The following is a 44,212-nucleotide window of genomic DNA, read 5'->3' on the forward strand; positions in this document are numbered from 1 at the left end:
CGTCACCGCCAGAGCGGCAAAAAAGGGACCCTCAGATGAGGATCCCTTTATGATTAAAAAATTGTGGGACAGCAGTGGCCCGAAGGCTGTTTTAGTGTTGAGCGTTGTCAGCTGACTTACTCGTTGTTATCGGCGTCCGGGGTTACCGCACGTTTAATCTGTTTAAGGCTGCCGTGACGGACATCAGTGCCGCTGACAAGGTAGATTAGGTGGGTTGCCATCGCACGGGCATGTTCAGAGATGCGTTCTAAGCTACGTAGTACCCAAATAACATTCATCACGCTGGAGATCGAGCGAGGATCTTCCATCATGAAGGTTGCCAAGGAGCGCATTGCTGAACGGTATTCCTGATCGACGGATTTATCCATTTTAGCGACACGGTAAGCAAGTTCTGCATCGTTACGGGCAAATGCCGTTAATACATCTTTAACCATTTCGCGGACTAAGTTGCCAATATGGCGAACTTCTTGGTAACCCCGTGGAGAGCTACCCTCTTCAACTAGCTCAATGGCATGACGGCAGATACGGCTCGCTTCATCACCCATACCTTCTAAGTCGGAGACCGCTTTTGATACGGCGATAATTAAGCGTAAATCGCTGGCTGCCGGCTGACGGCGCGCAATAATCGTTGTGCACTGCTCATCAATGAGCACTTCCATCTCATTGGTTTGCTTATCAACTCGACGAGATTGCTCAGCTAATTCGGCATCACCGTTAAGTAGTGCATCGATACAATCGTGAACCTGACGTTCTACCACACCACCCATGGTAAGGAGTTGCGTGCGAATCTGTTCCAGCTCTTCATTGAATTGCTGGGAGATATGCGTGGAATAATCTTCTGTTTTAAGTTCCATGTTTATTCTCCTTCCCCAAATTAACCGTAACGGCCGGTGATGTAGTCTTCAGTTTGTTTCTTTTCAGGGTTAGTGAAAAGTGTATCGGTTACACCAAATTCAATCAGATCACCCATATACATAAAGGCGGTGTAGTCAGAGACACGTGCAGCCTGTTGCATGTTATGCGTTACGATTACGATGGTGAAATCTTTCTTCAGTTCGTGAATCAGCTCTTCAATTTTCAGTGTGGAGATCGGGTCCAGTGCTGACGCCGGTTCATCTAATAGAAGTACTTCAGGTTTTACCGCAATGGTACGTGCAATAACAAGACGTTGCTGCTGACCACCGGACATACCTAATGCGCTTTCATGAAGGCGGTCTTTGACTTCATCCCATAGGGCGGCAGATTTTAGGGCCCACTCAACCGTTTCATCGATGACGCGCTTTTTGGTTACGCCCTGAATGCGTAGGCCGTAAGCTACGTTTTCGTAGATCGATTTAGGGAAGGGGTTTGGTTTCTGGAATACCATGCCAACCCGGCGACGTAGTTCGGCAATATCGACACTGCGGTCATAGATATTGTCTTCGTCGAGAAGAATCTGGCCGGTGATGTGACAGTCATCAACCAGATCGTTCATGCGGTTGAAGCAGCGCAACAAGGTTGATTTACCGCAACCTGATGGCCCAATAAACGCTGTTACGCGGTTTTTGGGGATAAACATATTGATACCGTGCAAGGCTTCATTATCGCCATAACACAATTTTAAGTCTTTCACCTCAAGCGCAAGGGTTTCTTCCTCGAGGTTTAAAATTCGGTTATCACGCTTCAGAGAAGAGATATCAATTGCGTGTGTTTTAGCTTCGCTAGTCATTTTAGCAACCTTTATAAAATTAAGTCCGACGTCTCGTTACATTTCAAGCGCTTTGAATTTTTCACGCAGGTGATTTCGAATCTGAATCGCTGTCAGGTTTAGCAATGCGATTACAATCACCAGCAGAAGCGCCGTTGCGTATACCAGCGGACGAGCCGCCTCAACGTTAGGGCTTTGGAAACCTACATCGTAGATATGGAAGCCCAAGTGCATAAATTTCTGATCTAAATGGAGGTACGGGTAATTCAAGTCTAATGGCAGACTGGGTGCAAGCTTCACTACGCCGACCAACATTAAAGGTGCTACTTCACCGGCGGCGCGCGCAATGGCCAGTATGACACCGGTCATAATTGCAGGGCTTGCCATGGGAATAACGATTTTCATTAATGTTTCGAATTTCGTTGCACCGAGTGCTAAAGAGCCTTCACGAACGGCGCGAGGGATACGTGTTAAGCCCTCTTCCGTCGCAACAATAACCACGGGTACTGTTAGCAGCGCCAGTGTAATAGAAGCCCACATTAGACCGGGTGTTCCGAATGTCGGAGCCGGCTTTGCTTCTGGGAAAAAGGCGTCGTCTATATGACCGCCTAAAAAGTAAACAAAGAAACCAAGACCAAATACACCGTAAACGATCGACGGTACACCTGCCAAGTTGTTGACCGCAATGCGGATCAGGCGTGTCACAAACCCTTGTCTTGCATACTCACGTAAGTAGACAGCGGCCACCACACCAAAGGGTGTTACGATTACTGACATGATGAGTACCATCATGACGGTACCGAAAATGGCAGGGAATATACCCCCTTCTGTATTGGCTTCACGTGGGTCGGTTGAGACAAACTCCCAAAGTTTCTGGAAGTAATGCACCAGTTTGCCACCAAGGCCCATATCGTTCGGTAGGAACGCGCGGACAATTGACGCTATTTTTAATTCAACCACTTGTCCATTTGCGATCTCCGCTGTAATGCTGTCACGGTTAATCGCTTTGTACAGTGCCAGTAGTTCGCTTTGAAGGCTCTCGTACTCAGCATTTAGCGCTAGGCGGCGGTCCGTAATCTCTTGATAAGGTGCAGACTCCACAATCTCTTTTAACTGCAAAGAGCGTTCTTTCAAGCGAAGACGTTCAAGTTCATAGTTGATTGAGCTAATTTCGCCCTTCTCAATATGATCGATCTTCTCTTGAATGGATGACACCCGCTCAATACGCGTTTGGAGAGCGTCCCATAATACTTGGTATTCAGGGCTTTTCTCGTAACCTTCATGGCTTGCAACTAAGGTTCCTTCTTCCTTAATACCGCGAAGATAACCATAGAAATTGCCCCATTCACGACGTTCCGCCGTAAACAACATCTCTGGGTTTTCTTTGTTCTCAAGAAAATCATCGATAATCCAAATAAAGTCGGTACCACCATGATCACGGTTACCCACTTTCATAAGGGAGCGATGCATCTCCTCTACATTCTCAGTAACGGTTACACCGCTTTCTCGCAGTTGTTCTGCGGGAACGATCTCCGTTTGTACGCGCTCGCCCACTAGGCGAACACGGTGATCATTTTCGACATAGCTACCTTGCACTACATTGGCAGGCCAGAAATGTCCCAAGCCACGAACAGCAATTAGGGAAAGTAACCCAATTACCATGATTAGACAGATCGCAACGGCACCGGCATTAAGCCATACCCAAGGTGCGCCGGATTTTGTCCATTCTGAAAAAGACTGTCGCATTAGAATTACCCTCTATTACGCACGGGTTAAAGTGAGCCGTATTTCTTACGCAGGCGCTGACGAACCAGCTCGGCTAGCGTATTCACCATAAAAGTGAATATGAACAATACGAACGCGGCTAAGAACAAGATACGGAAGTGGGTACTACCAACTTCAGACTCTGGCATCTCAACGGCTATGTTGGCGGCTAAGGTACGCATGCCTTCAAAGATATTCACATCCATGATCGGCGTATTACCTGTCGCCATTAATACGATCATGGTTTCACCGACTGCACGACCCATACCGATCATCACCGCAGAGAAAATACCGGGGCTGGCCGTTGGCATGACAACGCGTACTAAGGTTTGCCATGGCGTCGCACCTAGGGCCAATGAGCCATAGGACAAGTGTTTAGGCACGGCAAAGATCGCATCCTCTGTAATTGAGAAGATGGTTGGGATAATGGCAAAGCCCATAGCCACACCCACAACAAGCGCGTTACGTTGATCGTAAGGAATACCTAACTCACTGGTTACCCAATAGCGCATCTCTGTACCGAATAGCATCTGCTCTAAATAAGGCGCTATCGCAAAGCTAAAGTACGTTGCTAGGATAATGACGGGTACTAACAGAGCCGCATCCCAGCCGTCAGGAATCAGGTATCTAATTGCTTTTGGCGCTCCAGACCAGGCATAAGCGAACACGATGATCGCCGCCGGCAAGACGAGGAGGGTGACAAATATTCCGGCGAGGTTGACCTCCATAAAAGGGGCTAACCATAAACCGGCTAAGAAACCTAAGATAACAGTAGGTAAGGCTTCCATTAATTCAATGAAAGGTTTTACCTTACGGCGCATCGCTGGAACCATGAAATAAGCGGTATAGATCGCCCCACAGATCGCGAGTGGTGTGCCAAATAGCATGGCATAGAATGCTGCTTTAAGGGTACCAAACGCCAAAGGCATCAAGCTGTATTTAGGTTCAAAGTCATTCGTCGACGCAGAGGACTGCCAAGTGTACTCAGGCTCTTCATAGCCTTCATACCAGACTTTTTCCCAGATAGCGCTCCATGAAATTTCAGGGTGTTCGTTATGAATAGCCCATAAGCTTAGCTGGTTATTCTGTTCGACGAGCAGCGCATTAGAACGGGGTGCAAGGGCAATCATATCTGCATTACCATCGATGATGGCAGCACTTAATGATGTACGGTGAGCGGTTGTGCTGTAGAACGACAGCTGTCCCTGTTCAGAGATAGTGACAAAGCCTTTGCGACGGTGTTCAATCGAGATTGAACTCACCGCGGCCTTACCGTTTTCAAAACTGCGAACCTTGGTCATCACCCACTGGTTTTTGTCATTACGTACCAAAAACCATTGGCTAGTGACACCTAAGTCATCAGAGATAAGCAGAGAGTTACCCCCTAGCAGCATTTCGAATGAGGTAATGTTTCCGGTTGTCGCCTCAATGAGCTGTGTAATTGCAGGGCCGCCCTCGGCCTTCATATTAACAATACCCAGCTTGCCGCCGTCACTGGCGATCATCATCCAGCTGCGATCAGGCATCAATAAAAGCTTTTTCGCGGGGATGTTCATGTTAGGTAGGGTGAAGGTGTTGGTTTCAGCAGACACTTCATCGGTGATGATATTGAGTGAAAGCGTCACGTCTGTCGCGGTGAGTTTAGAGCGCTGACCACCCACGATTGTCCATTCATCTTCGCTACCATTTAAGGCGAGCACTTCTACAGGCCCTTCGCTTATGCTGATGGGTGCAGTGCCCAGAGGGTAAGCGACCTCAGGCGTAATAACGCGAATACCATCAGGATAAGTGGATTTGTATGTTTGCTTAAAGACTATCGCTTCGCCGTTGCTGAAACCTAAGGCAAATATGCCGCTGTATTCTGACGCAATAGCAAAGCTCGTCACGGTTGCACCGGCAGGAACATTAAGGCTTTCCTGTTTGATTACATCGCCGTTCAGTGTATTGAAAAACACCAGTTGGCCACTGTCGGTGATACGTAAACCTATTTCCGCTTGCTCTTCCATCGTCAGGTAAAGCGTCTTACCTTCGCCGGGAACGGAATAGGGAGCAACCTGCTGATTATTCTCCTGCCACCTTTCTATATCTGCTGATTCAAATAGGGGCGCTACTTCATAGAGTAGATAAAAGAAGATCAACAGAATGGCTACGATTACACTGATTCCACCGAAGGCGATGCCTACCGATGCAAACTTATCTTTCAGTGCGCGTATGCTTCTGTTTCGCTTAGCGGATGGGGTATTAAAATCCAACTCGGCTGAAGCTATATTGTCTTTACTCATGGCGCGTTGGTCCTGAGGTTAACTGAGTTTACGGCGCGTACAATATTAAAAGTTTGTTACACCAATGTTACAGAGGGCGTTTTAAGCGAAATAAGGGGGCCTAAAGGCCCCCTTATTTGTATAAAGCATGTTGAGCGAGATTACATGCCTAGCGCAGCCATCTGCTTTTTAACAACGGCAGCAGGTAGTGGGATGTAGCCATCTTTAACAACAACTTCCTGACCTACTTTAGACATAACCATTTTCAGGAACTCTTTCTCTAGTGGTGCTAGAGGCTGACCTGGTTTTTTGTTCACGTATACGTAAAGTGAGCGAGCAAGTGGGTATGTGCCGTTAAGTGCGTTTTCTGGTGTAGCTTCAACAAATGCAGTGCCTTCTTTCTTAGTCAAAGGAAGTGCACGAACAGACGCTGTTTTATAACCGATACCGGAGTAACCGATGCTGTTTAGCGATGTAGATACTGACTGAACTACAGACGCAGAACCCGGCTGTTCGTTAACGTTGTTTTTGTAGTCGCCTTTACACAATGCTTTCTTCTTGAAGTAACCGTAAGTACCTGATACTGAGTTACGACCGAAGATCTGAACTGTTTTATCGGCTAGAGAACCGGTTACGCCAGCATCACCCCATGTCGCAATGTCGTTTGCAGCGCCACATTTACGAGTAGAAGAGAAGATCGCATCAACTTGCGCGATAGTTAGGCCTTTAACTGGGTTGTCTTTGTGAGCGAATACAGCAAGTGCATCGATAGCAACCGCTACAGGTGTTGGCTTATAACCGAATTTCTTCTCAAAAGCTTCTAGCTCTTTGTCTTTCATTTTACGAGACATAGGGCCGATGTTAGACGTGCCTTCAGTCAGTGCTGGTGGCGCAGTAGAAGAACCCGCCGCCTGAATTTGGATGTTAACGTTAGGGTAGTTACGTTTGAACTCTTCAGCCCATAGCGTCATAAGGTTAGCAAGCGTGTCAGAACCGACTGACGAAAGGTTACCAGAAACACCGGAAGCCTTAGTATAAACAGGAAGGTTTTTATCTAGAAGGTCAGATGCGTTTGCAGCAACGCATGTTGCAGAGATCGCAACCGCAGCAAATAACTTTTTCATAGGTTTCATGTAAAGCTCCAGAGAGTCTTAAATTTTTTGTGAAAGATAATATGGGGTGAACTATAGGGAGCTTTAATGACAAAAATGTGACAGGGCGCGATATTTTAAAAAAAGTGCTCATTTTTCAGTAGGGGGCTTGAATGATTACGACCATTGTATAATCTTCAACTATTGTTCAGTGACGCGTTAAGTTCAGGCTCTACGCTAAATAACCCTCAACCTTAAGGTTGACTGAGCCTACATAGCCCTGAGAGGTAGCCTAATAATGATAATAAACAACGATGAAAGCCTTCAACCTGAAGGTGAATTAAGTTTACAACTGCCAGCGGCCAGTGATGCGACCAATATGTTTGGTGATGTTTATGGTGGCTGGGTTTCGGCAAAGATCGTACAGGCCTCTGAAATATTCTCGGCCCGCTTATCAAAAGGGCGTATCTCCACGGTTTCTATTGGTCAGATGGCGTTTATGGCCCCTGTGCGGGTCGGCACCATTATGTCGTTTTATGCTCAATTGGTGGAAACAGGCCATACGTCTATGCGGATCAAAGTCGAAGCGTGGGGCTGTTGCCCGGATGGCACAGAGCTACGTAAAGTAACAGAAGCCGAGTGTGTACAGGTCGCAATTGATGGTCATGGACATATTCGCGGCTTAGATGGCTTTTAAAACGATAAGAGGTGGCGTCTATGCAAAAGCAATATAAAGGCGGCTGCCATTGCGGGGCTGTTAGGTTTGTATTTTATGCGCCTGTTATCCGTGAAGGGTTGCGTTGCAATTGCTCTATTTGCGTTAAAAAGGGGGCGTTAATGAGCAATTTCTTTTTAGCGCCGGACGCCCTTCAGATTACAGCGGATGGGGCGAGCTTAGCGAGTTATCAATTCTCAAGTCATATCGCCGAACATTACTTTTGTCAGCATTGTGGGATCTATACCTTCCATAAAGCACGTCGTATGCCGGGTCATTACCGTGTTAACTTAGGTTGTGTCGAAGGCGTCGATAGCCTGAGTTTGCCGGTTGTTCTGGCGGATGGGGCTTTATTTTAACGACAGAGTAGACACCGCTATAACCGATCAATGGAGATTTTATGCCGCGTTATCAAGGTCGTTGTCATTGTGGATCAATTAAGTTCTCGTTTGTGGCGCCCGCTATTAAAAATGGCCTGCGCTGTAACTGCTCCATCTGCATCAAAAAAGGGGCGATGATTGGCGATTTCATTGTTGCACCTGAGGAGATGAAGATTGAGGTTGCAGAGAATGCTTTAGCGACTTACCAGTTTGCAACCCATGTGGGTAAACACCATTTCTGTAAAAGGTGTGGCATCTACCCCTTTCATCAAACCCTGCGTAAACCTGGGCACTACCGTGTAAACCTTGGCTGTGTCGAAGGTGTAGACACCTTATCTTTACCCCATAAGCTGATCGATGGGGCCGCACTCTAGATGGCCTATTATCCCTGTTAGCCGAAGAACCAGTAACCGACGGTGATCGCAGCAATAATACCGGCAAGGTCGGCGGTTAGGCCGCAGGCGATTGCATGGCGAGTATGTCTTATGCCGACGGAGCCGAAGTACACCGCCAAAACGTAAAAGGTTGTTTCCGTTGAGCCTTGAATGACCGAGGCGAGATAAGCAGGGAATGAGTCGACGCCATGGGTGTTCATTGTTTCCAGCATCATGGCGCGCGCACCGGAGCCTGATAAGGGCTTCATGATGGCTGTGGGTAAGGCGTCAGCAAAACGGGTATCAAAGCCTAAGGCTCCAAGGCCCTCACGCAGTAACCAGATAAACCCCTCTAAAGCACCGCTCTCCCTCAGCACACCAATAGCCACGAGCATCGCGAGTAGGTAAGGGATTATTTTAACGGCGACTTCAAACCCCTCTTTTGCCCCTTCGATGAACGTTTCGTAGATATTGACTTGTTTAAAGTGAGAGATAAGGAGGAAGCTGATAATGGCAGAGAAGATCATGAAATTCCCAACCAGAGAGGATTGGCGCTGTAACTCGTCAACGGTCAAGGTGGTGAAGTAGCCAATAAACGCGAGTAAAAACGCGATAAATCCACCAATATAAAGCAGGGTTATACGTTCCCATAAACGTATTTTTTGGACAAAACTCACCGCTAGCAGCCCGGCTAAGGTTGAGCAACAGGTCGCAATGAGAATGGGAATAAAAACAGAGGTGGGATCACTGGCCCCTTGCTGCGCCCGGTAGAGAAAAACGGTGATAGGGAAAAGGGTGACAGATGAGGTATTGAGGACTAAAAATAGAATTTGTGCGTTACTGGCTGTGTCTTTTTGTGGGTTTAGTGTCTGTAAATCCCGCATCGCTTTTAAGCCTAAGGGGGTCGCCGCATTATCTAACCCAAGAATATTGGCGGATAAATTCATGGTGATTGACCCTAAGGCTGGATGACCTTTAGGGACTTCAGGCATTAACCGTGTAAAGAGTGGGCTGACGCCTCGGGCAAATTTATCCACCAGCCCTGAACTTTCTGCCAATTTCATCATGCCTAGCCAAAACGCCAAGGTTCCGATTAAGCCGATCGCTAACTCAACAGAGAGCTTTGACATGTCGAAGGTCGTTTGAACTAGGCGTTGAAAAACACCGGAATCATCAAGCCAGAGCCACTGATAAAGGGCCGCACTGAAAGCGATAAGGAAAAAGCTTAGCCATAAGCGTTGTAGCATGAGATCCCCTGTGAATAATCCAGGTCGCTGGGTCGATTTGAGTATAACGAAACGCTGCCTAAATGACATGGGGCCGCGTTTCTATTTGGCTTATGCGTTTTGCAGTTGCTTAAATTGAGCTTCAATTTGTTGCAAATTGTGTTGCATATAATCGGCAAACGCCTTCATGGCTGGGGTGGGGTACTTTGATTCGGGATAGACTAAGCACCATGAGCGGTTGAGAGGAAAGCCCGGCACTGTAACGGTATGGAGTTTTCCCAGTTTTAGCTCAGAAATAAGACTCAGCCGAGGAAGCACGGCCACGCCTAAACCGGCAATGACCGCATGTTTGATGGCCGCATTTGACCCTAGATCCATTAATCCCTTCAATTTTAATCCGTTTTTAAAACAGTGGGTTTCTAAGGCCAGACGTGAGCCCGAACCGGCTTCGCGTAGTAACAGTTGGCTATCCAGAAACTGCTGAGGCGTGATGCGTTTTTGCGTAAGTAGTGGGTGCCCTGCTGGTACGACGGGAATCAACTCATTATTTAAAAAAGGTAACACTTTTAGCGGGCGATTTTCTGGCACAAGCCCCATGATTGTTAGGTCATCTCTATTTTCCTCCATACGTTGTAACGCTGTAGCACGGTTAACAACGGAGACCGTAATATGAACATTCGGGTGTAAAATTGAGAAATCTTTAATGAGGTAAGGCACGACATATTGGGCGGTACTGACGGCCACAAGTCGGAGGTCGCCTGCCACATTACCTTGCTGTTCGCTCAGGTCGATTTGGAGCTTTTCTAGCTCCCTAAAAATAGATTCCGTATGGGTCGCAAGGGCTTGTCCCGCACCGGTAATGTATAAACGCCGGCCGATATATTCAAATAGCGGGGAGCCTAGCACCTGCTCCAATTGCCTAATCTGACCGCTCACCGCGGGCTGTGTTAAGCCTAACTTTTCACCGGCTTTACTGTAATTAAGTGATGAATAAACCGCATGAAATACCTGAAGTTGACGGAAGGTTAGGCGACTAGCGATGCGAGGTACGGTGTATTGCATAGGTCTTATTTCATTTTATGTATAAGGTAAACCTTATAGTAAAACAAAAAAATACCGATTTCTTCTTTTAGTTTTAGCCCATTACTCTGGGCCTTCTCGCTGATGAGGAAGAGGTTATGTTGAAAAAAGTTTTGATTGCAAACCGAGGAGAAATTGCCGTACGCATTGTACGTGCCTGTGCCGAAATGGGTGTGCGCTCGGTTGCTATCTATACCGAACCGGATCGTTATGGACTTCATGTTAAGCGTGCGGATGAGGCTTACATGTTAGGGGAGGATCCTTTAGCCGGTTACTTAGATCCCCTACGGATTGTGAATTTAGCCCTAGAGACTGGGTGCGATGCCATTCATCCAGGGTATGGATTTTTATCCGAAAATGCTGAGTTTGCCCGATTGTGTGAAGTTAATGGCCTGATCTTCATTGGCCCTAAATCCAGTGTGATTCACGGCATGGGTGATAAGACGCAAGCACGTAATAGTATGCGAGCGGCTAACGTGCCTGTGACCCCGGGTTCTGAAGGCAACTTGAAGGATTTGGGGGAGGCGTTGACCTTAGCCGGTGAGATTGGCTACCCGATCATGATTAAAGCAACATCCGGTGGCGGTGGACGAGGAATTCGTCGATGTGACAATGATGAGGAGCTTAAAACACATTATCCTCGCGTGATCTCTGAGGCGACCAAAGCGTTTGGTTCTGCTGAAGTTTTTATGGAGAAATGCATTGTTGACCCGTTGCACATCGAAGTTCAGATCCTGGCGGATAGCCATGGGAATGTAATCCACCTGTTTGAGCGCGACTGCTCTATACAGCGCCGAAACCAGAAGCTGATTGAGATTGCACCAAGCCCGCAGCTGTCACAAGAGAAGCGGGAGTATATCGGTGATTTAGCGGTACGCGCGGCCAAAGCGGTCGGTTATGAAAACGCAGGTACCGTGGAGTTTCTGATCACCGGTGATGAAGTGTACTTCATGGAGATGAATACGCGGGTCCAAGTGGAGCACACCATCAGTGAGCAGATCACGGGGGTGGATATTGTGCAGGAGCAGTTAAATGTTGCTGCGGGCTTACCTTTGACATATCAGCAAAAGGATATCCAATTCCGGGGGTATGCTTTGCAGTTTAGGGTTAATGCCGAAGACCCTAAGAATGACTTTCTCCCTAGTTTTGGACGCGTCACTCATTACTATGCACCGGGTGGTCCAGGGGTGCGGGTCGATACCGCTATTTATACCGGTTATGAGATCCCGCCTTATTATGACTCTATGTGCCTCAAGTTAGTGGTATGGGCACTGTCGTGGGATCAAGTGATTGCGAGAGGTCAGCGCGCGTTAGATGACATGCGCTTACACGGGATCAAAACCACCGCTGATTATTATCAACAAATATTACGTCACCCAGCGTTTCGGCAGGCTAATTTCAATACCAGTTTTGTGCCCAACCATCCAGAATTGTTGGACTACTCCGTTAAACGCCATCCAAGCGAAATTGCTCTCGCGATTGCTAGCGCTATAGCCGCCCATGCGGGCTGGTAAGTAATATAGGATTTTTAGTTATGACTCATAGACAGATACAGATTACTGACGTTGTGTTGCGAGATGCTCACCAATCTCTTATTGCGACACGCTTACGAACGGACGACATGCTCCCGATTTGTGAAAAATTGGATCAGGTGGGGTATTGGTCGTTAGAAGTGTGGGGCGGCGCAACATTTGATGCGTGCATTCGCTTTCTTAAAGAGGACCCTTGGGAGCGCCTACGTAAGCTTCGTAAAGCGCTACCTAATACCCGCCTGCAGATGTTATTACGTGGTCAAAACCTACTAGGCTATCGTCATTATGCCGATGATGTGGTCGACCGTTTTGTACAAAAAGCTGCGGATAACGGCATTGATGTCTTTCGTGTTTTTGATGCGTTGAACGACTTACGCAATATTGAACGGGCGATGAGAGCGGTCAAAAAAGCGGGTAAACATGCTCAAGGCACGATCTGCTATACCACCAGCCCTGTGCATACGGATGCTTTATTTGTGCAGCAAGCGATTGACTTACAGCGTATGGGGGCGGACTCTATCGCTATAAAAGATATGGCGGGCTTACTAACCCCTTATGCAACGTATGCCTTAGTGAAGGCGATCAAAGAGGTGGTGGACTTACCCTTGGTTGTTCATAGCCATTCTACATCGGGCTTAGCGCCACTCTGCCAGATGAAAGCGGTAGAAGCGGGGGCCGATATTATTGATACGGCGATCTCTTCTTTTGCCGGTGGTACCAGCCACCCCGCAACAGAATCTCAAGTGGCTGCGCTGAAAGGCAGTGAATTTGATACGGGGTTAGACCTTGAACTGTTGTCAGATATCGCAGATTACTTTCGAGAGGTGCGTAAAAAGTACCATCAATTTGAGAGTGAATTTACCCGCGAAGATGTGTCTGTGCAGATCAATCAGGTGCCCGGTGGGATGATGTCTAACCTTGCGAACCAGCTAAAAGAGCAAAATGCGCTGGATTCTATTCGCGATGTGTTTGCTGAAATACCCCGCGTGAGGAAGGACTTAGGCTATCCGCCTTTAGTCACTCCTACCTCTCAAATTGTGGGGACGCAGGCGGTTTATAACGTTTTGGCGGGACAGCGTTATAAAACCATTACGAATGAAGTAAAACGTTATTTACTGGGTGGCTATGGTAACCCCCCTGCGCCGGTGGATAGCGCGTTGCAAAAGCAGGCCATTGGTAAGGAAGTGGTTAACGATGCGCGTCCTGCTGATCTGCTCGTCCCTGAGTTTGAAAAATTGAAAGATGAAATTGGTGCACTGGCGAAAAGCGAAGAGGATGTATTGATCTACGCTATGTTCCCTGACCTTGGCCGAGAATACTTACAGCAGCGCGAGGAGGGGACGTTAGCGCCTGAAACCTTAGCGGTGATTGATGAATCTGCGCCAGCACCGGCTGCGGCGTCTGAGTTTCTTATCGATGTCCACGGGGAAAGCTATGAAGTGGCTATCACGGGTGTCGGTGATGCGGGTGCAGGAAAACGCAAACTGTACCTCTCGTTGGACGGTATGCCTGAAGAGGTTGTCTTTGAATCCTTAAATGAATTTGTTGCAACCGGTCACCAAGGCCGTAAAAAGGCGACCGACCCGGGTCATGTTAGTGCGGCGATGCCCGGCAATGTGGTGGAGGTGTTGGTTAAGGAAGGTGACAGTGTCGCGGCAGGACAGGGTGTCATGGTTATTGAAGCGATGAAGATGGAGATGGAAGTTCATGCCAGTGTGGATGGAACGGTCAACGCGGTATATGTGGCAAAAGGCGACCGTGTTACCCCAGGTGAAATACTGATTGATATTGCTTAAAAACCCCCTTAGTCTGCGGATCAGTTGATCGATTTCGCAGGCTCTTTTTTAAATGTGAGTGGGCTATTATGGAAAATATTATTAAGGGTGTGTTGGACTTTAAACTCAATGTTTACCCTAAAAGAAAAGACCTTTTTGGTGAGCTTGCTGACCAAGGACAAAAACCAGACGTTCTTTTTTTTACCTGTTCGGATTCGCGTATTGATCCCAACTTACTCACGGGCTCGCATCCGGGTGATCTTTTTATCTGTCGTAATGCGGGGAATGTAATCCCTCCCCACAGTAATGAGACAGGTGGGATGACCGCCTCAATTGAGTATGCGGTTGCCGTGTTGGGTGTGCGACATATTATTGTCTGCGGCCATACCGATTGTGGTGCAATTAAGGGGGCGCTGGATATTGAAGGCTTAAATGGCTTACCCCATGTGAAAGAGTGGTTAGGACATTGCCGATCTGCAATGGAAATTGTGCGTGAGCGCCACGGCATCCCTTGGAACCAAGGGGTTGATTCTTGCCATTTGAATGAAGCGATAGAAGAGAATGTGCTACAGCAGGTTCAGCACCTGCGAACCCATCCGGTCGTTGCGGCCAAACTTGCAACAGGCAAAATTGAGATACATGGGTGGGTTTATGATATTAAGTCAGGTTCAATTCGTTGCTGTCGTCACAATGACAATGAATTTAGTGATTTCCATGAGCTTTATGCCGATACGATCTCCGCGCTTTCAGACCCGAACAGCTAACCTATAGTGCGCGATCAAACAGGTGCAAAGCGAGGGTTTTGCACCTGTTGTACAAGCGCGACAAGGGTTGTGATTCGCGCATTACTTAGTTGTCGATAATCTAAATAGGGACAAACAATGATGCGCTGTTCCATATTGATCGCAAAATGCTCATCGAGCCATGTGAGCGGAGGAAGTGCTAGCTGTTGAGCATAGGTTTTCCCTGCGATGATATGGATAAGACCGGTTTGATCAAAACAGGGTGGGGAAAACAGCAGGGCTTCATGGCTCTCTGCTTGAAACAGCCGAGTCTCTCGGTATGCCTGCCATGTGTCGATTGAATCCAATGGCGAGTGGGCGCTATAGAGTTCAAATAGAAATTTAGCACTGACATTAAATATCTTACGCCAGTGGTTGCTTGTGTGTTGCCCTATATAGACAACGTCGCCGCTAGCCAAGGGTTGCAGGCTATCACCGTTGGGGAAGCCGTCTATCTCCGGACGATTGGCAATATAGAGTGCAATTCCAATGTGCTTAGGGCCAAAGCCGATCATCTTGTCATCATTCTTTACTGTTTCAGTCATTGGCTAATCGTCGGTGGAGGGTGGTATTGGGCTAATGCCGTTTCTCTATCTCATTCATTAAGATCGAATCTGCATTGAGTGTATTTATCGAAACAGCCGTATCCACAGGGATATCACCGGTTAATTGCAATGCAAGGTAGCGCATACAACAGACTCTTAAGAATGAGGTGAAATTACCAAGGTCGTGCCCCGCATCAATTGATTCGTGATACAGACGGGTCAGCATTTGGGGGATATTCATCTTATCGCGTTGAGCGATTGTCTCTAGGGTGCTCCAGAAGTAATTTTCTAAACGAACGCTCGTGACCATGCCATCGATACGTAGAGAGCGTGTACTGCTTTTCCATAATTGTGGGTCGGCGTTAATAAATAATTTACACATAGGTATCGACTACCTCATTAGGGGCACGGAAGGTCTGATTATAGATGTTTTTTGCAGAGAGGCGCGACCACCTCTGGGGTAATCGCGCTTTATCTTAGCGATTCAGTAACGCGATAAACTGAGATAGCCATGCAGGATGGGCTGGCCACGCAGGGGCTGTGACTAAGTTTCCATCGGTAATCGCTGCATCGATCGCTATCTCGGCATAGACTCCACCGGACTGATTGATCTCGGGCTGGCAGGCTGGGTAAGCTGAGCATTGTCGGCCTTGCAGTACACCGGCTGCGGATAGTATTTGTGCGCCGTGACAGACGGCGGCCACCGGTTTATTGGTGTCGAAGAAGTGCTTCACCATGTTGAGAACCGCCGGGTTGAGGCGTAAGTATTCTGGTGCGCGTCCACCGGGAATCACTAATGCGTCGTAGTCTTCAGGTTGAATGTCAGCGAATGTCGCATTCAGTGTGAAGTTATGTCCGGGTTTTTCTGTATAGGTCTGATGGCCTTCAAAGTCATGTATCGCTGTTGCAACACTATCCCCCGCAACTTTATCAGGGCATACCGCATCGACACTGTGACCTACCGCTAATAATGTCTGGAAGGGCACCATTGTTTCGTAATCTTCAGTGAAGTCGCCGGTAATCATGAGAATTTTTTTATTGTTCATCTTCTGCTCCTTTTAAGGCGTATGGGTTTAGAGGTTTGTCCTAGTACAAAGTAACAGCCATCGCTTAAGAGAAGGTATTAGCGGATTACTACGGTCTTTTTCATTAGAAAACCTTAAACGCGGAGGAGTAACGGCTGATACAGCGGATTAAATTAGAAACAGGTTATGTTACGGAGATGTAAAAATTTTATGTATCAAACGCTCGTTTTAATGCGAGAATAGACTTTATTTATCAAATAATTAGTTGTTTTCTCTCTTCGGTAAAGATTAGATCTTGAAAAGCGTAACCAAATGAGAGAGGCTATCAGTAAGACTGATTTACTATAATAATAGGTAGTGTATGGACAATCAGGTAATACAGAAAAGTCTTCAACGAGGCTTAACGTTATTTAACCCTTTGTTGGTTGTTGTTTTTCTACGGACATTGCGTGTTCTGATATGTCGCCAAGCGCGTTGTGAGCACCATGGCGGGTAATCTTCAGTTATTACTTGTGAATGGCGATCTGGAAAAATCTCAGATCTTGTCTAATTATCTGGCGGAGAATACTGGCTTTAATATTATTGTGGCCCATAGCGGTACGGCTGCAGTCGGTATGTTAAAGCAGTTACGCATCCATTGTGTTATCAGTGATATCTATTTAGAAGGGGTGGATGGTTGGCGACTAGCGCGCATGGTACGTTCAGGTATCTTCAACTGCAGTGCTGATATCCCTTTTATTGTTGTTTCTTCTACGTGGTGCAAACGGATTGCGGAAAAGACCGCACGCGAGTTTGATATAGACCACCTTCTACCTTTTGAACAATACCCCCGTCTTAAAGCGTTACTTGCACAGCCGCCTGCTATCCATCGTGAACTACGCAAAGACCGCGTTCTCGCTATAGAGGATACTGCTGAAACGGCCCACTTGGTGCAACGGATACTGCACCAGCGTTTTGAGGTGGACATTGCCTCAGATGGCGTGAGTGGTTTAGCGTTATGGCGCGAGAAGAAACACCCTATTGTCTTACTTGATGTCATGCTGCCCGGCATGTCCGGCCCTGAAGTGATGGAGCAGATCTTAGCGGAAAATCCTGCGCAGACGATCGTTATCATGACTGCCCATGGCACGATGGATCTCGCTGAGAGTTTAGTGTTAAGGGGCGCGGCTGATTTTATTAGTAAGCCGTTCCAAGCGAATCAGCTACGAAAAGTGTGTGAGATTGCCGCCCACCGCGAAGATTTTATGGTGAGTAATGAGCAATTTGCCGAGACGGTTGCTCGTTTGAAAGAAAGCAAAGATGCGCTGGAGAGCTTAGCGCATGAGCACAGAAATATACTGGATAACTTGACTACCGGGGTACTGGAACTGGATAGCCAAGGCCGTATTGTTTTTGTGAATCACGCTTGGTTGCAGATGACGGGTACGACGGAGTCGAGCTCATTACAGAGTGTTTTTACTAATGTTGTCTATATTGACCCGTTAAGCTCAACCCACGAAATTCAGCACGCCCTAGCGCGTATTATTGCCAAGCCAAGCGAACGATTCCGGCTGGAATTTAAAATCAAAGATAAATTTAATGAGGCCATTTGGGTCGAGGCGCGCTTCACTGGGATGCAGCGTAAAGGGCAAGAGCTCTCTATCTTTGTGGCAATTGATGATATCTCAGCTAGGCGGCGTGCAGAACAGCGGCTAGAGCATCTGGCGATGCATGATACGTTGACCGGCCTGCACAACCGTTATTTCTTTGATAATGAACTAATGCGGGTCGCGGCCTTTTCACGTCACAGCCAAATCAAGTATGGGCTGCTGTATATCGACTTGAACCACTTTAAGGCGATTAATGACACGCAAGGTCATCAGAAAGGTGACATCGTCCTTAAAAATGTAGCCGATAAACTACAGCAACGGATGACTGAAACAGAAAGCTTATTTCGTATTGGAGGGGATGAGTTTATTTTATTGTTGAGTGATACGGATGCGCAGAAAGCGGACGCCATCGCTCACGATATCTGTAAACTGATAGAGAAGGAGCCGTATCAGTTTGATGATCAAGTGTTCAAAGTCAGTTGCTGTATAGGTATTAGCCTGATCGACGGCAGCCTTGAAAAACCACAGGACTATTTGCAGCGGGCAGATATCGCATTATATGTGGCTAAACGCTACGGTCCAGGTGGTGTGCATTTGCATACAGAACAGGATCAAGAGAGCGATGATGTGCGCTTGAGTATGCATTGGTTGTATACCGTAAGACACGCTATCGAACGTGATGATCTGGTGCTGTATTACCAGCCGGTTTATCACATCCCTTCAGGGACTATTGCATATTATGAAGCGCTTGTTCGTTTGGTGATTGATGACAAACTGGTGTATCCCGGTGAGTTTATCTCGGCCCTTGAGCGGTTTCAAGAAGCCTCCTTGCTGGATAAACATGTGATCTCTAAGGCGATAAAAACCTTGGCCGATAACCCCAGGCTGCCAAAACTCGCTATTAACTTGTCTGCCCAAGCCTTTCAGAATGAACAACTTGTACCGTTAATCGCCGAGAAACTCGCGGAGTACAGTGTGGATCCCGCTCGAGTTATCTTTGAATTGACCGAGAGTGCGAGCTTAACAAACTTAAGTGCTACCCAGTGTATGGTTAAAACCTTAACCGAGATGGGCTGTGCCTTTTCTATTGATGATTTTGGGACGGGGTTTAGTACGTTCTCCTATCTAAAATCGTTCCCTGCCGAAACGGTAAAAATTGACGGCTCGTTTGTCAAAGAGCTGAAAAATAGCGAGATTGATCGCGCCCTTGTTCGTTCCATCCGAGATGTGGCATGGACGTTAGGGAAAATGACAGTGGCTGAATTTGTCGAAGATCAAGAAACGCTCGACCTGCTAAAAGAGTTTAAGGTTGAATACGCCCAAGGTTATTTTCTTGGTAAACCCGCCCCTATCGAAGCTTTGGATATTTAGTATTCTGGCGTTTTATCGGAGTCGTAAGGATGTTGGAGATAGAAGCCCCAACGGATGTTAGCTGTGATTTAAGCCTTGAGGCAGGGGATGTTGGTCAAGGCCCTACGCTGGATATGACCGCTTGTTACAGTGATTTGCTGGTGGAATACCTGCGCCAAATAAAGGTTAAAAATATTTTTGGTGTTCCTGGTGGCGCGATCGAACCTTTTTTTGACGGCGTTGCCCGGCAGCAAGGTGATGAGCCAATAACGCTGGTTATCTCTCGACATGAAACGGGCGCCGCCTTTATGGCCGATGGCTACGCCCGGGAAACGCAGACAATGGGGGTGTGTTGCGCAACAACAGGGCCGGGTGCAACAAACCTAATAACCGGTGTCGCAAGTGCCTATGCGGATGATATCCCCATGTTGGTGATTACTGCCCAAACCGCATTACCTAAGTTTGGTAAACAAGCGTTGCAGGATAGCTCGAGCACGGCGATTGATACGGTAGGTATGTTTCGTTATTGCACCAAATTTAATACCTTGATCTCCCACCCTGATCAGTTTGAGCATGCGGTTGTTTCCGCCATTATGGCAGCTAATACGGTGCCCAAAGGGCCAGCCCATTTAAGTGTGCCTTCTGACATTTTTAACACCCGTCTTAGTAAAGCCACGTTGGTGCACGCAGGTGCGTTGCGTCAGCCATGGGCTAGCAATGATCATAATAGTCAGGAAAAACTCCAACAGGCGCTCTTAGCCGCGAATCGTATCGTTATCTTGCTGGGTGACAACTGTGATGGTGCAAGCAGATCCATTATTCAATTTGCTGAAACGTTTAATATTCCCGTGATCAGTGGACCAATGGGGAAGCGTTGGATCAATGAGAAGCATCCTCTTTATTGTGGCGTCTTTGGCTTTTCGGGTCATGACAAGGCACGCAGACTACTTGCTGAGCAGAAATACGATCTGTTGTTAGCGGTGGGTACTCGGTTAAGTGAGTTGAGCACCAATGGATGGGCGCCGACTATACTTAATGAAAAGTTGATTCATATTGATAGCACGAGCCAATATTTTAACCAGTCCAGTATGGCTCGGTTACATGTTCTCGGTGTGCTACCGCAACTGTTTACGCACTTAACGCAGAAGCTGAGCCATAAAGCGCGCGGTGAATGCTGGTGGGAAGCGGATGAGAAAAAAACGGCTCCTCTTTTGCCCCATAATGAACGGGCGCTGGCACAGAGTAATGCGCAGCCGTTAAAGCCTCAGCGTTTATTTCATTACCTTAGTGAAACCCTATCAGATCAAACACGCATATTTATAGATGCGGGTAATGCTTGGGCATGGGCCACCCATTATATGCAGCGCTGTAATGATCAAGGTTATTACCGTATTGCTATGGGCTATGGCTCGATGGGGTGGGCGATCGGCTCCTCTATCGGCTCCCTCGTTGCTAACCCCACCGCTCCTCATGTCTGTATTACGGGGGATGGTAGTTATCTTATGAGTGGTCAGGAGTTGACGGTGGCCTTGGAGCAACGGATTCCCTTAGTGATGATTATCCTAAATGATAGTGCTCTTGGGATGGTTAAGCATGGTCAGCGACTGGGCGGCGCTGAGCAGATTGGATTTACACTTCCGGTGATTGACTATGGGGCGATGGCGAGCTCAATGGGAATAGAGAGCTTTACTATCGCGTCAATTGATGCGTTAGAGCAGGTTGAGTTTGATGAGCTATTTGCCCGTCAGGGGCCGACCCTAATTGATGTAAAGATCGACCCTGAAGAGGAACCGCCGATGGGTGAGCGAATCAAAGGACTCGCCACGAGTAAATAGCCCTTTTTTATCGCTCAGGTTTCTTTGGCAGGGGGCGAGGGGGAGCGCCGGTATAGGTGATATCTTGGCACTGTAATGGCAAATAGTAGCCCGCAGGGTTGTCTGCAGATTCGGCGTAACACGCTTGTACCCCGGCACTGACCCAAAGGGCCATAAGGCGGCTGAGATCAGGGTTTGAAAAACCTTGATCGGCAAGAAAGGCTGCCATATACCCACCAAAATTAATCGATTCGCCCTCTTCCTTGGTTAGATACTCACTAATCTCCATCGCTAAGGCCTCGTGTGGGCCTATATCAAAACCCAGCTCCCGGCTGAGGCGATACATAGCGGTTACCCGTTCATCTCCTTTAGCGATAGGGCGCGCATAACCGGGGAGTGATAGGGTGTTGCCCTGCCTCTTTTGAATAATATCAAACAGGTTTTTTCCTTGGTCCACATCTTGTCGTGCCTGTTGAATAAAACCTAGGCAATGGGTGATGACGCCGGGACCGTAAAGTAAAGCATCGGAGGCTTGAATCCCTGCCGTAACTGCGGCCACGGGTCGCGCTTTAGTGGAACCGGCTAAGGCGGCAACTTGGTTGCACCAGATACGAGAATCCGGCCAACTTAAACAGCTAAAACAGTTTTCTAGCCATGTGGCCACCTTGTCATTAGGTAGGCGGCCGGTTGTGTTTAGCACCAGTAGCTGAAACCAAGAGATCTGACCGATTAAGTCGTCCATCATGGAGTAACCGTGGTTATAAACGGCTTCACCGATTTTCCAACCGCCTTTACTGCTTGTGATTTTATTACGCTGCTGGTCCCAGCCTTGCCAGTTAGAGGACCGTTTATTTGATGACATAATTTTCCTCAGCAAGAAAGGGCATCTCAGTAATTGGACTGTCTGCTTTTTCCGCAGCTTGTGCTGCAATCCCCGGCGCGCAAGCGATCTGGAAAATAAGCTCCCCTTTATAAGGGCTAAACCCTAAATCAAGTAGGCAGGCCCCAGCGACCCCAGCGATTCGCCAGCTGATGGTTGGGTCTTTTACTCCCTCAATCATCGCGTTGGCCCAGTGTAAATGGGGGCCAGCGGTGCAGGATTGGACGAGGTTGTCGACCAGCTTTTTGGCATAGGTATCAGCGCTGCCATAGTAGGTGCCGAACCCCGCAGCCAGCATGATATCCCCCTCCGCAGCATTCATTCGTTGCGTATTGGCGGTTTTTGTTAATGTGTTTGCCGCGTCTAAAGGGGAGGTTTCATAGTGCTGTTGTAGGTATTTCATCGCTTGAAATACTTCATGGCTACCGCCCTGCTCACCACTGAATACGTTGAGGGATAGAGGGAGAATGTTGCTGACATGGGTTTTACTCACAGCTGCATTCATCGCTGCTCGGCAGGCGTTGTGCCGAGGCCCAGGGTGAATAAGGCTGGTCAGCAGGCGTTCCAATAGTTGATGTTGCTCTGGTGTAGGCAGCTCACCTTGAAAGAGAAGAAAAAGGACCTCTGAGAAGCTACGGTTATTGATTAAGGCTAAGTGTTCATAGCCATGACAGCGGGCTTCATTGACGGTGTATGGGTTTTCTGCAGAGGGGGTTTCTTGCCAGATGGCCGTACTTATTTTGTCACAAAAAGCATCATTACGGCTGCTTTCATCTACGTTCTTTACCATGGCTAATCAAGGTCTCTTAGGTAAAATCTAGAAACGATATTCTAATTCTGCCCAAACGCTTCGTCCTTCGAGTGGGTAGTCGTTGGGGATGGAGCTGCTCGAAGGTTCGCTTGCGTGGGTATCCAGTAGGTTTTTCACGGTGAAGGCGAGTTTGACCTTTTCCTTTAGCATAGTGTGGGTGATTTTCGCATTCACCCAGTGGTAATCACTGAGCTTCGCACGGCTATCACCTTCGACGCGTGCTCTTTCGCCAATCCAATAATGTTGTAGGGAGCCCGACCACTTAGGTGAGAGGGTGTAATTGAGGTCAATGTAAGTGCTGTTTTGCGGCACGTCCGCGACCTCTAGACCTGTGTTGGCATTTTTTGCATTCTGGTAAGCGTAGTTAGCATAGAGTTTTAGTGCGGGGCTTATTTTCCAGTCCCACTCTAGCTCGGCACCATGGCCATCCTGATTATCTGTGTTTTGGTATTGGATAACACTGCCATTGGCTACAGTATCAATCAGGTCGGTCGCTTTGTAGCTGTATAAACTAAGTTTGATGCTGGTGTCGAAACTCGGGCGGTAATCAAAAGCCAGTTCATACGTTTCGATCTCTTCCGGCTGTAATTCAGGGTTACCTAACGCTGCAGGGTTGTTAATGAGGTGTTGCTCGCTGAACGAGGGCGCACGGAAGGCGGTCCCGTAAAGTAGCTTAGTTGTTAGGTTATGCTGAGTTAACCATACCAGTGCTAAACGGGGGTTTATGGTATTACCAAAATCGGAATAGTGATCCCAACGTAGGCCGGCGGTAAATGACCAGTCATTATTTAATTGCCACTGATCCTGCGCTGAGAGAAAGTATGCGGTTCTTTTTTGAGGCTGTAGGTAGACGTCAGCACTGCCACTAACATTGGTAAGAGTTCCATCGACGGAGCCTTCTGATCCATCAATCACACCGGGGCCAAAGTTTTTGTACTCTTCCGTACTTATTTTATCTTGGCTCCAGCCCGATGCGATACGTATGGTGTGGTTATCGTAACCCGAAAATATACCGGCGAGTTCGAAACGGGTGGTTTCGGCGAGCGAGTGAGGGTTGCCTATATAACCATCGGTAAAAGTGACAAGGCCCGATAGCGGGGTAGAAAACGCGTTACCATCGGTACCTATCGGGAGCGTGCTGCCTTTGGGGAAAAGTAAAAAATAGGAATCACTGACGGTTCGAAGGTAAGACAGGTCAGCCTTAACATTGAAGTCGGTGACGATATCATTGTCATAACTTAGGTGGGTGAGAAACTGCTCGGCGTTTTGGTAGCCGGTGGAATCTAATGCGAGCGCGCCCCCTTGACCTACCCCCGCTTCATCTTGTTTCCAGTACCAGTTATTCCATGACCAGTTACCGGCGGAAAAGTCTAATTGTAGATTGGTTGTGTCATAGCTGGTTTGCAACGCGTTGGGTGCCTGAGAGGCATTGGTTGCATAAATTCCATCAAAGGTTGTTTGCAGATCCGTATCCACGATCCGGCCGCTATCGCCATCGCTTGTCTGGTTATCGAGGGCAAATGAGACAGAAAAATCCTCATCCGTAAAACCTTTGCGTACCCAGGTATCTCTACTATTAAAACTACCGATGCGAACACCGGCGGCCCCTTTTTGGTTTTCGGTCGCGTCGCGGGTAATGATGTTAATTACACCACTGAAGGCATCTGCACCATAGACGGCGGAGCCGGGACCACGAATGACTTCAATACGGCTGATATTGCTAACAGGCATACGGAAGGTAAAGGCTAGGCCACCGTTGTAGTTATGTTTTAATTCAATGCCATTTAATAGGATTAATATTTGCGGGTTAAAGCCTGTTTTGATGCCGCGTACTGAAAGCACAGGGTCTAGACGGCTTAAATCTGAGGGCATGAGGTGTAAGCCGGGTATACGTTCAAATACTTCGAATAGATGGGTAACACCCATAGCGGAGATAGTATCCGCATTAATCACGCTTGCGACGGAGGGTGCTTTGCTGATCGGTGTATGGGTACCGGTTGCAATACTGACGAGCGTTTCCTCTCCAAAGAAGTCTGCGAATTCACTTCCTGGGGCAAAGACATTTTCTTCAGCCGCAAGGGAGCCGGCAAAGAGAGATGTGAGCAGTGTAAGTATACTTAGCCTGTTTTTCATAACGCCTACTTTATATAACCCCAAGTTATTGTAGAGGTTGACCCGTTAATTACCAATCTAATACTCTCGTTTTTTGGGTATCGTTAACCAGAAAGTAAAAGTACTTCCTTTATTTAGCTCACTGGAGGCTTCGATGGAGCCGCCCATCATTTCGGCGTAGTGTTTCGCAATAGCGAGCCCTAAGCCTGTACCTCCATACTTGCGCTTAACACTTCCGTCTATTTGCTTGAACTTGTTGAAAACTTGAGATATTTGCTCTTTTGGGATACCGATGCCAGTATCAGACACCTCCCAATAAATTTTACTTTCATTAAAGTAGCATCGAAGCACGATCTCGCCGGCTTCGGTAAACTTACATGCGTTTGATAGTAAGTTGAGTAGTATTTGTTGGACCTTCTCTTTATCGACGTTGAGGTAGATATCGTCAGGGGGGAGGTCGGTGATAAAACGATTGTTATTTTTGGCCGCTAAGGGACGAATCGTATTTTCTGTTTCTTTAATGAGATCCGTTAGTGAGCATTGTTTGACGATCAGGTCCATCTTGCCGGCTTCACATTTCGCTAAATCGAGAATTGCGTTTATGAGGCTTAACAGTCGCTGTGATGAGTGAAGTGCTGAGTTAAGGTCCTCAACCTGGGCGTCAAAGTCGGGGTGTATTTCAAGCTCCTCTATCACAAGCTCAATATAACTCGTGACCGCTTGCAGAGGGGTGCGCAGCTCGTGGCTAATATTGGCCAAAAACTCTGACTGCGTGCGCATGGCAACGAGGGCGGTATCCCTGGCTGCCACAAGTTCGCGGGTACGGACTTCCACTTCAGACTCAAGCCCACTGTTGAGCTCGATGAGCTTATCTTCTTGCCGTTCTAATGAGCTCATCATGGCATTAAAGCTGTTTGCCATCTGACGGACTTCCCTTGGGCCGGCTATCTCTGCGACTAAGTGATCGCCCGAGGTTTGTGCTTTATTCATGGTTTCCGAGAGCTTAGACAGAGGACGCGTTAGGTGGCGCAGGCCTCTATTTAAAAGCCAGATTAACAATATAGAGACAATGAGGGTGACGATTAGGTTGTAGGCAATGAGGTTATTGATCAGCTTAACAAGCGATCCCTTTGATACATTAATAATGACATAACCGAGTAATGACTCAGTATTATTGTCGAGACTGAACTCTTGTGCGCCGTTGTCAGTCGTCAAGGTGTCGGAGTGGGTAAGATAGACGGGAGCGGCGATAAGCCATGCCTGCCCCGTATCTTTTACCGTGGTCGCCGTTGCGATTGGAAACCAGAGCTCTAACTCTGAATCCATCCAATGAATGTTGCCTTGCTTCAGTAATAAGCCGTCTTTATCGGAAAAGATGGCGACACCGGTAACATCGTTAAAGCCAAGGACTTGGGAGAGTGCTTCTTGGGCGTTTTCTCTGCTCGCTGTGATTAAGGAGAGCACGCTAAGGTGCGCTAAGTTGTCAGCGATGCGTAATGAATTTTGTTGTAGGATTTGGCGTGATTGATTGTATGACACCCACACCGCTGTGACCGAGCTGGTAATGGATAGCAGGCAGATGGACACGATCAGAAATAACAACAATTGCTGCCAAATACTTTTATGTTTATGCCGACCCAAAAATATCATCAATAAGCCCTAAAATCCGGATTGAGGAAAGGTTTGATAAAAAGAGCTTTTCATTTTCATGCTATATTCTAAGCCCAGATGGGAGGCGGTTCTTAAGTTCACGCCCACGCGTCGCGTCAGGGAGAGTTCGACTCCCGGTTCCTTTTCGCCAGCCTTCATACTGGCCACCATCTGAGCTAGGCGGGCACCATCCTGAAAGTTGTCAGGGAAAAGGGTGAATAGGAAGCCGCGTCGAACATGGCCCGGTTTACTCGAGAACACGACAAAGTGTTTATCCCACGATTCGCGTAGCAGCAGTGGCAGAATGACATTCTCATTGGCGGTTATATTGTCTAATGGCAGCCAAATCGCATCAGTTGCGCTGTTGGCGCTCTGTAGAATGTCTTGATAATGCTCTACGGCTTCGCCGAGGTCGGTGACTTTTTTCGCGATCAAGGTTAGTTGTTTATCTGCTGCTGCCTGTTTAGCTTTTTCGATCAGCCATTCACTTTTACTGGTGTAGACCACAAACACTTGACGTGTTTTGGGTGACAGGGTTCGAAGTTGCTCAAATAGGTTGGCAGGGGCCGCGATTAAGCTGACACCAGAGACCCCATTTGGCTTTATTGGGAGCGCGCCCGTTACGACAAAATAGGTCTTTTTCAGCGTGTTGTTGTAGGCATACCCTCTGCGTCCTAAGGTGATCACACGGTTAACGCCCGCGTCATTCATGGTTTGTAGGAGGTTGTCCGGTGGGATAGGCTTGTCGATAGGGTATTTAATTAATGTATCGTTGTGCTCCGTTTCGATCCCTTGAATAATTTGATCAAAAACCTGCTTATAAGGCGGTGGTAAATCAGGGTATACCACAGCCAGTGTGTCTGCTGATAAGGCACCACTAAATAATGTTAAGCACAGGACTGCGCAATGCAGTGGCCATCGAAGCCTACGTTGCTTAGGTCTGTAATAAATCCGTTTAATTCTTGCCATAAGCAGTGATTGGTCTACAACTTTTTGTGCGATTTAGAGGGAGGAAGGTCAGTATAGCGTACGCTAGCACTTCCTATAGGTCTAACTCAGATACTTGTGCCAAGTATAACCTGAATTGATATTGATCTCGATAGAGACGCTGAAGTCATTAGGAACCGATGGGAGGCAGCCTATTCGGTGGTGTTTCGGTTGTTTTAGGAACCTGAAGGCCCATATGGTCGTGTTTCCCACTGTGTGGATTGTTCGGTATTTGATCAAAGCCCCTCCCACGATAAGGCACATAGGAGGGGGACCTATCTAAGCTAAGTGTTATTAGAATTTGCCGTTGTTGTTTTTCCAGTGAGCTTTTGGCGGAATCGTTTCAATCGTGTCCCAATGTTCGGCTATTTTGCCGTTTTCTACGCGGAAAAGGTCATAAAAAGCGGTGGGTTGGTCCGCAAAGCTGCCTTCGCTCACGACCAAAACAAAGTTACCTTCCCCCAGTACCTGATGAACTTTGTGATACTGCATCTGTATTCCTTGCTTGGCGAGGGCTTCGAGTGCCGCGCCTAAGCCTGATAATCCATCAGCAATAGCGGGGTTATGTTGGATATAGTTATCGCCCTGAAAGTAGTCTGCAAGTTTGTCCATCTCGCCATTGAGCAAAATGTCAGTCACAAACCCAGTGACAAGCGTTTTGTTTTCCTTGCCCTTGTCGCGGTCTGTTATTTCAACGTGACCGTCGATCATACTGCGGTTGCTTGGGTTGTTAGTTGCTGGGGTTTCTTGCAGGTTGTCCCAATGTTCAACGATTAAGTTGTTTTCGAAGCGGAAGATGTCGAAACCGATTTTGGGGCCAAAGAAATTATACTCTGTGTGAGTGAATACATAGTCGCCATCTTGGAAGGCTCTGACGGTATTAACGTTCGCAGAATTAGCCGGTAAGGCCTGTAGAGCGGCCCCAAATCCACTGAGCCCATCCGCCACAGCTAAATTATGTTGCGTATAGTGCTGAGGGTTTATATATGAAACCGGTGTTGGGTCATTGGTTTCTATACTTTTAAGTAGATCGACCACTTTCTGTTTATTGCTCATGTGTGTTTCCCTTGTTTGCGCGATGGCTGTGGGCACCCCTGCGGTGACAAGTAAACTTGCGACGACTGTACTGCGCAGTGTGGTGATGAATGTTTTAGATGTGCTGCTTTTTACGTTCATATCAGTGAGTTCCAAATAAGATCAAAACCGCTATTTTGTTTAGGTTGTTTTTCCTGTGATCATCTTTTTTATGCCTATATCTTCCTAAATATAAAGGCTTATGGGGAGGTAGCTATTTTGTTTATAATGATCAAAATCGAGCGTTATATAACGTAATGGTGATTCGGGTAGGCGGATGGAGAAGATTAGGCAGACATCATTTGAGAATAAGCAGCTGACGGCGTTAGGGGTCGAACCGATACGATTAGCTGATATTCGCGCTAAATTGCCGAACGTGGCTGAACGGCCGGAGTTTTATATTCTGTTTTTGGTTACGGCGGGGCGGGGTAAGCATAAGGTTGATTTTGTGGAGTATGCGCTGTCGAGCGGTTCTCTCGTGTTTATTCGTCCGGGCCAAGTTCAGGAGTGGAGTGATTATGCTGAACTGGATGGGGAAGTGGTGCTGATCGATCCCAGATCATTACCCCATGGGGACCGGTTATATGCAGCGGACAGTAATTTACTGGCGCTTGATCGTTGGCAAAACTGTACGGTTTTACCGCGCGCAGTAAATGATGATGTGTTGGATGCGTTGCGGAGGCTAAGGCGCGATTTTACGCAGTTTGATGGCTCCTCTTTGGATATTGCACTGGTCAGGCATGAGGTCTTAAGCATCTTACTTCGTTTGGCTCGCTGGCAGGGTCAGTTAACGACCATGGCGCGTGTACCGAGCCGCGCTCAAAAAACGTATCGCTTGTTTATTCAGTTGTTAGAGCAGCAATATGCCGATCAGCACAGTTTACATTATTACGCTCAGCGTCTTGGTTATGCTCAAAGTACGTTAAGTCGGGCGTGCCTCAAATATGAAGGTGTTTCGGCCAAGGTTGTGATTGATCGCCGTATAGCATTGGAGGCGCAGAGAATGTTGGCACATAGCCGTGCATCCGTTGCGGAGGTGGGTTTTTATTTAGGGTTTAGTGAGACGACTAACTTTATTAAGTTTTTCCGTCGAGTGCTGGGCGTAACCCCCAGTGTTTTTCAGCGACGATCACGGGTTGAGGCCTAAGCTAATGTTAAAGGTCGATCACGCTGCATAATGGAGAAGCGTGATCGAACCTCGGTGCCGCGGCTTACAGTGTTTGCAGGTTAGCAAACCCCACAACCAGCCATTTACTGCCTTCGTAGTCAAAATTGACTTGCACGCGTGCCTTAGCGCCTGAGCCTTCAAAGTTAAGTACGGTGCCTTCACCAAATTTACTATGGCTTACACGTTGGCCAAGGGCGAGGTTAGTATCAGGTACTTCACTGCTGCTGAGAGAGCCACTGCCGAAGAGGCTGCTGCCGGTATCGCTGTTATAGCGGCTCGTCATTGGGCGACTCACGCTTGCATTGAGGCGGACCTCTTCAACCAGTTCATTAGGGATCTCTCTAATGAAGCGAGAGGGTCGATTGTAGTTGTCTTGGCCATGCAAACGGCGTGATTCCGCATAGGTTATATAAAGTTTCTGCATGGCGCGGGTGATCCCGACGTAGCAGAGGCGGCGCTCCTCTTCTAGACGGCCCGGTTCCTCAATCGACATTTTGTGTGGAAATAGCCCTTCTTCAACCCCAGCTAAGAAGACCTGAGGGAACTCTAAGCCTTTGGCCGAATGTAAGGTCATTAACTGTACACTGTCTTGGAAATCATCGGCCTGGGTGTCGCCCGAATCTAGTGCCGCTTGATCTAAGAAGGCGGCTAATGGCGAGTTAAACTCCTCATCCAAAAACTCATCCCACTGGCTGTTAAATTGCTTAGCGGCGGTGACCAGCTCTTCCAAGTTTTCGATCCGTGACTGGGCTTTTTCGCCTTTCTCTTTTTGGTGGTGTTCGATCAACCCTGCGTGCTGAATAACATGCTCAGTCTGCTCATGAAGCAGCGTGTCTTCCGTATCTTGTGCCATCTGGTTGATTAAATCGATAAACCCTTGCAGCGCATTGGCTGCGCGTGGAGGTAAGCGTTTAAGCTCGACTACCTCATTGGAGGCTCGCCACATGGAGATGGATTGGCTGCGGGCATGCTCGCGTATGACTTCGATAGTGCGGGTGCCGATGCCTCGAGTAGGGACATTGATCACACGCTCCATGGAGGTGTCGTCATCCCTATTACTGAGTAAGCGTAGATAGGAGAGGGCGTTTTTAATCTCTAAGCGTTCATAAAAGCGTTGGCCGCCGTATATACGGTAAGGGACTCCGCTGCGAATCAGCGCTTCCTCAAGTACGCGAGACTGGGCGTTTGAGCGATAGAGGATGGCGCACTCTTTGCGGACATTGCCCTCTTGGACCCATTTGCTGATTTGATCGACGATAAAACGGGCTTCATCTTGTTCGTTGAAGGCGGAGTAAAGCGAGATAGGCTCACCTTCGCCCGCATCGGTATGGAGCTCTTTTCCTAGGCGGCCTTGGTTATTGCGGATAACCTCATTCGCAGCCCGAAGGATGGTTTCTGTTGAGCGGTAGTTTTGCTCAAGTTTGATGGTTTCCGTACCGGGGAAGTGGACCGCAAGGTTTTGAATGTTTTCTATCTTGGCGCCACGCCAGCCATAAATCGATTGGTCATCATCTCCGACTGCCATCAGTTTTCGTTGGCCGCCGCATAGCATCTGTAACCATGCGTATTGGATGCTATTGGTGTCCTGAAACTCATCCACTAATAGGTAGCGGAAGCGTTCTTGGTAATGGGCTAATAGTGCAGGGTTTTTGTCTCTTAGCAGCTCCAGTGAACGCAGTAACAGTTCACCGAAGTCGATCATGCCGCCCCGTTCGCAGGCTGCTTCATAGGCGTGATACATGGATAGCATATTACGATCGGTTGGGTCATTCCGTGGTTCAATGTGTTTAGCGCGTAAGCCGTCATCTTTTTTGTCGTTGATATACCACTGGAATTGGCGTGCGGGCCAGCGTTTATCATCCAAGTTCATCTCTTTTGCGAGCCGCTTGATGACCCTAAGCTGGTCATCACTGTCCATGATCTGGAAGTTTTCCTGTAACCCCGCATCCTGCCAATGGGAGCGTAATAAGCGATGGGCTAGCCCATGGAACGTGCCGACCCACATCCCTTGGGGGTTAATGCCCAATAACTCTTCTATACGCCCCCGCATCTCTTTGGCCGCTTTGTTGGTAAACGTAACCGCCATAATCGAATAGGGTGACATTTTCTCGATCTGAATAAGCCAAGCGATACGGTGGACCAGTACGCGGGTTTTACCCGATCCTGCACCGGCAAGTACAAGTAGGTTCTGTACGGGCGCCGTTACAGCGCTACGCTGGGCATCATTTAGGGAATCGATTATATGGGTTACGTCCATTGCTACTCTTCAGTCACTGTATAAATAATCAGTTAAGGATTATAACAGCTGCTATGGACTTTAATAGTAACTAAGGGGGAAGGGAGGGAGGAATTGTCCCGCTCGGCGATAGATTAACGCCCCTGTAGGGCTGAATAGGCTTACCTACAGGGGACGGAGCTTAATCGGGGAGTTGGCTTGGGTTCTGTCGCCGGAAGAGTAAGATGCGCTTGAGCTCATCTGGATCTTTTAGCTTTTGGGCGCTGTTTTTATCTAACCAAGGAATGAGTCGAGAGAGCCAGAAGCGCATAGCGGCGGTGCAGCTTAGTACTGCCCAGGCGTCTCGCTCCCCTTGGGTGAAGGGCCGTGCTTTGTTGTAAGCGTCCAGAAGTGCATGTTCTCGAGCGTGATCAATAGAGCCGTCCGGATTGCTACACCAATCATTGGCAACAATAGCTAGATCAAATAGCAGAAACCCGGTGGCCGCATTATAAAGATCCAATACGGCGCTGACACGGGTTCCTTGAAAGAGCACATTGTCGTGGAAAAGGTCGCCGTGAATGGTGCCTACTTTGATATCGCTGGGGTTTTCTCTCAGTTGGTCAAAGCGGTGCACTTCATCTTTTAATAGCTTTTGATCTTCGGCTGAGAGCTTAGGGACAATCAGTTCACTCTCTCTGCGCCACCAGAAAACGCCACGGTGGGCTTGGCGCTGTAAGTAGAAGTCAGCGGCGGCTACGTGAAACTCGCCTAATACTTGACCTATTGCAGCACAGTGGTCAGCCGTTAGCTCCGCTTGGCCTACATGCTCGCCATAAAAGCGAGGCTGGATAGCGGCTGGGCGGTTTTTTAGCTTTTTAAGGCCAATACCATTACGGTCTTGGATCGCAAAAGGCACGTCGATATGCCGATCAGATAACCATTGGCAAAGTTCAATAAAGTAGGGCAGCTCTTCGTGATCAAGTTCTTCGAAGAGTGTGAGTACATACTCACATTGAACGCCCTCTTTTTTCAATGACAGGAAGTAGTTGGTATTTTCAATACCCCCTTCAATGCCTTTAAAATTGACCAGTGAACCAAGATCAAAATCGTTAAGTAGTTGGTTCAGATCATCTTGATCTAGTTGTGTATAAACAGCCAAAAGCGTTACTCAATTCTGATTAGTGGGTAGGGTGCTTACCAGCGGAATAGTACCCATTTAGGGATTAACATCTGTGACTCTTCTTGACGGATAAAGTCGCCTTCGCCTGGGGCTGGGATTAAGTAGTATGTCTTACCTTGTTTAGGCACGACTTTAATCTCTTTTAATTCCCCATTGATACGGTATTCGTAATAGGTTTTATCTGAGTCGTTGTAAATTGTAATTTGTGGATCGTTCTCATCCACAAGCGGAGGCACTTCAGCTTGCGCCAGCGGTGTAATCAATAATAACGCGGCGAATAGTAACTTTTTCATAACACTTCCTTCTTTAATATATGAAGACTTCTTTAGACGACTTAACTTATCGACTATGATCTGTCCCTTGATGATAACCAACTCGGATGTACAGATGAGCGAACAGCGCCAAATATCCAACTCACCTCTTATTCTAGTCGACGGCTCCTCGTATTTATACCGTGCTTTTTTCGCGTCTCAGCAAGCAGACTTAAGAAATTCTGCGGGCGTGCCTACGGGGGCGATCCGAGTGGTCACCTCTATGTTGAAAAGTCTGATTAAACAATATCCAGAAAGCCCGATTGCCGTCATCTTTGATGCAAAAGGAAAAACTTTTCGCGATGAGATTTATAGCGACTATAAAGCGCAACGCCCGCCGATGCCAGATGATCTTCGCAGCCAAGTGGATCCCATTCATAAAATTGTGAAAGCAATGGGCATGCCTCTGATTATTGAGGACGGGGTTGAAGCGGATGATGTGATTGGAACGCTTGCATCCCAAGCAAACGAACAGGGTGTTGATACGATTATATCGACCGGCGATAAAGATATGGCGCAGCTGGTGGATAAGCATGTCATGTTGATCAACACCATGACCGATACCTTGATGGATGTTGATGGCGTACGTGAAAAGTTTGGTATTCCGCCTGAGCTCATTATCGACTTCCTCGCATTAATGGGTGACAAGGTCGATAACATCCCAGGGGTCCCTGGTGTTGGTGAGAAAACAGCGTTGGCGCTCTTACAGGGTATTGGCGGCATTAAAGATCTCTATGAAAACCTCGATAAAATAGCGGATTTAGGTTTTCGTGGTTCCAAAACCATGGCGAAAAAGCTCGAAGAGAATAGAGATAAAGCGGAGCTATCCTATCTACTGGCAACTATTAAGCTTGATGTGGAGCTGCATGAAACCATTTCTGATTTTAAAAAGCCGGAGCCGGATACCGCTGCATTAATTGAGTTATTTGAAGAGTTTGAGTTTCGTTCTTGGTTGGTCGACCTTCAAACCGGTGGCGGTGCGTCGCCTGAATTAATTGAAGAGGCAAGCGCTCTACCCGCGGCGCCGGACAATGTTGATTATGAGGTCATCTTCGATGAAGCGGAGTTAGATCGCTGGATTGACCGGTTATCCACAGCTGATCTGTTTGCTTTTGATACGGAAACCACCAGTTTGAACTATATGGAGGCTGAGCTGGTAGGGGTTTCATTTGCTATAGAGCCCGGTAAGGCCGCGTATGTTCCGGTGGCCCATGACTATATGGGGGCGCCTGAGCAGATTAGCCGTGAGCGGTTATTAGAAAAACTTAAACCGCTGCTTGAAAGTGATGAGCATAAGAAAGCAGGCCAACATATTAAATATGATATGAATGTGTTGGCAAATTATGGCATCGAGATGAAAGGTATCGCTTTTGATACGATGCTGGAGTCCTATGTACTCAACTCGACAGCGTCCCGTCATGATATGGACAGTTTGGCCGACCGTTACCTCGGTGTTAAAACGGTTAAATTCGAAGATATAGCAGGCAAAGGCAAAAAACAGCTGACATTCAACCAGATTGAACTGGAGCAAGCCGGTCCCTATGCGGCGGAAGATGCTGATATTACGTTAAGACTGCATCAAGCGATTGATGCGCAGCTGAGTAAAGATGAAAAGCTTTCGAAGGTGTTTACTGAGATAGAAAAGCCTTTGATTCCAGTGTTGTCACATATTGAACGTAATGGCGCGTTAGTGGACCCTAAGGTCTTAGGCGAGCAAAGTATCGAGCTAGCTGCTCGTATGATCGAGTTAGAGCGAGAGGCGTATGAGATTGCAGGTAAAGAGTTTAATTTAGCGTCGCCTAAGCAGTTACAGCAGATCTTATTTGAAGAGCAAGGGATTCCGGTGATTAAAAAGACACCGAAAGGTGCGCCGTCTACCGCAGAAGATGTCTTACAAGAACTGGCATTGGAGTACCCGCTTCCCAAACGAATTTTGGAGCACCGTAGCTTAAGTAAATTAAAGTCGACCTACACCGATAAGCTGCCGCTGATGATTAACCCTAGAACCCAGCGTATTCATACCTCCTACCATCAGGCGGTTACAGCAACCGGACGTTTATCTTCAACAGACCCCAATTTACAGAATATTCCCGTTCGCACCCAAGAGGGGCGCAGAATTCGTCATGCGTTTATCGCGCCGAAAGGCTATAAAATCGTCGCAGCCGATTACTCCCAGATTGAGTTGCGCATTATGGCGCACCTCTCACAAGATAAAGGCTTATTAGAGGCCTTCTCTAAAGGCGCGGATATACATAGTGCTACGGCGGCGGAGGTGTTTAAGGTTGACCTTAATGAGGTGAGCAGCGATCAACGCCGTAGTGCCAAAGCGATCAACTTTGGCTTGATTTATGGCATGTCTGCGTTTGGCTTGGCTAAACAGCTAGGGATCAGCCGTAAAGAGGCGGGGCAGTATATTGAACATTATTTTGCGACCTATCCTGGGGTGCAGAATTATATGGACGATGTACGTACGAAAGCCCAAGAGCAGGGTTATGTAGAAACCATTTTTGGCCGCCGGCTATACCTACCAGAGATTAAAGCGAAGAATGCTATGCGTCGCCAAGCGGCTGAGCGTACAGCGATCAATGCGCCGATGCAGGGAACGGCGGCAGATATCATTAAACGGGCGATGGTATCTGTGGATAACTGGTTGGCCGGTGCCGACTACGATGTGCGTATGATTATGCAGGTGCACGATGAGTTGGTTTTTGAAGTACGAGAAGACCAAGTTGACGCGTTTGTTGATGAGGTTAAGCAGCAGATGTCTGGTGCGGCGGATCTGGATGTGCCTTTACTTGTAGAGGCCGGTGTTGGCGATAACTGGGAGCAGGCGCACTAATCTATCCGTGTCTAATGAAGGGGCGGATGGAACGATTGTTGAAAACGCCTGTCTACTGTTTAAGGGTCACGTTTAGCAAGATGGTTGTGGCCCTTTACAGCAAGTATTAAAGCCCTGAGGTCTCAATCGTTCCCCTTTTAACGATTCCCAGGGCTTTTTTTTGTTCTAGGTCGCTTATTCTTCCGGCTGCTCGTCTTGCTCTGGTAAAAGCCAAGAATCTAAACGCTGACGAAGCTGATCTACGTTCTGTTTTTTCAACGCAGAAAACGTTTGTAGCGTTACGAGGTCACCCAGCACTTCAGTCAGCTCTTTACGGATCGTCAGGAGTGTTGACTGCGCAGGGCCTTTTTTCAGCTTATCCGATTTTGTTAGCAATACATGCAATGGCATATGAGAGGTTTGACACCAGTTGACCATCATATGATCAAACTCTTTCATCGGGTGGCGTATATCCATCACCAACACGACACCTTGTAAGCATTGGCGCTTTTGTAGATATTCATCAAGATGTTGTTGCCAATGCTGTTTCATCTCAATCGGTACTTTTGCGTAACCGTAGCCGGGAAGGTCAACAATACGTAACCCTTCAATATTTAGGTCAAAAAAGTTGATTAATTGTGTTCGGCCAGGGGTTTTTGATGTCCGTGCCAGTTTTCCGTTGTTGGTTAGCGTGTTAATTGCGCTAGATTTTCCCGCATTTGAGCGGCCAGCAAACGCAACTTCTGCACCTACGTCTTCCGGACACTGGTGTAATTTTGCCGCACTTTTATTGAATCGTGCGCTGTTATAGTGAACGGTTAATTGATCTGATGACATATTTTGGGCCGCTTTTTTGGTAATCGCTACTAAAGGAACAGAGATTGTCGTTCCAGTTTGTGTGGATATTGGTTTATAATTGCGCCAATTTTACCTGCGATCAGGTTTTAGCTCTAGTCTGCAGGGAAGTGAGGATAACATTGGTCAACGTAAAACCATTAGTGTTTTACATAGATCAAACATAATTTTAATCAAGAGTCTGGGTTCGTCGATGAATAAACTACTGATTAGCTTGCTTGTGACCATAGGTCTTACTGGTGTAGCTCATGCGGCAGGTGATGCTGCTGCAGGAAAAGGCAAAACAGCTGTATGTGGTGCTTGTCACGGTGCTGACGGTAACAGTGCAGTGGCAAACTTCCCTAAACTTGCGGGTCAGAATGAAGCGTATCTGATCAAGCAGCTTAACGAAATTAAATCAGGTAACCGGGCTGTCGTTGAAATGACAGGTCTGCTAAATGGTTTAAATGATCAAGATATTGCTGACATAGCGGCTTATTTTGCTAAGCAAAAAGGCACGGTAGGTCATGCAGCTAAAGACCTTGTTGAGCAAGGTCAGAAAATTTACCGTTCAGGTATTGCTGCGAAAGGCGTTGCTGCGTGTACAGCATGTCACTCACCTACAGGTGCAGGTAACGAGCAAGCGGGTTTCCCTGCGATTGGTGGTCAGCATGCTGCGTACACTGAGAAGCAGTTACACTCTTTCCGTACGGGCGAGCGTGCTAACGATCCTCAAGGCATGATGCGTGATACTGCGGGTAAGCTGAGCGATACTGAAATTAAAGCTGTCGCTAGCTATATTCAGGGACTGAGTAAGTAAATTCAGTTCTGGTTAAAAAAGGGCAGCGTAAGCTGCCTTTTTTTATAGCTGTTTTTTTGAGAAGATGGAACTTTATAGTCTAGGTTTATGTCCACCTCTTACACATTGATTGTTCGGAGCACAAAATAGAATGAAAAGAATTGGCTTTATATTAGTCGCTTTGCTGTTTCCTTTACTCGCTCAAGCAGAAGATTATCGGGAAGGTGTGCATTACGTTAAAATACCAACGGCTGTTCGTGCGCTTGATCAGAGCAAAGTTGAAGTGGTCGAAATGTTTGGTTACCCATGCCCTCACTGTAATAGCTTCGAGCCTTACATTAAAAACTGGAACAGTAAAAAAGCAGATGATGTCAATTTTGTGCGTATTCCTGTGGTCTTTGGGCGTAGCTGGGAACCAATGGCACGTGCTTTTTATGCATCAGAGCTGATGAAAACGCTGGATAAAACCCATGAAGCAACCTTTCATGCGATTCATGTTGAGCGTCGCCGCTTTACGGGCGTAAATGACTTCTCCACCTACTACTCAAATTTGGGTGTTGATGGGGCGCAGTTTGATAAAATGTATAATTCTTTTGCGGTGAATATGAAGTTAAAGCAAGGGGATTCTAAATTGCGTGGTTATGGTGTTGAAGGTGTGCCAGCAATGATTGTAAATGGTAAGTACCGTATCAGTGCTCAGATGGCGGGTGGCCAACAAGAGATGCTGAAAGTCGTCGATTTTCTTGTTGATAAAGAACGCGCTGCCGCACAATAGATCTTAGTATGCTAAAAAAACGCCCTTAAGGGGCGTTTTTTTTATCTGTTTGCTATTAAGCTCTAGTGTGAATTAGTGAGTTGCACTAACATGAAGAGATCTGATTTGTGGTTACGGTAGCCTGAGGATTCAGAGTGGCAGAAGAACAAATGGACTGGAAAAAGAAATATAGGGAATTGACTCACGAGTTGGAGCTGCAAGAGCGCAAAAGTGCTGATGCTGAGCGACAACTACGGCAGCTTGCAGGTTATTTATCTGTTGCGCTAGAGGGTGAAAGTCCGCAATTTGATGCTGAACTATCTCAATTAAAGCCTTTGTTGCAAACCGGGTGTGTAGAGCACTTAGCGGCGTTGAAAAAAACGACAAAACGTGTAGAAACACAGGTTAAAAGTAGAGAAGAGGCGAGAGATCAGCAGGCGCGGGATACGGTGGCTGCCCTTTTAAAGTGGGTCCGCATGTTACGTACCCAAGTACAAAATAGTCGATCCCAGAACCTTCTTGATACGCTTGAAAAACGTAGCCATGAGATAACAGACAAATTCTATAACTTACCTACGTTACTCGGTGATTTTATCGAGTTGCAGAGCCATGTTGAAACCGGCACGGAAAGTGATGCGTCGTTGGACAGCAGCGATTTTGCTTTAGACACCACCGCGTCTGTTGATGCCCTTGGCGATGAAGTGCGTATCCTGTTAAAGCATATAGGCGCAGAGTTATTGGAGCTTATTAGCGGGCTCAGCGTACCTAAGGATGAAGCACCCGATGCGAGAGCGTTGGTTAAGCGTATTGAAAGTGGTTTTGAATTACCCCATCTACCGGATATTGTTCATTGTGTTGTTAAGCTGGTGATCAAGTCGACCAGCAACACAAGCGATGATTTTGAGAATTATCTTTTAGAATTAAGTTCTCGATTAACCGAAGTGCAGACCTTTGTTGTCGATAGTCGTCACGAGCAGCAAGAGATTGGGCAGAATCAAAGGGCGCTGGATCATCAGGTACGTAAAGATGTAAAGCAGCTTCATCATACGGTTAAAAACACCAACGATATTAAAGATTTAAAGACGGCAGTATCGGTTCAACTCTCGGGCCTAGTGCGGGCCATGGATAGTTTTAAAAAGAAAGAAGAGGAGCGTGAGAGTCGATTACAGGGGCGCTATGAAGACTTAATCGGCAAAGTCGATGAGATGGAGCAGGAGACCCGTAAAGTAAAAGCGCATATGGAAGAGGAGCGATTACGCGCAAGAACTGATCCGTTGACGGGGTTGCCGAACCGTGCAGCGTATGATGAATATATTGTCCAAGAGTATGAGCGTTGGTCGCGTTATAGAACCGCGTTTACTGTTGTTGTGGCGGACCTTGATCTATTTAAACAGGTTAATGATAGCTTTGGGCACCTTGCGGGCGATAAAGTACTGCGTCTTGTCGCGAAAGTTATCAGCAAAAATATTAGAGTGACTGACTTTGCTGCACGTTATGGTGGCGAAGAATTTGTTATTATTCTGCCGTCGACGTCCGCTGCTGAAGCTGCGCAAGCGATGGATAAATTAAGACTTTCACTGGCTAAAAGTCCATTTAACTTTCATAGTAAGCCGGTTACGATCACCATGTCATTTGGTGTATCTGAGATTCAAGAGGGCGACTCCCTCGATGAAGTATTCAACCGTGCAGATGAAGCGTTATACCAAGCAAAAGAAGACGGTCGCAATTTAGTCCGTACTAAATAGCGTGCTTATTTTTATACCACTATCATTTTAAGTAAGGTTTCTCTGTTGTGAAGCGTCTTTCACGTATTCTAAAAATCATCCAAGTTTTTGCTCGCTACCGTCTTGATACCATCTTTTTGGGTTTATCACTGCCTTGGTATGTTCGTATTCTGTTTTGGCTACTACCTTGGCGCTTGTTTATTCCGGCATCAAAACCTGAAGCGGTTCGTATTCGTCTTGCTTTAGAAGCCTTAGGGCCCGTTTTTGTTAAATTTGGTCAAATGCTCTCTACACGACGAGATCTGCTTACGGATGAGCTGTCTGAGGAGCTCAAAAAACTACAGGACCGTGTACCACCATTTTCCGGCCCCCAAGCGCAGACCTTAATTGAAACTGCGTTGGGACAACCGGTGTCCGAACTGTTTAGCTCATTTGAGGTTGAGCCGCTCGCCTCTGCGTCGGTTGCTCAAGTGCATGAAGCAACGATGTTCGATGGGCGCGATGTGGTTGTTAAGGTTATCCGCCCTGGCATCAGTAAAACTATTCGTAAAGATGTGGATCTGCTTTTTACCTTGGCACGTCTCGTCCATACCGTGTGGGAAGAGGGGCGTCGTCTTCGCCCGGTAGAGGTGGTGGCTGAATATGAGCAAACGATCTTTGATGAGTTAGACCTGCGTAAAGAAGCCGCGAACGGTTCACAGCTGCGACGTAACTTCGATAACAGTGATGTTCTATATATCCCTGAAATTTACTGGGATTTTACCCGCGCTAATGTACTCGTTATGGAGCGTATTCACGGCATTCCAGTGGCAGACCTTGAGCAGTTAGCCGCTCAGCATACCGATATGAAACTGCTTGCAGAGCGGGGTGTAGAGATCTTTTTTACCCAAGTGTTTAGAGACAGCTTCTTTCATGCCGATATGCACCCAGGCAATATCTTCGTTTCTCGTAATACCCCTTCGCAGCCGCAGTATATCGCGGTAGATTTTGGGATTATTGGTTCGCTAACACCTGAAGATCAAAGTTATCTCGCACGAAACTTCTTAGCCTTCTTTAAACGGGATTACCGTTTAGTTGCGCAGTTACATGTAGATTCCGGCTGGGTGCCTGCGGATACCAACGTCGATGCGTTTGAAACCGCAATTAGAAGCGTGTGTGAGCCTATATTTGAAAAGCCATTAAAAGAGATCTCTTTCGGTCAGGTGTTACTTGGCCTATTTCAGACCGCTCGCCGCTTTAATATGGAAGTCCAGCCACAGTTGGTGTTGTTGCAAAAGACTCTGTTGAATATCGAAGGGCTTGGGCGTCAGCTTTATCCCGATCTCGACTTATGGAAAACGGCGAAGCCCTTTTTAGAAAACTGGATGAAAGAGCGTATGGGGCCAAAAGGCGTTTACCGCACCATCAAGCAACAAGCGCCTGATTGGCTGGAAAAGCTCCCTCATATGCCCCAGCTCGTATTTGATGCACTCAGCCAAGTACGGAATCTCGATAATATAAGAATGAGGGATCTGCGCGCTTACCAGCAAGCGAAAGATGAGCTGGAGGCTAAAAGTAAACGGCGTAGCTACCTTGCTGTGATATTGATTGGCGGCAGCGTTGTTGCTGGTAGTCCTGAACTACAGCTTTGGTTATGTTCTCTCCCCGTGAGTAGCTGGGTTTTGGCTATTCTGGGTGGGGCGCTTTTATTTAAACGAGTTTAAGGTTCCCTATCGAGGGATGGTGGAAGTAATATTGTTCGGGTATGCTTCCGCAACGAAAATTAGTATTGATTAAAGAGAGATATGTGATGAGTGATGTACTAACTCAACTAGGTAATGTATTAGAAGAGCGAAAATCGGCATCGCCGGATAGTTCATATGTCTCAAGTTTGCATGCAAAAGGTTTGAATAAGATTCTTGAGAAGGTGGGCGAAGAAGCGACCGAAACTATACTGGCAGCAAAAGATGCGCAGGTCAGTGGTGATAACAAAGACGTTATTTATGAAACAGCGGATCTTTGGTTCCATAGTTTAGTCGCACTGTCACATCTTGGTGAGAATCCTCAGGTAGTATTAGATGAATTAGCACGACGCTTTGATCTTTCAGGTTTGGAAGAGAAGGCATCAAGACAAAAAGGCTAAGGTCTATTTGCATAAATTAGGGGGGGGGGAGATCCCTCTCGATTTAACGACGGAGAATAACAATGGGTTTAGGCGGTATTAGTATCTGGCAGCTTCTGATTGTTCTCGCCATTATTATTTTGATTTTTGGTACTAAAAAATTCAAAAATATTGGTAGTGACTTAGGTGGTGCGGTTAAAGGCTTCAAAAAAGCGATGAGCGATGAAGAAATAGCTCAGGAAGAAGCGGATAACAAACAATTAAAGCAGGACGATGCCGATTTTACAGATGCGAATAAAGCAGATGTAAAAGAAGAGCAGAAAACTGATAAATAGTTGGCCACGATAAATGTTTGATATCGGTTTTGCCGAAATATTGATTGTTGCGATTGTCGCACTGGTTGTGCTCGGCCCGGAGAAATTGCCCACCGCAATTAGAACCGTGGGCTTATGGGTAGGGCGTATCCGTCGTACGGTTGGCTCCATTCAGGCAGAAATTAGCCAAGAGCTTAAAATTGATGAGCTAAAAAGAACGACCGCCATCAAAAAAGAAGAGCTCGATAAGGAGCTGAGCGATATGCAGCAGCCTTTTGATATTCTTGGCGAGAATTCACCTATAGCAGCAAAAACGACGCCGGTTGAAGAGCTGCAAGCGCAAGCAGACGATGCTCAGAAAGCTAAAGATGTTCAACCCGTTGAAGAAACGGACAAGGTTGATAAATCATGAGCAACCAACAGAGCGTTCCAGATCAAGACCAAGAACAGCCTCTTATTACCCACTTGGTAGAACTACGCCAAAGGTTGATGTATGTACTGTTGATCATTCTAGGTATCTTCCTAGGGTTATTCTATTTTGCCAATGACCTTTATACCTATCTATCCACACCCTTGACTGCATTGCTGCCGGAAGGCACCAGCATGATAGCGACCGATGTAACCTCTCCCTTTTTCGCACCGTTTAAACTGACGTTAGTAGCCGCCATCTTTGCGGCTATGCCTTTTATTCTGCATCAGATATGGGGATTTATTGCACCAGGGCTTTATCAGCATGAGAAGAAGTTTGCAGTGCCGCTGCTGGCGTCTAGTATTTTTCTGTTTTATGCCGGGATAGCGTTTGCCTACTTTGTTGTCTTTCCTTTGATTTTTGGCTTCTTTACCAGCGTAGGGCCTGAAAATGTAGCGGTCATGACTGACATCAGTAGCTATCTTAATTTTGTACTTAAACTCTTTTTTGCATTTGGTATTGTGTTTGAAATACCTATAGCGACCTTATTGCTTATTTGGTCTGGTGCAGCCACTGTGCAAGGTCTTCGTGATAAGCGCGCATACGTTATTGTAGGTTGCTTTGTTTTAGGTATGTTGTTGACTCCACCTGATGTTATCTCCCAGAGCTTGTTAGCGTTACCTATGTGGTTGTTATTTGAATCCGGCATCATCTTAGGTGTTATTTTCGTCAAACCAACGAAAGACGATGAGGAAGATGAGCATGAGGAAGCAAGCGAAGATGCGGACGACGATGAGGATGATGACGATGACTACAAATACGAAGAAGAGTTTGAGCAAGCGGTGAGAGAGTCGCGTGATTCAAAAGACTAAGAGGTCTTTTGTATTTTAAGAGAAGAACGTTTGATGCCGCTTATACCCTAAGCGGCATTTTTGTGTCTGGGGTATAGGTTGTTCGCCGTTTTGATCGCTAAGTAATCAATTTCGTCCTAATACTCGCCTAATCTCACTTTTTTCCCTTTATTTTGCAGTTTTTTAGTTCTGGCTGTTGACGTTGTTTAGGAAGTGTCTATAATTCG

The 44,212-nt window shown here is 47.1% G+C and carries 38 protein-coding genes; 18 read left to right on the plus strand and 20 right to left on the minus strand.

From position 1 onward, the window contains the following. Positions 1–116 precede the first annotated feature (116 nt). The 5 genes from phoU to A3773_RS15375 all read right to left on the minus strand — a co-directional run bounded on the left by phoU (position 117) and on the right by A3773_RS15375 (position 6,845). A complete protein-coding gene (gene phoU / locus A3773_RS15355) occupies positions 117–854 on the minus strand; it encodes a phosphate signaling complex protein PhoU (protein WP_067987844.1) in 738 nt (245 codons plus the stop codon). A gap of 20 nt (positions 855–874) precedes the next feature. After that, positions 875–1,708, minus strand: a complete 834-nt coding sequence (gene pstB, locus A3773_RS15360) for a phosphate ABC transporter ATP-binding protein PstB (protein ID WP_067987846.1) — start codon at positions 1,706–1,708, stop codon at positions 875–877. Positions 1,709–1,744: 36 nt separating this feature from the next. Beyond that, positions 1,745–3,433 carry a phosphate ABC transporter permease PstA gene (pstA, locus tag A3773_RS15365; protein WP_067987850.1) on the minus strand — a complete coding sequence of 563 codons (1,689 nt, stop codon included), beginning with the start codon at positions 3,431–3,433 and terminating at the stop codon, positions 1,745–1,747. 26 nt (positions 3,434–3,459) lie between these two features. Continuing rightward, on the minus strand, positions 3,460–5,733 hold the full coding sequence (locus A3773_RS15370) for an ABC transporter permease subunit (protein WP_067987853.1): 2,274 nt from the start codon (positions 5,731–5,733) through the stop codon (positions 3,460–3,462). Between the two features lie 140 nt (positions 5,734–5,873). Next, positions 5,874–6,845 (minus strand): PstS family phosphate ABC transporter substrate-binding protein, encoded by a 972-nt coding sequence (locus tag A3773_RS15375; RefSeq protein WP_067987856.1) that lies wholly within the window; start codon positions 6,843–6,845, stop codon positions 5,874–5,876. A 256-nt stretch (positions 6,846–7,101) separates the two neighbouring features. Here A3773_RS15375 and A3773_RS15380 point away from each other — a divergent pair, with 256 nt between their 5' ends. From A3773_RS15380 to A3773_RS15390, 3 genes are read left to right on the plus strand one after another with little or no spacing between them, the layout of a single operon-like run. Continuing rightward, positions 7,102–7,500, plus strand: a complete 399-nt coding sequence (locus A3773_RS15380; RefSeq protein WP_067987860.1) for an acyl-CoA thioesterase — start codon at positions 7,102–7,104, stop codon at positions 7,498–7,500. 20 nt (positions 7,501–7,520) lie between these two features. After that, complete coding sequence (locus A3773_RS15385) at positions 7,521–7,877, plus strand: GFA family protein (protein ID WP_067987863.1); 357 nt, start codon at positions 7,521–7,523, stop codon at positions 7,875–7,877. Between the two features lie 41 nt (positions 7,878–7,918). Continuing rightward, positions 7,919–8,272 carry a GFA family protein gene (locus tag A3773_RS15390; protein WP_156473553.1) on the plus strand — a complete coding sequence of 118 codons (354 nt, stop codon included), beginning with the start codon at positions 7,919–7,921 and terminating at the stop codon, positions 8,270–8,272. Between the two features lie 17 nt (positions 8,273–8,289). On the opposite strand, the gene A3773_RS15395 is transcribed toward A3773_RS15390, so the two are convergent. Continuing rightward, positions 8,290–9,519 (minus strand): nucleoside recognition domain-containing protein, encoded by a 1,230-nt coding sequence (locus A3773_RS15395; protein ID WP_067987868.1) that lies wholly within the window; start codon positions 9,517–9,519, stop codon positions 8,290–8,292. A gap of 90 nt (positions 9,520–9,609) precedes the next feature. Further along, positions 9,610–10,560, minus strand: coding sequence for a LysR substrate-binding domain-containing protein (locus A3773_RS15400; protein ID WP_067987871.1), 951 nt, complete (start codon positions 10,558–10,560; stop codon positions 9,610–9,612). Positions 10,561–10,676: 116 nt separating this feature from the next. On the opposite strand from A3773_RS15400, the gene A3773_RS15405 reads away from it, so the two are divergent. The 3 genes from A3773_RS15405 to A3773_RS15415 all read left to right on the plus strand — a co-directional run bounded on the left by A3773_RS15405 (position 10,677) and on the right by A3773_RS15415 (position 14,649). Beyond that, positions 10,677–12,092: an acetyl-CoA carboxylase biotin carboxylase subunit gene (locus A3773_RS15405; RefSeq protein WP_067987874.1), complete on the plus strand. Its 1,416-nt coding sequence runs from the start codon at positions 10,677–10,679 to the stop codon at positions 12,090–12,092. Between the two features lie 20 nt (positions 12,093–12,112). Continuing rightward, positions 12,113–13,906 (plus strand): sodium-extruding oxaloacetate decarboxylase subunit alpha, encoded by a 1,794-nt coding sequence (gene oadA, locus A3773_RS15410; protein WP_067987877.1) that lies wholly within the window; start codon positions 12,113–12,115, stop codon positions 13,904–13,906. Positions 13,907–13,974: 68 nt separating this feature from the next. After that, positions 13,975–14,649, plus strand: coding sequence for a carbonic anhydrase (locus A3773_RS15415; protein WP_067987881.1), 675 nt, complete (start codon positions 13,975–13,977; stop codon positions 14,647–14,649). Between the two features lie 14 nt (positions 14,650–14,663). Here the strand turns inward: A3773_RS15415 and A3773_RS15420 are convergent, their stop codons facing one another. The 3 genes from A3773_RS15420 to A3773_RS15430 all read right to left on the minus strand — a co-directional run bounded on the left by A3773_RS15420 (position 14,664) and on the right by A3773_RS15430 (position 16,258). After that, positions 14,664–15,212 (minus strand): DUF6942 family protein, encoded by a 549-nt coding sequence (locus A3773_RS15420; RefSeq protein WP_067987884.1) that lies wholly within the window; start codon positions 15,210–15,212, stop codon positions 14,664–14,666. Between the two features lie 31 nt (positions 15,213–15,243). Beyond that, complete coding sequence (locus A3773_RS15425; RefSeq protein ID WP_067987889.1) at positions 15,244–15,594, minus strand: ribbon-helix-helix domain-containing protein; 351 nt, start codon at positions 15,592–15,594, stop codon at positions 15,244–15,246. A 94-nt stretch (positions 15,595–15,688) separates the two neighbouring features. Next, positions 15,689–16,258: a DJ-1/PfpI family protein gene (locus tag A3773_RS15430; protein ID WP_067987892.1), complete on the minus strand. Its 570-nt coding sequence runs from the start codon at positions 16,256–16,258 to the stop codon at positions 15,689–15,691. A gap of 464 nt (positions 16,259–16,722) precedes the next feature. Between A3773_RS15430 and A3773_RS15435 the strand changes: the two genes are divergently transcribed. Together A3773_RS15435 and A3773_RS15440 are read left to right on the plus strand one after the other, a co-directional pair. Next, positions 16,723–19,197 (plus strand): two-component system response regulator, encoded by a 2,475-nt coding sequence (locus A3773_RS15435; protein ID WP_067987898.1) that lies wholly within the window; start codon positions 16,723–16,725, stop codon positions 19,195–19,197. A 29-nt stretch (positions 19,198–19,226) separates the two neighbouring features. Further along, positions 19,227–21,011 (plus strand): thiamine pyrophosphate-binding protein, encoded by a 1,785-nt coding sequence (locus tag A3773_RS15440; RefSeq protein WP_082800653.1) that lies wholly within the window; start codon positions 19,227–19,229, stop codon positions 21,009–21,011. Between the two features lie 7 nt (positions 21,012–21,018). On the opposite strand, the gene A3773_RS15445 is transcribed toward A3773_RS15440, so the two are convergent. From A3773_RS15445 to A3773_RS15470, 6 genes are all read right to left on the minus strand, one after another. Then, positions 21,019–21,852 (minus strand): citrate synthase family protein, encoded by an 834-nt coding sequence (locus A3773_RS15445; RefSeq protein ID WP_067987901.1) that lies wholly within the window; start codon positions 21,850–21,852, stop codon positions 21,019–21,021. Beyond that, positions 21,839–22,660 (minus strand): citrate synthase family protein, encoded by an 822-nt coding sequence (locus A3773_RS15450; protein WP_067987903.1) that lies wholly within the window; start codon positions 22,658–22,660, stop codon positions 21,839–21,841. Before A3773_RS15450 ends, A3773_RS15445 begins: the two co-directional genes overlap by 14 nt. Positions 22,661–22,687: 27 nt before the next feature. Then, on the minus strand, positions 22,688–24,814 hold the full coding sequence (locus A3773_RS15455; RefSeq protein ID WP_067987905.1) for a TonB-dependent receptor plug domain-containing protein: 2,127 nt from the start codon (positions 24,812–24,814) through the stop codon (positions 22,688–22,690). 57 nt (positions 24,815–24,871) lie between these two features. Continuing rightward, on the minus strand, positions 24,872–26,443 hold the full coding sequence (locus tag A3773_RS15460) for a sensor histidine kinase (protein WP_067987908.1): 1,572 nt from the start codon (positions 26,441–26,443) through the stop codon (positions 24,872–24,874). A 9-nt stretch (positions 26,444–26,452) separates the two neighbouring features. Further along, positions 26,453–27,412, minus strand: a complete 960-nt coding sequence (locus A3773_RS15465) for an ABC transporter substrate binding protein (protein WP_082800654.1) — start codon at positions 27,410–27,412, stop codon at positions 26,453–26,455. Positions 27,413–27,724: 312 nt separating this feature from the next. Next, positions 27,725–28,606 carry a nuclear transport factor 2 family protein gene (locus A3773_RS15470; RefSeq protein ID WP_231902224.1) on the minus strand — a complete coding sequence of 294 codons (882 nt, stop codon included), beginning with the start codon at positions 28,604–28,606 and terminating at the stop codon, positions 27,725–27,727. A gap of 175 nt (positions 28,607–28,781) precedes the next feature. Here A3773_RS15470 and A3773_RS15475 point away from each other — a divergent pair, with 175 nt between their 5' ends. Continuing rightward, complete coding sequence (locus A3773_RS15475) at positions 28,782–29,651, plus strand: AraC family transcriptional regulator (RefSeq protein ID WP_067987917.1); 870 nt, start codon at positions 28,782–28,784, stop codon at positions 29,649–29,651. A 64-nt stretch (positions 29,652–29,715) separates the two neighbouring features. On the opposite strand, the gene uvrD is transcribed toward A3773_RS15475, so the two are convergent. The 3 genes from uvrD to A3773_RS15490 form a co-directional block, all read right to left on the minus strand. Beyond that, a complete protein-coding gene (uvrD, locus tag A3773_RS15480) occupies positions 29,716–31,929 on the minus strand; it encodes a DNA helicase II (protein WP_067987920.1) in 2,214 nt (737 codons plus the stop codon). Positions 31,930–32,089: 160 nt separating this feature from the next. Then, a complete protein-coding gene (locus A3773_RS15485) occupies positions 32,090–33,049 on the minus strand; it encodes a homoserine kinase (protein WP_067987926.1) in 960 nt (319 codons plus the stop codon). Positions 33,050–33,084: 35 nt separating this feature from the next. Further along, entirely contained in the window at positions 33,085–33,363 is a 279-nt protein-coding gene (locus tag A3773_RS15490; protein ID WP_067987929.1) for a DUF2782 domain-containing protein, read from the minus strand. A 94-nt stretch (positions 33,364–33,457) separates the two neighbouring features. Between A3773_RS15490 and polA the strand changes: the two genes are divergently transcribed. Further along, entirely contained in the window at positions 33,458–36,220 is a 2,763-nt protein-coding gene (gene polA, locus A3773_RS15495) for a DNA polymerase I (RefSeq protein WP_197462806.1), read from the plus strand. 174 nt (positions 36,221–36,394) lie between these two features. On the opposite strand, the gene yihA is transcribed toward polA, so the two are convergent. Continuing rightward, the gene (yihA, locus tag A3773_RS15500) at positions 36,395–37,036 is read right to left on the minus strand and encodes a ribosome biogenesis GTP-binding protein YihA/YsxC (RefSeq protein WP_067987932.1); all 642 of its coding nucleotides are present in this window, start codon (positions 37,034–37,036) and stop codon (positions 36,395–36,397) included. A 211-nt stretch (positions 37,037–37,247) separates the two neighbouring features. On the opposite strand from yihA, the gene A3773_RS15505 reads away from it, so the two are divergent. From A3773_RS15505 to tatC, 8 genes are all read left to right on the plus strand, one after another. Beyond that, a complete protein-coding gene (locus A3773_RS15505; RefSeq protein WP_067987935.1) occupies positions 37,248–37,853 on the plus strand; it encodes a c-type cytochrome in 606 nt (201 codons plus the stop codon). A gap of 130 nt (positions 37,854–37,983) precedes the next feature. Beyond that, a complete protein-coding gene (locus A3773_RS15510) occupies positions 37,984–38,607 on the plus strand; it encodes a thiol:disulfide interchange protein DsbA/DsbL (protein WP_067987940.1) in 624 nt (207 codons plus the stop codon). Between the two features lie 134 nt (positions 38,608–38,741). Then, positions 38,742–40,331, plus strand: a complete 1,590-nt coding sequence (locus A3773_RS15515) for a GGDEF domain-containing protein (protein ID WP_067987944.1) — start codon at positions 38,742–38,744, stop codon at positions 40,329–40,331. A 47-nt stretch (positions 40,332–40,378) separates the two neighbouring features. Continuing rightward, complete coding sequence (ubiB, locus tag A3773_RS15520) at positions 40,379–42,013, plus strand: ubiquinone biosynthesis regulatory protein kinase UbiB (protein ID WP_067987945.1); 1,635 nt, start codon at positions 40,379–40,381, stop codon at positions 42,011–42,013. Positions 42,014–42,099: 86 nt separating this feature from the next. Next, the gene (locus A3773_RS15525) at positions 42,100–42,432 is read left to right on the plus strand and encodes a phosphoribosyl-ATP diphosphatase (protein WP_067987948.1); all 333 of its coding nucleotides are present in this window, start codon (positions 42,100–42,102) and stop codon (positions 42,430–42,432) included. Positions 42,433–42,494: 62 nt separating this feature from the next. Beyond that, positions 42,495–42,746, plus strand: coding sequence for a Sec-independent protein translocase subunit TatA (gene tatA / locus A3773_RS15530; RefSeq protein ID WP_067987951.1), 252 nt, complete (start codon positions 42,495–42,497; stop codon positions 42,744–42,746). Positions 42,747–42,759: 13 nt separating this feature from the next. After that, positions 42,760–43,137 (plus strand): Sec-independent protein translocase protein TatB, encoded by a 378-nt coding sequence (gene tatB / locus A3773_RS15535; RefSeq protein WP_067987955.1) that lies wholly within the window; start codon positions 42,760–42,762, stop codon positions 43,135–43,137. Next, positions 43,134–44,006, plus strand: a complete 873-nt coding sequence (gene tatC, locus A3773_RS15540; RefSeq protein ID WP_082800655.1) for a twin-arginine translocase subunit TatC — start codon at positions 43,134–43,136, stop codon at positions 44,004–44,006. Before tatB ends, tatC begins: the two co-directional genes overlap by 4 nt. The last annotated feature ends 206 nt before the right edge of the window (positions 44,007–44,212 follow it).

The sequence above is a fragment of the Neptuniibacter pectenicola genome, from assembly GCF_001597735.1.
Lineage (GTDB): Bacteria > Pseudomonadota > Gammaproteobacteria > Pseudomonadales > Balneatricaceae > Neptuniibacter > Neptuniibacter pectenicola.

Coding starts and splice junctions, on each gene's coding strand:
- phoU (WP_067987844.1), bottom strand. CDS start 854: ATGGAACTTAAAACAGAAGATTATTCCACGCATATCTCCCAGCAATTC.
- pstB (WP_067987846.1), bottom strand. CDS start 1,708: ATGACTAGCGAAGCTAAAACACACGCAATTGATATCTCTTCTCTGAAG.
- pstA (WP_067987850.1), bottom strand. CDS start 3,433: ATGCGACAGTCTTTTTCAGAATGGACAAAATCCGGCGCACCTTGGGTA.
- A3773_RS15370 (WP_067987853.1), bottom strand. CDS start 5,733: ATGAGTAAAGACAATATAGCTTCAGCCGAGTTGGATTTTAATACCCCA.
- A3773_RS15375 (WP_067987856.1), bottom strand. CDS start 6,845: ATGAAACCTATGAAAAAGTTATTTGCTGCGGTTGCGATCTCTGCAACA.
- A3773_RS15380 (WP_067987860.1), top strand. CDS start 7,102: ATGATAATAAACAACGATGAAAGCCTTCAACCTGAAGGTGAATTAAGT.
- A3773_RS15385 (WP_067987863.1), top strand. CDS start 7,521: ATGCAAAAGCAATATAAAGGCGGCTGCCATTGCGGGGCTGTTAGGTTT.
- A3773_RS15390 (WP_156473553.1), top strand. CDS start 7,919: ATGCCGCGTTATCAAGGTCGTTGTCATTGTGGATCAATTAAGTTCTCG.
- A3773_RS15395 (WP_067987868.1), bottom strand. CDS start 9,519: ATGCTACAACGCTTATGGCTAAGCTTTTTCCTTATCGCTTTCAGTGCG.
- A3773_RS15400 (WP_067987871.1), bottom strand. CDS start 10,560: ATGCAATACACCGTACCTCGCATCGCTAGTCGCCTAACCTTCCGTCAA.
- A3773_RS15405 (WP_067987874.1), top strand. CDS start 10,677: ATGTTGAAAAAAGTTTTGATTGCAAACCGAGGAGAAATTGCCGTACGC.
- oadA (WP_067987877.1), top strand. CDS start 12,113: ATGACTCATAGACAGATACAGATTACTGACGTTGTGTTGCGAGATGCT.
- A3773_RS15415 (WP_067987881.1), top strand. CDS start 13,975: ATGGAAAATATTATTAAGGGTGTGTTGGACTTTAAACTCAATGTTTAC.
- A3773_RS15420 (WP_067987884.1), bottom strand. CDS start 15,212: ATGACTGAAACAGTAAAGAATGATGACAAGATGATCGGCTTTGGCCCT.
- A3773_RS15425 (WP_067987889.1), bottom strand. CDS start 15,594: ATGTGTAAATTATTTATTAACGCCGACCCACAATTATGGAAAAGCAGT.
- A3773_RS15430 (WP_067987892.1), bottom strand. CDS start 16,258: ATGAACAATAAAAAAATTCTCATGATTACCGGCGACTTCACTGAAGAT.
- A3773_RS15435 (WP_067987898.1), top strand. CDS start 16,723: ATGGCGGGTAATCTTCAGTTATTACTTGTGAATGGCGATCTGGAAAAA.
- A3773_RS15440 (WP_082800653.1), top strand. CDS start 19,227: ATGTTGGAGATAGAAGCCCCAACGGATGTTAGCTGTGATTTAAGCCTT.
- A3773_RS15445 (WP_067987901.1), bottom strand. CDS start 21,852: ATGTCATCAAATAAACGGTCCTCTAACTGGCAAGGCTGGGACCAGCAG.
- A3773_RS15450 (WP_067987903.1), bottom strand. CDS start 22,660: ATGGTAAAGAACGTAGATGAAAGCAGCCGTAATGATGCTTTTTGTGAC.
- A3773_RS15455 (WP_067987905.1), bottom strand. CDS start 24,814: ATGAAAAACAGGCTAAGTATACTTACACTGCTCACATCTCTCTTTGCC.
- A3773_RS15460 (WP_067987908.1), bottom strand. CDS start 26,443: ATGATATTTTTGGGTCGGCATAAACATAAAAGTATTTGGCAGCAATTG.
- A3773_RS15465 (WP_082800654.1), bottom strand. CDS start 27,412: ATGGCAAGAATTAAACGGATTTATTACAGACCTAAGCAACGTAGGCTT.
- A3773_RS15470 (WP_231902224.1), bottom strand. CDS start 28,606: ATGAACGTAAAAAGCAGCACATCTAAAACATTCATCACCACACTGCGC.
- A3773_RS15475 (WP_067987917.1), top strand. CDS start 28,782: ATGGAGAAGATTAGGCAGACATCATTTGAGAATAAGCAGCTGACGGCG.
- uvrD (WP_067987920.1), bottom strand. CDS start 31,929: ATGGACGTAACCCATATAATCGATTCCCTAAATGATGCCCAGCGTAGC.
- A3773_RS15490 (WP_067987929.1), bottom strand. CDS start 33,363: ATGAAAAAGTTACTATTCGCCGCGTTATTATTGATTACACCGCTGGCG.
- polA (WP_197462806.1), top strand. CDS start 33,458: ATGAGCGAACAGCGCCAAATATCCAACTCACCTCTTATTCTAGTCGAC.
- yihA (WP_067987932.1), bottom strand. CDS start 37,036: ATGTCATCAGATCAATTAACCGTTCACTATAACAGCGCACGATTCAAT.
- A3773_RS15505 (WP_067987935.1), top strand. CDS start 37,248: ATGAATAAACTACTGATTAGCTTGCTTGTGACCATAGGTCTTACTGGT.
- A3773_RS15510 (WP_067987940.1), top strand. CDS start 37,984: ATGAAAAGAATTGGCTTTATATTAGTCGCTTTGCTGTTTCCTTTACTC.
- A3773_RS15525 (WP_067987948.1), top strand. CDS start 42,100: ATGAGTGATGTACTAACTCAACTAGGTAATGTATTAGAAGAGCGAAAA.
- tatA (WP_067987951.1), top strand. CDS start 42,495: ATGGGTTTAGGCGGTATTAGTATCTGGCAGCTTCTGATTGTTCTCGCC.
- tatB (WP_067987955.1), top strand. CDS start 42,760: ATGTTTGATATCGGTTTTGCCGAAATATTGATTGTTGCGATTGTCGCA.
- tatC (WP_082800655.1), top strand. CDS start 43,134: ATGAGCAACCAACAGAGCGTTCCAGATCAAGACCAAGAACAGCCTCTT.